At 46.1% G+C, this 57,671-nt stretch carries 50 protein-coding genes and 3 pseudogenes (2 of these 53 cut by a window edge); 4 read left to right on the top strand and 49 right to left on the bottom strand.

What is annotated here, in order from left to right; genetic code table 11:
- From ABH897_RS09735 to ftsE, 10 genes are all read right to left on the bottom strand, one after another.
- On the bottom strand, positions 1-1,789 hold the 5' end (the start) of the coding sequence (locus ABH897_RS09735; RefSeq protein ID WP_404591704.1) for a glycosyl hydrolase. It extends 2,276 nt beyond the left edge of the window; the window shows 1,789 of its 4,065 coding nt (coding positions 1-1,789); its start codon is at positions 1,787-1,789; the stop codon falls past the left edge of the window.
- 106 nt (positions 1,790-1,895) lie between these two features.
- Positions 1,896-2,111, bottom strand: a complete 216-nt coding sequence (locus ABH897_RS09730) for a hypothetical protein (protein WP_283653513.1) — start codon at positions 2,109-2,111, stop codon at positions 1,896-1,898.
- Positions 2,112-2,252: 141 nt separating this feature from the next.
- On the bottom strand, positions 2,253-2,378 hold the full coding sequence (locus ABH897_RS09725; protein WP_404529631.1) for a hypothetical protein: 126 nt from the start codon (positions 2,376-2,378) through the stop codon (positions 2,253-2,255).
- Between the two features lie 409 nt (positions 2,379-2,787).
- Entirely contained in the window at positions 2,788-3,171 is a 384-nt protein-coding gene (locus tag ABH897_RS09720; protein WP_044646910.1) for a hypothetical protein, read from the bottom strand.
- A 287-nt stretch (positions 3,172-3,458) separates the two neighbouring features.
- On the bottom strand, positions 3,459-4,016 hold the full coding sequence (locus tag ABH897_RS09715; RefSeq protein WP_283653514.1) for a class I SAM-dependent methyltransferase: 558 nt from the start codon (positions 4,014-4,016) through the stop codon (positions 3,459-3,461).
- A gap of 177 nt (positions 4,017-4,193) precedes the next feature.
- Positions 4,194-5,504 (bottom strand): serine protease, encoded by a 1,311-nt coding sequence (locus tag ABH897_RS09710; protein WP_404591702.1) that lies wholly within the window; start codon positions 5,502-5,504, stop codon positions 4,194-4,196.
- Between the two features lie 165 nt (positions 5,505-5,669).
- A complete protein-coding gene (locus tag ABH897_RS09705; RefSeq protein WP_283653516.1) occupies positions 5,670-7,136 on the bottom strand; it encodes a S41 family peptidase in 1,467 nt (488 codons plus the stop codon).
- 207 nt (positions 7,137-7,343) lie between these two features.
- Positions 7,344-8,627, bottom strand: coding sequence for a murein hydrolase activator EnvC family protein (locus ABH897_RS09700; RefSeq protein ID WP_283653517.1), 1,284 nt, complete (start codon positions 8,625-8,627; stop codon positions 7,344-7,346).
- 84 nt (positions 8,628-8,711) lie between these two features.
- A complete protein-coding gene (gene ftsX / locus ABH897_RS09695) occupies positions 8,712-9,629 on the bottom strand; it encodes a permease-like cell division protein FtsX (protein ID WP_404580888.1) in 918 nt (305 codons plus the stop codon).
- Entirely contained in the window at positions 9,619-10,305 is a 687-nt protein-coding gene (gene ftsE / locus ABH897_RS09690; RefSeq protein WP_014278394.1) for a cell division ATP-binding protein FtsE, read from the bottom strand. Before ftsE ends, ftsX begins: the two co-directional genes overlap by 11 nt.
- A gap of 224 nt (positions 10,306-10,529) precedes the next feature.
- Here ftsE and ABH897_RS09685 point away from each other — a divergent pair, with 224 nt between their 5' ends.
- Complete coding sequence (locus tag ABH897_RS09685; RefSeq protein WP_404591700.1) at positions 10,530-11,948, top strand: VanW family protein; 1,419 nt, start codon at positions 10,530-10,532, stop codon at positions 11,946-11,948.
- A 94-nt stretch (positions 11,949-12,042) separates the two neighbouring features.
- Here the strand turns inward: ABH897_RS09685 and ABH897_RS09680 are convergent, their stop codons facing one another.
- Positions 12,043-13,212 carry an S-layer homology domain-containing protein gene (locus tag ABH897_RS09680; RefSeq protein WP_404519460.1) on the bottom strand — a complete coding sequence of 390 codons (1,170 nt, stop codon included), beginning with the start codon at positions 13,210-13,212 and terminating at the stop codon, positions 12,043-12,045.
- Between the two features lie 233 nt (positions 13,213-13,445).
- Here ABH897_RS09680 and ABH897_RS09675 point away from each other — a divergent pair, with 233 nt between their 5' ends.
- Entirely contained in the window at positions 13,446-14,234 is a 789-nt protein-coding gene (locus tag ABH897_RS09675; protein WP_404580889.1) for an alpha/beta hydrolase, read from the top strand.
- A 113-nt stretch (positions 14,235-14,347) separates the two neighbouring features.
- Here the strand turns inward: ABH897_RS09675 and ABH897_RS09670 are convergent, their stop codons facing one another.
- The 16 genes from ABH897_RS09670 to hpf form a co-directional block, all read right to left on the bottom strand.
- On the bottom strand, positions 14,348-15,979 hold the full coding sequence (locus ABH897_RS09670; protein WP_404519458.1) for an ArnT family glycosyltransferase: 1,632 nt from the start codon (positions 15,977-15,979) through the stop codon (positions 14,348-14,350).
- 46 nt (positions 15,980-16,025) lie between these two features.
- On the bottom strand, positions 16,026-16,445 hold the full coding sequence (locus tag ABH897_RS09665) for a GtrA family protein (RefSeq protein WP_044646920.1): 420 nt from the start codon (positions 16,443-16,445) through the stop codon (positions 16,026-16,028).
- On the bottom strand, positions 16,408-17,415 hold the full coding sequence (locus ABH897_RS09660; RefSeq protein ID WP_044646921.1) for a glycosyltransferase family 2 protein: 1,008 nt from the start codon (positions 17,413-17,415) through the stop codon (positions 16,408-16,410). Before ABH897_RS09660 ends, ABH897_RS09665 begins: the two co-directional genes overlap by 38 nt.
- Positions 17,416-17,438: 23 nt before the next feature.
- On the bottom strand, positions 17,439-19,901 hold the full coding sequence (locus ABH897_RS09655; protein WP_404591698.1) for a cyclic di-GMP-binding domain-containing protein, MshE-related: 2,463 nt from the start codon (positions 19,899-19,901) through the stop codon (positions 17,439-17,441).
- Positions 19,894-20,145, bottom strand: a complete 252-nt coding sequence (locus ABH897_RS09650) for a hypothetical protein (protein ID WP_044646923.1) — start codon at positions 20,143-20,145, stop codon at positions 19,894-19,896. Before ABH897_RS09650 ends, ABH897_RS09655 begins: the two co-directional genes overlap by 8 nt.
- 523 nt (positions 20,146-20,668) lie before the next feature.
- Complete coding sequence (gene argH / locus ABH897_RS09645) at positions 20,669-22,081, bottom strand: argininosuccinate lyase (protein WP_404519453.1); 1,413 nt, start codon at positions 22,079-22,081, stop codon at positions 20,669-20,671.
- A gap of 88 nt (positions 22,082-22,169) precedes the next feature.
- The gene (locus ABH897_RS09640) at positions 22,170-23,405 is read right to left on the bottom strand and encodes an argininosuccinate synthase (RefSeq protein ID WP_044646925.1); all 1,236 of its coding nucleotides are present in this window, start codon (positions 23,403-23,405) and stop codon (positions 22,170-22,172) included.
- A 114-nt stretch (positions 23,406-23,519) separates the two neighbouring features.
- Complete coding sequence (argF, locus tag ABH897_RS09635) at positions 23,520-24,476, bottom strand: ornithine carbamoyltransferase (protein ID WP_134912217.1); 957 nt, start codon at positions 24,474-24,476, stop codon at positions 23,520-23,522.
- Between the two features lie 43 nt (positions 24,477-24,519).
- On the bottom strand, positions 24,520-25,788 hold the full coding sequence (locus ABH897_RS09630; protein ID WP_283653526.1) for an acetylornithine transaminase: 1,269 nt from the start codon (positions 25,786-25,788) through the stop codon (positions 24,520-24,522).
- A 53-nt stretch (positions 25,789-25,841) separates the two neighbouring features.
- On the bottom strand, positions 25,842-26,681 hold the full coding sequence (argB, locus tag ABH897_RS09625) for an acetylglutamate kinase (RefSeq protein WP_404591696.1): 840 nt from the start codon (positions 26,679-26,681) through the stop codon (positions 25,842-25,844).
- An 80-nt stretch (positions 26,682-26,761) separates the two neighbouring features.
- Positions 26,762-27,988 carry a bifunctional glutamate N-acetyltransferase/amino-acid acetyltransferase ArgJ gene (gene argJ, locus ABH897_RS09620; protein WP_404519452.1) on the bottom strand — a complete coding sequence of 409 codons (1,227 nt, stop codon included), beginning with the start codon at positions 27,986-27,988 and terminating at the stop codon, positions 26,762-26,764.
- 106 nt (positions 27,989-28,094) lie between these two features.
- A complete protein-coding gene (gene argC, locus ABH897_RS09615) occupies positions 28,095-29,144 on the bottom strand; it encodes an N-acetyl-gamma-glutamyl-phosphate reductase (protein ID WP_283653528.1) in 1,050 nt (349 codons plus the stop codon).
- 266 nt (positions 29,145-29,410) lie between these two features.
- Complete coding sequence (locus ABH897_RS09610; protein WP_283653529.1) at positions 29,411-30,310, bottom strand: YitT family protein; 900 nt, start codon at positions 30,308-30,310, stop codon at positions 29,411-29,413.
- A gap of 99 nt (positions 30,311-30,409) precedes the next feature.
- A protein-coding gene (gene prfB, locus ABH897_RS09605; RefSeq protein WP_137060522.1) for a peptide chain release factor 2 occupies positions 30,410-31,523 on the bottom strand; the annotation gives its coding sequence in 2 pieces (ribosomal slippage) (positions 30,410-31,450 and positions 31,452-31,523; 1,113 coding nt in all).
- 271 nt (positions 31,524-31,794) lie between these two features.
- Positions 31,795-34,245 (bottom strand): preprotein translocase subunit SecA, encoded by a 2,451-nt coding sequence (gene secA, locus ABH897_RS09600; protein WP_283653531.1) that lies wholly within the window; start codon positions 34,243-34,245, stop codon positions 31,795-31,797.
- Positions 34,246-34,658: 413 nt separating this feature from the next.
- Entirely contained in the window at positions 34,659-35,213 is a 555-nt protein-coding gene (gene hpf / locus ABH897_RS09595) for a ribosome hibernation-promoting factor, HPF/YfiA family (protein ID WP_137060524.1), read from the bottom strand.
- 289 nt (positions 35,214-35,502) lie between these two features.
- On the opposite strand from hpf, the gene ABH897_RS09590 reads away from it, so the two are divergent.
- Positions 35,503-35,664: a hypothetical protein gene (locus ABH897_RS09590; protein WP_404591694.1), complete on the top strand. Its 162-nt coding sequence runs from the start codon at positions 35,503-35,505 to the stop codon at positions 35,662-35,664.
- A gap of 403 nt (positions 35,665-36,067) precedes the next feature.
- Here ABH897_RS09590 and ABH897_RS09585 read toward each other — a convergent pair whose 3' ends face one another.
- The 4 genes and pseudogenes from ABH897_RS09585 to ABH897_RS09570 form a co-directional block, all read right to left on the bottom strand.
- On the bottom strand, positions 36,068-36,265 hold the full coding sequence (locus ABH897_RS09585; RefSeq protein ID WP_013373372.1) for a cold shock domain-containing protein: 198 nt from the start codon (positions 36,263-36,265) through the stop codon (positions 36,068-36,070).
- Positions 36,266-36,532: 267 nt separating this feature from the next.
- Entirely contained in the window at positions 36,533-36,838 is a 306-nt protein-coding gene (locus tag ABH897_RS09580; RefSeq protein ID WP_404529630.1) for a hypothetical protein, read from the bottom strand.
- A gap of 191 nt (positions 36,839-37,029) precedes the next feature.
- A pseudogene (locus ABH897_RS09575) lies at positions 37,030-37,348 on the bottom strand (NucA/NucB deoxyribonuclease domain-containing protein); the annotation flags it as partial.
- A 161-nt stretch (positions 37,349-37,509) separates the two neighbouring features.
- A pseudogene (locus ABH897_RS09570) lies at positions 37,510-38,460 on the bottom strand (IS30 family transposase); the annotation flags it as partial.
- 247 nt (positions 38,461-38,707) lie between these two features.
- Between ABH897_RS09570 and ABH897_RS09565 the strand changes: the two are divergent.
- Positions 38,708-39,826, top strand: coding sequence for a fibronectin type III domain-containing protein (locus ABH897_RS09565; protein ID WP_404591692.1), 1,119 nt, complete (start codon positions 38,708-38,710; stop codon positions 39,824-39,826).
- Between the two features lie 165 nt (positions 39,827-39,991).
- On the opposite strand, the pseudogene ABH897_RS09560 reads toward ABH897_RS09565, so the two are convergent.
- From ABH897_RS09560 to flgK, 18 genes and pseudogenes are all read right to left on the bottom strand, one after another.
- Positions 39,992-41,205: pseudogene (locus ABH897_RS09560) on the bottom strand (transposase).
- A gap of 233 nt (positions 41,206-41,438) precedes the next feature.
- The gene (locus ABH897_RS09555; protein ID WP_283653535.1) at positions 41,439-43,421 is read right to left on the bottom strand and encodes a glycosyltransferase family protein; all 1,983 of its coding nucleotides are present in this window, start codon (positions 43,419-43,421) and stop codon (positions 41,439-41,441) included.
- Positions 43,422-43,472: 51 nt separating this feature from the next.
- A complete protein-coding gene (locus ABH897_RS09550; RefSeq protein ID WP_404591690.1) occupies positions 43,473-44,627 on the bottom strand; it encodes a DegT/DnrJ/EryC1/StrS family aminotransferase in 1,155 nt (384 codons plus the stop codon).
- 18 nt (positions 44,628-44,645) lie between these two features.
- On the bottom strand, positions 44,646-45,272 hold the full coding sequence (locus ABH897_RS09545) for an acetyltransferase (RefSeq protein ID WP_283653537.1): 627 nt from the start codon (positions 45,270-45,272) through the stop codon (positions 44,646-44,648).
- Positions 45,273-45,286: 14 nt separating this feature from the next.
- On the bottom strand, positions 45,287-46,426 hold the full coding sequence (gene neuC, locus ABH897_RS09540) for a UDP-N-acetylglucosamine 2-epimerase (RefSeq protein ID WP_404591688.1): 1,140 nt from the start codon (positions 46,424-46,426) through the stop codon (positions 45,287-45,289).
- Entirely contained in the window at positions 46,423-47,451 is a 1,029-nt protein-coding gene (gene neuB, locus ABH897_RS09535) for an N-acetylneuraminate synthase (RefSeq protein ID WP_283653539.1), read from the bottom strand. The genes neuC and neuB overlap by 4 nt, the downstream gene beginning before the upstream one ends.
- A 28-nt stretch (positions 47,452-47,479) precedes the next feature.
- Positions 47,480-48,187: an acylneuraminate cytidylyltransferase family protein gene (locus ABH897_RS09530; protein WP_404591686.1), complete on the bottom strand. Its 708-nt coding sequence runs from the start codon at positions 48,185-48,187 to the stop codon at positions 47,480-47,482.
- Positions 48,184-49,203 carry a UDP-N-acetylglucosamine 4,6-dehydratase family protein gene (locus tag ABH897_RS09525; RefSeq protein ID WP_404580892.1) on the bottom strand — a complete coding sequence of 340 codons (1,020 nt, stop codon included), beginning with the start codon at positions 49,201-49,203 and terminating at the stop codon, positions 48,184-48,186. The genes ABH897_RS09530 and ABH897_RS09525 overlap by 4 nt, the downstream gene beginning before the upstream one ends.
- A 29-nt stretch (positions 49,204-49,232) precedes the next feature.
- On the bottom strand, positions 49,233-51,041 hold the full coding sequence (locus tag ABH897_RS09520) for a motility associated factor glycosyltransferase family protein (RefSeq protein WP_283653543.1): 1,809 nt from the start codon (positions 51,039-51,041) through the stop codon (positions 49,233-49,235).
- Positions 51,042-51,168: 127 nt separating this feature from the next.
- Positions 51,169-51,441 (bottom strand): hypothetical protein, encoded by a 273-nt coding sequence (locus tag ABH897_RS09515; protein ID WP_283657380.1) that lies wholly within the window; start codon positions 51,439-51,441, stop codon positions 51,169-51,171.
- A 71-nt stretch (positions 51,442-51,512) separates the two neighbouring features.
- The gene (gene fliS, locus ABH897_RS09510) at positions 51,513-51,896 is read right to left on the bottom strand and encodes a flagellar export chaperone FliS (RefSeq protein WP_053326240.1); all 384 of its coding nucleotides are present in this window, start codon (positions 51,894-51,896) and stop codon (positions 51,513-51,515) included.
- A 14-nt stretch (positions 51,897-51,910) separates the two neighbouring features.
- On the bottom strand, positions 51,911-53,383 hold the full coding sequence (gene fliD / locus ABH897_RS09505; protein ID WP_283653545.1) for a flagellar filament capping protein FliD: 1,473 nt from the start codon (positions 53,381-53,383) through the stop codon (positions 51,911-51,913).
- 14 nt (positions 53,384-53,397) lie between these two features.
- Positions 53,398-53,781: a flagellar protein FlaG gene (locus ABH897_RS09500; RefSeq protein ID WP_283657381.1), complete on the bottom strand. Its 384-nt coding sequence runs from the start codon at positions 53,779-53,781 to the stop codon at positions 53,398-53,400.
- Between the two features lie 176 nt (positions 53,782-53,957).
- Entirely contained in the window at positions 53,958-54,728 is a 771-nt protein-coding gene (locus tag ABH897_RS09495) for a flagellin N-terminal helical domain-containing protein (RefSeq protein WP_283653547.1), read from the bottom strand.
- 343 nt (positions 54,729-55,071) lie between these two features.
- Positions 55,072-55,305, bottom strand: coding sequence for a carbon storage regulator CsrA (csrA, locus tag ABH897_RS09490; protein WP_283653548.1), 234 nt, complete (start codon positions 55,303-55,305; stop codon positions 55,072-55,074).
- Positions 55,305-55,751, bottom strand: coding sequence for a flagellar assembly protein FliW (locus ABH897_RS09485; RefSeq protein ID WP_283653549.1), 447 nt, complete (start codon positions 55,749-55,751; stop codon positions 55,305-55,307). Before ABH897_RS09485 ends, csrA begins: the two co-directional genes overlap by 1 nt.
- An 82-nt stretch (positions 55,752-55,833) precedes the next feature.
- Positions 55,834-56,742, bottom strand: coding sequence for a flagellar hook-associated protein FlgL (gene flgL / locus ABH897_RS09480; protein WP_283653550.1), 909 nt, complete (start codon positions 56,740-56,742; stop codon positions 55,834-55,836).
- Positions 56,743-56,766: 24 nt separating this feature from the next.
- Positions 56,767-57,671, bottom strand: the 3' portion of a protein-coding gene (flgK, locus tag ABH897_RS09475; protein ID WP_283653551.1) for a flagellar hook-associated protein FlgK. 676 nt of this gene lie beyond the right edge of the window; 905 of the gene's 1,581 nt are visible here — the last part of the coding sequence; its start codon lies beyond the right edge, outside the window — the gene reads right to left on this strand; the stop codon is at positions 56,767-56,769.

The raw sequence follows: 57,671 nt of genomic DNA, 5'->3' as shown, positions 1-57,671 counted from the left end.
TTGCCCGCTGTACACTGTAACCTACAACTCCGCTGGAAGCGTCCCAGGACAAATCGACTTTCCCATCGCCAGCCTCAGCTCTCAGCGCAAAGCTTTCAGGACCTTCCCCAGGTGGTACAGACGTATCATTGCCGACAGTCAACACGATGTGATAAGCCGTCAAAGGCGGTACTGTATAGGTAAAGCGGTTGCCTGAAATTTGCGTAATTGGCGCTGCTTCCTTAATTTGCGAGCTATTTTTGTCGAAGCCCCATACTTTACCGGAACCGTAAGTCGTCTCGCCGGAAAGATCGAATTGGGCGTCGAATGCACTGTCCATGCTTTTATTCATGACAACGAGGTGCAGTTCTTTGTAGGATGCATCCGTTACGGAAGCATGCACCGAGCTATTGACAATATCCGACGTTTGCACATTAACGCTGATATCACCGAAAGTAGAGCTTTTTCCGTCATAATTGCGGTAAAGCTTGTAAGCGGCACTAACGTAGTTGTTGGCACCATCCTTTAACTTCCAGTAGTTTGCCATATAAACATCGTTTTTGCCCAAGATGCCCAGCACATCGGTCATAGCGATACCGCCGGAAATATCATTTTCGCCGCCATAGCTATACTCGGTCAAAGCCAGCTTGGTTCCCGGGTAATACTTATCCACCGACTGCTTCAATCGAGGCAGTAAAGGCAAGAATTCGCTGTTCCATTGAGCGATCCAGCTATCTTCCTTGTAGGTCGGATCCCACAAAGTACGAGGCGCCTGCATTCTGGCTTTCTTCGTTTCGTCGTTGCCTACCTCATTCGTAATTCGTATGCCTCCGCCCATCGCTTCGGGATACCAGTGTACATCGAAAACATCCAGCAATCTCTTGCCTTCGGCTTGCGAGCTGAGACGCATTTGATCCAGGTAATAGTCCACGAACCAGCTGTAGTTTCCTTTTACAGAGTTCCAATCAGGTGCAGTTTGAAGATCTTTATAGGCGCCAAAACCGTAAAGAACCGGCCCAAAAATTTCCGCACCCGCGTCAACCGCTTTGACTGCTTTGGATAAACTTACCGACCGGTCTACCAACTCTTTCGCTCCGACTTTTTCACCATGAATGCGCGGATGCGTATGCGACCAGAGAGCTGGTTCATTGTCAAGCGCATATCCTTTCACACCCGTCTTTGTTGAAGCAGCGCCGTACTTTTTCACTAAAAAGTTGACGAATTCATCCGCATAAACCTGATTGTCATTCAGATCAGGCTGCAGTTGAAACGGCGCATTTTTGGCGTTTACGACCTGATTCCAACGAGCGGAAGGAGCCTTTTCGCTTTCCTGCACACTTCCATTTCCATCCTTGGCCACATAACCGGCCATCGGCAGCGTAACTAAAGAATAAGTGCCTAGCTTCAGCGATTGATCATGAAACAAAGTCGTCACCGCCCCCGGCTTTTCACATTCAGCTTTTGTCAGACCGCCATTGTCGCATAAATAGTTATCGCTGGATTGCTCCCAATCGCTTCCTGCATTGGACATATTGTTTTCCCAGTTATATCCGGTCATTCGATTGCCACCAAGTCGTCTGGCAGTCAGATTCTCATCGCCTGCCAACTCCTGATTCGTACCGTAAATATAAGGGCTAATAGGCTTACGATCCTTGGATGTATCAACTTTAATGGTAACGGTCTTTGCCGTTTGACCGTGAACTACAGTTGGACCCGGTAGAGCCCCCCCTACTATAATCGTGCATGCCATGACGACAGGCAGCCATTTGGAACGTTTGAACCAAATACTACTACTATTTTCCACCTTCATGCCGCTTTCCTCCTTTAAGTTTGAAAAGAGCGGCACCCATACGAGTGCCGCTCCGTCAGGCTTTAAGGCTACTGACCCCAAACGAGTTTATCGTTCTGGTACAGCGTCACCTTACTCTAATCTGCAAATTAATTTTTTTTGTAGGATCGTAGGAGTATTCATCTGCCACATTGTAGCTCGTCCACTCGTTTTTGTTGATAAGCGCTTGAATTTCGCCAGTCGAAGCTCCAAGTATCCGGTTGACTACACTCTCCTCTCCGTCCGAAATCCAGAATTGGCCCAGATCTTCAAGTGTTGCAACAGCCGTATTCACACCGCACATGATGGGTTTGCCGTTTGCATCAAGGTAATACCGTTACCGGCTTCTTGTTGACAAATGTGTAATAGTACAGCTCTGCTATACGTTCTACCGACCAAGCCTGCATATCGAACTATTTGTTGGACGGAGGTCCATATACATAGATTATTCCATATAGCCATATAGTAGAACATGAATTCGCCGCTTGGACATTTGCTGTAACCGCCGTTCCAACTGTTCGTTGCGCCGCCGATCAGCCGTCAGCCGAAGACAGCCATATATAAAACTCAAGCTGGCGTTTCGGGGACGTATCCCTTTCAGTCTTGCTTGCCTGTTGCCGATTAAATAACCATAAAGCTTGGGGTATCGAAAAAGCCCCTTAGCCAAGGGACTTTTTTATTTTGCGGATTGCAAATCTCTATATCTGCTCCCAAATAGGGGCAGTACCTGGAACGAAGGGCATGGAGAACGGGCTGAAGGGCGGGCTATCATATTGCTTTATGTAGTCTTTATCATCTCAGTAGACACGGAGCCTGATAAACCATTCCTCATGGAAAATTAATACGCCGTCCAGTCGCCACCGGCGGCGATCACGACCCCGTTTATGAAACGGGAATCTTCAGACGCAATAGTTTTTCAATATTTTCATCATTCTTCTTCAATCTATTCAGAAACTCTTGTTGATTCACACCCATCTCCCCTACCGTACCTTGTCCTTTTGAATAAGCTCATAATAGATGCGTGCAGGCTCTGATTCTCCAGTGGATAAAATATATTCTGCCAAGGGGGCGCACAGCTTTTGAAGATAGAAGGAGTATAGCAGCTCCGCCGTGTCAAAATGAATTTTCAACACCCGTTTCATCAATCCTTCAAATTTGGGGTAATCCAGTTCTTCCGGGGTGATGTCAAACGGGTATTCGGGAAAGGTTTTTTTCTGGATTTCGATGAATTGCTCCCTAAGCTTTGGTTGGTTGCCTGATCGCGCGGCTGAGAAATTCATCATAAAAAACGATATAAAATCTGTCTCACGATCACTTAATTCATAATACTCACACCAACGCATGAACATCAGCGGTTTTACCATATATAAATCCCCTTTTAACGAAGTTCAGATTAATCGTTGAATCACACAAAATCTAACAGGTTCCAGCATATGTAATATATAGGTTAAGTCCCATTTTAAAATATGATTCCTTAAACAAATTTTGCATTTTAACATATCCCTCCTATCTTACATCTCCGTAAATAGCCTACAAAGAACGCTCAACAAAAAAGACCTTTTCAACATCTTAATGACGCTGACCAGGTCTTCTCATGGAAATCCGTATCTTCACATTCGTGTTTATTCTAATCCTCTACATAGCTAACCGATTACAGACTGCAAGTGAAAACATAGGCGGGCGGGACGTTGTAATGTACCTTTTTGATCTGGATGTCGCCAAAGAAGGTACGAAAAAAATTGTGTTTTACCTTACTATACTGGAACGTAATAAATTTGCCCTCCTGACCCAGTACTTCGGCCGTTTGTCCCAAAATCAGGCTGGATAAGGCGGCAGGCAAGCTGGTAAAAGGGAGTCCTGATACGATGTAATCCACTTTCGAGACATGATACTGTTTCATATACCGGGCTACATGCTCGGCCGATCCATGAATGACGTGTACTTGCTCCAAGTGTCCGTACTTGCTTTGCAATGTTTTGTAAAACGATTCATTGGCCTCAATCACTAGCAGTAGCGTATCCGGGCGCTTGTTCTTAATCAGTTCTTGCGTAAACACACCGGTACCTGCACCATACTCAATGATGCACGATGCTTGGTCAAAGTAGATTGGTGTGGTAATTTGCTTGGCCAACTGTTTTGAGCTTGGTATAACAGCGCCTACGCTGCGTGGATGCCTGATGTACTCTCGAATAAAGTGAATCGCATTCATCTTTCCCTCTCCTTGCTTAACACACTTGATAGGCATTCGGTTCATCAAGGTATCGCATTACACATTCATTGTATATCGATCAGAATAGTCATTTCAAGCAGGCTACAGTCTGAATAAAAGAAAGAGGACAGCCTTATTCGAAACTAGTCAAATAAAACTGCCCTCTCGCTGTGCCATCTATTTTTCTATCGTGTCCAAACTTGGACTCTCCGTCTTGGATGCCTGTCCACCTTTGCGCCGCCGTGCGCCCAAGCGCATGGCAACAATCCGATAGATTGAGGCAGGGCGTATGGATACGGCCCAGTTCGCGTCCGCATCCGGTGCAAGCACGACTCCCAACTGGTGGTGATCACCATCGTACATACCGCGCTGCACAAACTTGCTCTCACCTTGAAGGTTACGTACCTCCAGCTTGCAAAAAGCAGAGTTGATCCGCAAGGCTTGGTGCAATTCGTTGCGGCTGTTCACGACGACGCTGTTGACGCGGTAAATGGCCTCGCCGGGCAGAATACCCATCGCCGTCGCCGGACTGTCCGGCAGCACAGCCAGCACACGCAGCCCTTGCTCCGGATGAACAAACATAGGGCTGAGACGGCTCTCTTCCATGTTGCCGTACCAGATCAGCGCCTCATGGGCCAGGAAGGAGAACAACACTGCCACCAGCGTCAGCGGACTCCACCACGCCGCCAGCAGGCTCAGCAGGAGCAAGGCTCCACTGTAGAGAAGCAGGCGGTTGGACGTTAGCACCGCCTTCTGGCGTGGCAACTGGCCTAACGTCACGCTGCTGAAGCCCATAAGAACAGGCAAGGCTGCCAGCATATATCCGGTTCCATCACCAAACAGCGGCGTCCACGGAAGCGCAAAACCTCCCTGAACAGGAACCAGAAGCAACAACGGAATGGGCCAGAGGTCTTCCATCCGGTAGCCTCCGACCAGCCTTCCCCGCTTGCCCTCCACGAACAGTGGTGTTGCGGCCTTTCCTCCCTGCCAGCGAACCAGTAGCGCCTCAGCCACATGCAGCACAGCAACCAGTACCAGCAACGCAGGAATATCCAATCCACGGATGGCTGCCACCGATGTTCCAAGCGTTCCCACAGGCTGCCAGCCCTCTGCCACGTTCAGAGCAAACTGGGCTACACCCAGCAGGCCCACCGAATAGGCCAGGCACAGGTAACGCACGCGCACCAGCATAAGCAGCAATGTGGTCACCCACAGGCATACGATGGAGGCCGTGGTCAGATGCACACTTACGAACATTCCCAGAGCAGACAGGGCCAGCCCCGCAATTAGACCACTCCAGACCACACGCCACGTCTCCCCCGGCCAATTATGCAGCCTGGTATGAAAGAGCTTGCGCTCCAGCAGCATTTGCCGACGATAGCCAAGCGCGACAATGAGTATCGAGATATAGTAAAACGGCTGCAAAAGCAGGTACAAGCAAGCATTTAGAACGCTCCATCCCCATTGTAAAGCCCATTCCAAGTTCATTCACACTCCTTATGCCCCTGGCCCGCTGTTCAGCGGATCACGTACATTTCATATCCATTTATTCTATATGAAATTGCCAACGTAGGGAAGACAATCCGGCAGACTGCAAATAAATCCCAAAATAAAAGGAGGCTGTTTCCAGCCCCCTTTGTTGTAGCCTTATTACTATTTCGCTGCGCTGGTCTTCATTTCCTTCCGAATCTCTTCAATCCCCTGCTTGAGTTGATTGTCATTTTTCGGATCGCGAATTTTTTCGATCAGCTTGGCTTCCATCGCCGCTGCTGTCTTCGCATCAATCACACCGTTAACCGTCAGCTTCGCCTGTTTTTGAAAAGCATTAACGGAGCTTTCCGTCACTTTATCAAAATAGCCGTCTTCGCGGCCTGGCTTGTAGCCCAAGCCTTGCAGAATGATTTGCGCATTTTTCACATCGCCGCTATTCATATTGTATTTCAACGGCTTTTCCTTGTTCAGTGGTGCTGCTGTGAAGAATTCAGGCTGTTCCACCGCGATATCCGGCTTAATGCCTTTTTTATGAATCCACGTTCCATCTGGCGTCAGCCATTTGGCAATCGTGATTTTAAGCAGGCTACCGTCGCCCATTTGCTTGTCATAGCTGGTCTGTACGGTACCTTTACCAAAGGAATTTTCCCCGATCAATACTGCGCCAGCCGATTGCTGGAGAGCGCCTGCCAGGATCTCGGACGCGCTTGCGCTACCTTTATTCATGAGCAGCGTCACCGGATATTTCTTACTTGATCCTTTGGATTTCTCTTCTTCACGCTTCTGATTCTTGTCTTCCACTTGCACGATCGTTTTGCCAGAAGGTACAAATTGCTGTGCGATATCAATCACGACGGAAAGTACGCCGCCCGGGTTATTACGCACGTCGATGACGAGCCCTTTAAGTCCCTGTTTTTCCAGCTTCGCGAGTTCTTCTTTAAAACGATCTGCTGTATTCAAGGAGAACTGGGTAATCGTGATTACACCTACACCGCCGCTTTCCATATGAGCCGTCACGGTTTCCATATCAATGCTGTCACGGGTAATGGTGTATTCCAACGGATCAGGAGAGCCGTTGCGCTGAATTTTGACCTTGGCCTGACTACCTTTAGGTCCACGTATTTTGGAAACGGCCTTGTTCAAATCCAGACCATCCAGCGTTTCACCGTTAACGGACAAAATAATGTCCTTGGAACGCAGTCCCGCCTTCTCGGCCGGTGAGCCTTTAATTGGCGTTACTACGACCACTTTTCCGTTTTCTGCCGCTACCTCAGCCCCGATTCCGGTAAAGGAGCCTTCAATGGACTGTTCAAACTGCTGTGCTGTTTCTTTGCCCATATAAGAGGAATATGGGTCGCCGAGCGATTCCATCATACCGTTGATGGCTCCGTCCACCAGCTTGGTACGGTCGACGTCCTGATAATATTGCCCCTGAATCAGATCCATCGCTGTCTCGATTTTGCGGATATCACTTCTGGAGGTGGAACTGCTACCTGTCACGCTCGCCAGCAGTCCTTCGCCCAGAGCGCTGCTTCCCACTGTCGTCGTTCCAGTATAAGCAAAAGTGAGCAGGCTACCGCCAAGCAGCCCAATCACCATCAAGAGTACCGCTGTACTTTTTTTCAACATCTAATCGTCCACCGCCTTCTATTGATCTTGTATACTATTGCCTTACAACGCATATCCATCCACGCAGTATACGTCTAGCTTGTACGGAATATGTTAATTGTATCCTACTCTGTGTTTCAATGCACATGTTCTGCACCGGGTATCAAGCTATGAAGACAAAGCCCTATCTACAACCGTATTGGCTACAAATAGGGCTTCCCTTTTCAACTATAGATAGTTCATCGGATTTACTGGTTTGTTATTCTCGCGCACCTCAAAATGACAATGAGGTCCTGTTGAATTGCCCGTCGAACCAACTTCTGCAATTTTTTGACCGCGTTTCACAGTCTGTCCTGTACGTACCACCGTACCGCCATTGCGAATATGTCCGTATAGGGTCCATAATCCGTCTCCGTGATCAATCACGACCGTATTGCCATAGCCACTCCACCATTCCGCAACAATGACAACACCATCTTCTGCTGCATGAATATCGGTTCCCTGTGGAGCCGCCATATCAATGCCTGTATGGCCTTTAAGCTTGCCGGTAATCGGGTGTACCCGCATGCCAAAAGTAGACGAGAGTCGGTAATTGGATACAGGCAAAGCCAACGTGCCCGATCCACCCGTATACGTACTGGCTGCCGTATGACTGGAATTCGAGCCTGCGCCTGAGGATGAAGAGGCATATCGCTTGGCTTCAGCGGCACGCGCAGCCGCTCTAGCACGTGCCGCTTTAGCCGCCTGCTCCGCTCTGAGCTTATTTTTCTCCTGCAACAGACCCACACGTTTGTTAGCGAGGGCTACCAGCATATCATTTTGCTCTTCACTGATTTCATCCGACTCAGCAATATCATGATCATAATTGGCAATCAGTCTTTGCTTCTCTTTTTCCTTCGAATTCAGTTCTACTTTGGCGTCCTGCTTAAGCGCATACAGCTTCTTGGCATTTTTATATTCTGTGTCGAGCTGCTTCTTCTTGCTTACGACCAGAGCCTTGTCCTTTTTATGCTCGTCCAACAAGATTTGATCCTGCTCCACGATCGTTTTCAGGGAATCCACCCGGCTGAGGAAATCGCTAAAGCTGGCCGAAGACATAAGCACGTCCATATACGAGACCGTTCCGTCCGTATACATCAAGCGCACACGGGTCTCCAGCATCTTTTCACGTGCCTGAATGCGGTCAATCGCTTCAGATAAATCTTTTTTGGTTGCACGCAGATTATCTTCGGTTTGATCAATCTGAACCGCTACACGAGTCAACTGGTCGCTGACGCTGTTAATCTGGTCGAGTACAATTTTCAGGTTTTGCACGGTTTTATTTTTGTAATGTTGGGCATACTGTTTATCTTGAGCCGCCTTTTCCTGCTGTTGCTTGGCAGATTGGGCCTGCTTTTCCAATTGATTCAGTTGCGAATTGATTTCATGCATGCTTTTGGCATATCCGTCAGAAGGCTGGATTAGCAATGCGGCTACCAAAGTAGCGGCCAACACAGATCCTGTTTTTTTCAACTTGCACTCCCCATCCTTTATCGCAAAATAACACCGGCTTCCCCGTTCTAAAGAATACCGACTGTGACGTCCACCAATGAATCTTTATACTTTCAAGAACTTGCGCATGGATAGGGTACTGCCTACAATCCCGACGAGCATTCCCAAAATGATTAGCAGGGCACTCAATTGAATCCAAACGCCCTGAAGCGGCATAAGCTTCAACATATTCAGTGCAATATCGCCTTGAACGGCTGTAAGCAAACGCTGATAACCAGCAAACAAAATACCTACCGTAATCACAGAACCCATCAGGCCAATAAGCGCACCTTCAATAAAAAACGGCCATCGTATAAAAAAGTTGGTCGCACCAACCAGTTTCATAATGCCAATCTCTCTGCGTCGTGCCAAAATGGTCACGCGGATCGTATTCGAAATCAGGAACATGGACATAAGTCCCAATCCAGCTACGAATATAAAGCCCACATTACGGATGAGCTTGGTAATGGTGAAGAGCGTCTCCACGGTACCTTTTCCGTAACGGACCTTTAAAATCGGTTTCTCCGGATGTATCGTGTTCAGCTTCTCAATCTTCTCAGCCACAAATGGGACCGTTGTCGGTTCAATGACCTCTACAACGATTTTGTCTGGAAGCGGATTGCTGTCCTTATCAAAACCTTCCAGCAGCTCCTTGCCGCTGTCTCCCAAATCTTTTCGCAGCTCCTCCAAGCCTTGAGCTTTGGTGATAAAGGTGGTTTTGCTAATTTCCGGCATCGCCGCGATTTCCTTTTGCAGCGTTTCACGCATGTTTTGTTCTACATTCAGCTCCAAAAATACGTTAACCTCCACCTGGCTATCCGCCTGATCAGCCAAGGAGTTGACGTTAAGCACCAGCATAATAAACACACCCAGTATAAGCAGTGACACAACAATCGAGGTGACGGATGCCACGGACATCCAGCCATTGCGGAATATGTTTTTGAAGCCTTCCCGCAGATGACGCAAGAAGGTATTAAAAGTCATATCCGTACTCCCCTCTCACCTGATCCCTTACGATGTTACCATTTTCGATGGCAATGACGCGTTTACGCATGGAGTTTACGATGTCCTTATTGTGTGTCGCCATAACAATGGTCGTGCCGCGAAAATTAATTTCGTCCAGCAACTGCATGATCTCCCACGATGTTTCGGGGTCCAAATTACCTGTGGGTTCATCGGCAATGATCACGGACGGATTGTTGACAATAGCCCGTGCAATAGCTACGCGCTGCTGCTCCCCACCGGAAAGCTGGGCAGGCTCGCGATTCATTTTCGTTTTCAAGCCAACCAATTCGAGCACTTCCGGCACCCGTTTGCGAATCAGCTTCTTGGGAGCCTCAATGACTTCCATCGCAAAAGCGACATTCTCATAGGCCGTCAAACGCGGCAAAAGCCGGAAATCCTGAAAAATGACTCCGATGTTACGACGAACGTAGGGAATTTTACGCTGCTTGAGCTTCCCGATATTAAATCCATTAACTGAAATTTGCCCCTTGGTCGGTACTTCTTCTCTATAAATAAGCTTCATAAAAGTCGATTTACCCGCCCCGGACGGGCCGACTACGTATACGAATTCATTACGGTCAATTTTGACCGATACTCCCTGAAGTGCGTGGGTTCCATTAGTATAGGTCTTCCACACATCCTGCATTTCAATCACTCGATCACTTCCCGCTGCTTAATCATAATACGTATAACTTAATATCCATTCGACATATTCCATGCATTTCCTTTAAAAAGTCCTGTATTTCATCATACCGTTTATCATTGTAACAAATTTGTTACCTAAATAGTACCGAAAGTTTTCTGCTTTTGGCACATATATATGAATATTATGGCACATGAACACGCTGCCAAGCTTACGAGACAGGAGACAGCCGCATTATGAAAAAAATTCATTTATCCTTCATCTGGATATGGACTGTAATTCTGGCGTTGGCCATGTTGTGGGGAGGACTGCATCTGTACGCCGACAGGCAAACGCTGCCGAAAGGCGTAACAGTCGGAGGAGTCAATGTGGGAAATATGGATAAAACAGCCGCGCTCCGACTGCTGGACACAAAGCTGAATACATTGAAGCAACGCCCCCTGATCCTGACGGACAGCGACAGTAGCGCGCAGGATATCAAGCTTACGCTCGGGGAAGCGGGTATCCACTATGAAGCGAAGGCATTCCGTGATGCCGTGAATGCGCTCGTCTCGGAGCATCTTTGGACTCGTGCGCAGACGCGGTTTTCCTTTGGAAAAGTATGGACCATCACACCTTCCCGGCAGGAGTCAGCCTTGCAGGCCAGGTTCGGAGCTAATTGGGAGGAACAGCGTTACGGCAAGCCTGTCAATGCCGTGCGCCAGATCGACGGGGACGATCAGATTCGCTATATTCCCGGCCGCTCTGCCAGGCGCCTGGATTGGCCCAAGCTGGGCGTAGCGCTGGATAAGGAGCTGCCCAAGGATTTTACCGCTTCCGGGGAGCCAGTGCGGGTAGAGCTGCCGTTTCGTCAACTAGAGCCGGACATTATGGTGGACAGTCTGCGGAGCGAAGGGATTGAGCGCAAAATTGTCCAGTTTTCCACCAGCCTCAGCAGCAGCTCGGAAGGACGTGTGTACAACGTCAATTCAGCGGCAAGCACCGTTGACGGTTTGATTCTCAAGCCGGGCGAGATATTCGATTATGGTCAGATCATTGCCAAGGCTGAGCGCACACATGGCTTTCGTGAAGCTCCCGTGATCGTAAACGGGCAGCTGGAACCGGGCATTGGCGGCGGGATTTGTCAGGTATCCAGCACCGTCTATAATGCGGCGCTGCGAGTCGGTCTGGACATTGTTGAGCGCCGCAACCATTCCTTGCCGGTCAGCTACCTACCCAAAGGTCAGGATGCAACTTTTGCTACAGGATCTATCAATTTCCGCTTCAAAAACAATACAGGCAAGCATTTGCTCCTTCGTGCCGCTGTCCAAAACCGGACGCTTACCGTCAAATTTTTCGGCACATTCCCGTCCAATGTGTCCTATGAGCTGGAATCGCGTACGGTTCGTGTATTACCCATTCCAGAGAAAACAATCCGTAATGACTCACTTTCCCCCGGCTTCTATCAGGTGCTTCGGCAGGGCAAGGCAGGATACGTGGTGGAAACGTACCGAATGAAGATCGTAGATGGCAAGACCGTGGAGCGCACCCGAATCAGCCGTGATACCTACCGTGCGCAGCAGCGTATTGTGGCTGTTCACAGCGGAAGCACATCGCCTGAGCCGCAAACACGCGAACAGCAGGAGCCTATTGTAGAAGACGGCATAAGTGAATAAAGCATGCATACAATCATAACAAAAAATCCCCTTCGACTACCGCCTGAATTGGTACCAGCGGAGTTAAAGGGGGATTTCAAGTGACGGGATGGTTTTACTCGCTGCGTTTGCCTGAAACAGAAATTTCTACAGGCGCACTTTCGCTTCCGTCTTCATCCACTGCTTTGACAACCAGCCTAACAGTGGCTTTTTGAGTAAGCACGCTAATGCTAAACGTACCATCGTCCTTGGCTACTTCACTACCGATTGGCAGATCGTTGGAATAGACGGTTACTGTGGAACCTGCTTTAGCTGTCCCCGTAATCGTACCTTCGCCGTCATGCACTTCGTTTACTTTAAGTGTATCACTGGAAGCTACCGCATCAGTGTTTGAATCTGTAGTTGTATCAGTGCTTGTGTCTGTCGCTGTGGAGCTGTCCGTAGTCGTATCCGTGCTGTTGTTCGTTGTGCTGTCTGTATTCGTTGTCGTGCTGTCTGTGCTGGTGCTGCTATCTTCTGTTTCGCTTCCAGGAGCAGTAGACGTGTTACCATACGTCGAATCCGTAACGTTACCGTATGTGGAATCTGTTACCGTTCCACCAGGAGTCGATGTGAGATTATCAACCGCGCTCAGGTTGTAACCGGAAGCTGCATCCAGAATAGCAACTGCTTCTGCACGTGTCAGCGACTTCAATGGCTGGAATTTACCATCAGGATAACCGTTGATGATTTTTTGCTCCGCAGCAGCGGCTACACTTTTTTTCGCCCATGATCCGATTTTGTCGGAGTCTATGAACTTGGTAACATCTGCCGCGTTACCTGCTGTCAGTCCAATGGCTTTGCCCACAATAGCGGCAGCTTCCTGACGCGTTACTTTTCCATTCGGTTTGAGCTTGTTATCTGCATAGCCGCTTATGTAACCTGCATTCACGGCATTTGTCAGTTCATTGAATGCCCAGTGCGAAGCTGGTACATCTGTGAACGTTCTGTTTCCATTACCGTTTACCTGAACACTGTCCGCATACGTTACGTCCGTCACGGCTGGAGTATCCTGCGTGAACGTACCGAGACTACGGTTCAAGAGAACGATAAATTCTGCACGTGTGATGGCCGCATCCGTTTTCACCGCACCGTCTAATTTTCCTGTAGCCGACCAACGTTGTACCTGGTCTCCTGCCCAATGACCGCTTGTATTCTGAGGAGCGGCTGCTGCTGCGCTGAATGCGCTAAGAATAAGACCTGTACTCAATACACTAGTAACTGTGTTTCTGAACTTATTTCCCATACTCTGAATTCCTCCTTATGATTGGCTTCACCATTCTTTTTTTAAACACTTTACCAGAAATCAAACCCAAAAAACCCCCAAATTAAAAAAATCGTCCCATATAACCATAACCCGTCCTTATGTAGCATAAATGGGACTCAGGACTTAATACCTAGTTATTCACTGGGATATGTATATTTGGACAGACTACGTTATACTGAAATCACAAAATCCCTAGTAAAAGAGGTTTTCCTATGGCTCTTATTCAATGTCAGTTTTATTCAGAAGTCCTTGGCTTGAGCACATCCATGCATGTTATTCTCCCTCAGGAAACCCGTTCGCAGATAGGACTCGAAGGCAAGCAAGGAACCGGACCACACCCAACACTGTATTTGCTGCACGGCCTGTCGGACGATGATTCGATCTGGTTACGCAGAACCTCCATTGAACGCTACGTTGCTTCACTGGGGATTGCTGTTGTAATGCCGCAGATTCACCGGAGTTTTTATACCGATATGGAGCAGGGAGGGGCTTACGGGACCTTTATCAGTGAAGAATTGCCGACTTTGGCACGTTCTTTCTTTCCCTTGTCCGCCAAGCGGGAAGACAATTTTGTGGCGGGTCTTTCCATGGGCGGGTATGGTGCCTTCAAACTGGCACTCCAGCATCCAGAGCGCTTTGCGGCCGCTGCCAGTCTCTCGGGGGTAATGGATTTACACGCGGCACGCATCGACCCTATACATAAAGCGATGAGTTCGGCGGAATGGAGTCACATTTTTGGTCCAGATGAAATACGCGGAACAGATCACGACTTGCTGGAGTTGCTACAACGTCATGCTACCTTGGGAACTTCACTCCCCCTGCTCTACCAATGCTGTGGTACGGAGGATTTTCTGTATGAGGGAAACCAGACCTTTCGTAAAGCGTGCGATACTGCCGGGATTCCACTGACCTACGAAGAGGGTCCAGGGACTCATGAATGGGGATACTGGGACGCGAAAATACAGGATGTACTCGCCTGGTTGCCGCTCAAGGGGCGATAAATAAGTGTAAAAAATACCCGCAGCTTCCCTCGCCGTATCATGGCGAAGTGGTAAAGCTGCGGGTATTCATTATGAAGCTATATGCCAATCAAGATTCAGGGTCTTGCCACACATCAAGGAGCTGTCGTCGCAGCCGTAGATGGAGAATCGGATTGTGACTTGGGTAGCACTTTGTACAAGCGCCATTCCCCGTTAAACTCGCCTTCGAGCTGAACCCAGGGTGCTCCTTTTTCATACAAATTCGGATACACCATGTTGATTTTACTCAGTGGCATGCCCGACTTGATCTGAGGTACAAGGATATAATCCACATGACTTTCCTGCGGATAGCTTAATGCCCTATTAAACGTATAATCACTTGTGATCAGGAAGCGCTTCGGATACTGGCTATATACAATCATGGTGTAGGCTGAGGCCGAATCGGTCATAATGGTTGACTTTGGCAAATGCTCATCCAGCCAGACTGCAATTTTCCGGTCCGATTCCTGTCTTACATAGTTCACATTCCCTGTTCGTGTGAGGAAGCTGTTCTCATCCGGCGCGATATCCGGGCGAGTCAGTGCATAGGAGAGTAATCCGGCTGTAAGCACCAGACTGACGGACACCAGACCAAAGGCCGCCCGCCGCGCTCTATCCTGGAGCTGACTCAGCTCATACGGCAGCCAGGCAACGGTAATCGGAAACACGTACATAAAATAGCGGAACCATCCATATGAGGATTGCTTCATCATGAGTAAAAATTGTAAACCCGGCACAGACAGGAACAACAGTAAAATAACCAGCGTTCCCCACCGCAACAACCGCCCGCTTAACAGTCGAATGAACAGAATAGCGAACAACGGCACGGAATACCAGAGGGTTTTAGAAGCGATAAATTTCAAGGCAACCAACGGATGATTAAAGATTTCCACGAATTTATCATCATTTAGCAATTCTGCCGATTGCGCCGTGTTGGAATACTCCGAATTAAGGAAATAGAAGGCATTTCCCATAATGAGATAGTTAAAGAAAATCCACAACAGACCGGAAAAAACAACAGGCAGCAGGAGAAGCAGCCAGGTCGCCTCGACCTTATGTAGCTTTTCCCGAAAAGGCAGCTCACGTCTGCCCATGTTCCGGTGAAGAAACAGAATGGCCACGACCACGCCGCCCGCCATCGCCACCCCGAGGGGGACTGCCTCATATCGAGTCCAGAACGCCATGGCAAGCGCTAATCCGGATACGATCAGACTCGCCGTCATGCGGTCCTTGAGCCACAGCGCAAATTCAATCACCGTCATCATAATAAAATATATGTATAGCGAATCGCTCAGCCCGTTGGCACCGAACAATAAAATAAACGGATTCAGCGCATAGAACAGCGCCAGCATCAAGCTCATTCCCGAGCTAAGCCCTGTTCTGACACCCGCCCGATACAGCAGCACAGCTGTCAAAGCGGCAAAGGTAGCACTCAGGATGACAGCCGCCAATCCGTAGGATGCTAATGCCGGAAATAATGGGTACAGCAGTAATATCACCATTTCCAAAAGACTGGGCAACGGATTCCAGATGAATCCGATGGCACCCAAATGCGGATCACGGCTATATAGCACATAAAATGCATTGGCTACGCGACTGAGCGCGTCCGTATGCATGTATCCCAGAACATAACTGAAATAAATGCCTGCGAACAGCTCCAGCGCAAGTATAAACACAAACAGACCTATAACCATCCATCTGTTTGCTGACCATTTGCGAAAGGACATTCCTCTCGTTCCCCCTCAAACTTGTTACGGTGTTTTTTTCTCAAAATTATGAAGTCTCTTTCTGACGCTGTTGTGGAACGGAGAAAATCCAATAGCGATTCCAGATATAATTGTGAACGGGCACGATGATGGTGGTCAGTACCTCACCGATCAGATACGACCAGCCGATCCAGTGAATGGTTGCGTACATCAGACCTGCATTCAAGAGCAGGCCACAGGAGCAGACCAACAAATATTTAAGAAACTGGGTGCGACTCCCCTCCCCGGTAGGCTCGAATGTCCAGTTCCGGTTCAGCACATACGATACAAGCAGCGTGACTACGAATCCGATCGTAGTAGCCGTTACCGCAGGCACCCTGAACAGTTCCACCAGCAGTACAAGTACACCGACATGGATACCTGTACCCAGCAGCCCCACAATGCCATATTTAATGATTGGATACTTTAGATATGAACGTCTGATCATGTTGATTAAACTCCCTGTCCACCCACAATCGGTCAGCGTTCGCTCGTTTGTCTGCAATCAGATAACGAGGTCTGGCTTTGACTTCGTGATATATGGCGGCGATATATTCTCCTACCACTCCGATGGACAGCATCAATACACTGCCGATAATCAAGAGCAGCAAAATAACAGTTGTAAAACCGGTCACAGCGGTACCCGTTAATTTGTGCGCCAAGGTTTGAATTCCCAATATAACTGAAATCAGCATAAAAATGAGTCCCATTAAACTTACTACCCGCAACGGCACGGTTGAAAACGAAACTATTGCTTCCGCTGCCAGCCGAACCAGTCCCAACGGACTCCAGCGACTGGGGCCCTCCTCCCGAGGAGCCACCCGGAACGAAATCTGGGTTTTGCGGAAACCAAGCCAGGCCGTCATCCCGCGAAAAAATGGAATCCGTTCAGGCATCGCCATCCAGGCATCCACCACCCGGCGATCCAGCAGCTTATAATCCGAGGCATCTTTGAGGTTAAAGCCCGTCAAACGGTTCAAGGTCGCGTAGAACAATGAAGCCCCAAACTTTTTGCCTACCGACTCTTCTCCACGGAATTCCTTCACACATTCGACCAGATCGTAACCCTCATCCTGCCATAAACGCACCATTTCCCCAATCATCTCAGGAGGATGCTGCAAATCTCCGTCCATGACGATGATGGCATCGCCGGAGGCGTTTTCCAGACCTGCGCATAGCGCTAGCTCCTTGCCGAAGTTCCGGCTGAGCCGAAGTGCGAGCAGAGAAGGCATACGACGGGACAATTCGGACAGCTTGAGCCACGTATCGTCTCTGGAACCGTCATCTATGACAATCAGCTCATAGCGTGAAGTGACCACAGACAGCACCCCATCAATCACCTTGAGTGAACGCTCCAGATGTGAGCTTTCATTATACATGGGAATGACAACAGATAAAAAAGGTGTTTTTGTCTCCATTCTTGCTCCTTCTTTCTTCATATTCAGGAGGACTGTGCCGGGGCTTCATCCAGGTCATGCATATCGGTCAGACCATGCGTCGTCTTCTCCCAATAGAACGGCTTGGTAATGAGCTGCCAGGCTGCCTTCACCGCAGCAATACTCATAAGTACCCAATACAGCGGCGAGAGTAGCCCATATTTGACCATCGCGTATGAAAATGTACGTTCACCGCGCTCTTCCAGTTCCCCGATGACCCAATACATTCCGGCCACATTACTGAATACGAACAAAAAATTACCGATATAAAATTCCGCGCTGGCCAGGTAATACACATAACCCGGGAACAGCTTGGGAATAAAGGCCATTTCCCAACCAAACCATAAAATCAGCAATCCCCAAAAAATTGGATTCAACAAAGGCAGCATCGGTGTCGCCAAAATCATTACCTGAAAGCCGAAAAAGCCTTTCCAGCCCACCTCACGCACCAACTTCACCGGATTGCGCATATGAACCAGCCATGTCTGCATATATCCCTTGATCCAGCGTGACCGCTGACGAATCCAGTTCCCTACGCGACTGTTCGCTTCCTCCCATGTACGGGAATCGACAATGGCGGTTTTGTAACCGCCTTTATACAGACGTATACCCAGATCGGCATCCTCGGTTACATTGTAGGGGTCCCACGCATTGATATCTTTGAGCACGGATACCCGAAAATGATTGGATGTTCCGCCCAAAGGAATAGGCGTATCTAACTGCATAATACCCGGCAGCAGCAGTTCGAACCACATACTGTATTCCTGCGTGAACCAGCGGGTCAGCAAATTTTGCGTACTGTTAAAATAGTTGAGCTTCGCTTGAATACACGCATAATGCTCAGGGAGCGAGTCGAACGCCGCAATGACCTTTTTTAGCTGGTCGGAGTCGGGACGATCCTCGGCATCATAAATAACCACAAATTCGCCGCGCGCCCGAATAAGTCCGTAGTTACACGCCTTCGGCTTGGTTTTGGGCAAGCCGTCAGGGACGACCAGTGTCGTATAATAGGCGGGCAGCTTCATTTCACGAAGCAGCTCAATGGTCTCAATATCGTCCTCTTCAATCAGCAGCCGCACATCCAGCTTGGATTTTGGATAATCAAGCTGCTCCAAATTCCGCAGCAGCATCGGAAGCACGCCCGCCTCCTTGTACATCGGTACGAGAATCGTATAGATCGGCAGCTTTTTCTCATCCATGGCGTCGACCTCTTCCTTCGTGAAGCGAAGCTGCGCCCCACGCCGGGAACCGAGATAAATAATACCAAATTTAAATAGCGTCATGGCAAAATAAAACAGCTGAATCAGCATATTGATGATCAGCACAGTATTCCAGCTGTTCCAGAAAAGACCGAGCAGCGTAATCACGCCCATCGCCGCGAACACCCACAGTTGTCCCTTCGTAAAGGTCGTGCGCGCCGAATTATGCGGCTCTTTTTCCAACAATCCGGTCGTGCTCTCCTGCATCATTTCTTCACCGTAGATTTTACCCCAGAGCTGCTCCATCTCTTCCTTGGTCGCCAGCACCTGCTCCACCGGCATGCCGAGAATGTCCTCCAGCTTCAAGCGCCGCTCTTCCAGCAACGGATCACTGACCGCCACAATATAGCGGTTCATATATTCATGAATGACGACCACGCCGTAAGCCATGGCCACCTGCTCGGGTAACTTATAGGCTGCATCCAGTGCCAGCTCTTCACCAATACGGCCGATCCGGTTCTGTGTAGCAATCGCGCGGTACAAATCCGCAGGCTCCAGCATTTGCAATGACAGCAAAATATCGCCGAGCAGCCCGCCGCTCTTCGCTTGGAACTCCAGTGCGCGCTCTAGCTGCTCTGGTGAAATATAGCCGGAACGTACCAGCATGTCGCCCAGTCGCTCTTTGGATTTATCACTATCCACCTGCTCCTGCAACTGCTCTGCGGTAATGAAGCCCATTTCTACCAAAATGTCGCCCAGCCTGCCACCGTAACGTTTTTGGTTTCGGATGGCGTCGGTAAGCTGGTCGCGGGTAATTATGCCGTTGTCCACCAATTGGTCTCCAAGGCGGGCCTTGCCGTTCCGTCCGTTCTGCATTCCCGTGGCGGCCTCTCCGCCTGCGGAACCAGGAGCGCTGGAGACTACTCCCAAGGCGGCTCCTGCCGCAGCCTGTTCCTGTTGGCCGCTAAGATATTGGACTTGCGCCTCCTGCGCTTGTCCATCCTGCACACTTTCATCCAGCAATTGCTCCACCGCTGCTGCCGTATCCGCCGCGCTCTGTAATGCAAGGATTCGCAGTTCCGTATCCTGAAGCCGCCGTTCCAGCTCCTCAATATGAAAATCCAGCTTGTATAACACCGGGGCCTGCTCCGTCCGCTGGGCCTCCAGTTGCTGCTCCAGTCGAGCGATCTGCTGACGCTCTTCTTTTATTCTTCTCTTGGTTTGGGGAATTGAAACTCCCCCAATCTGCCACCTCAGCCTGTCACCCATGGATTCCCGCCCTTTCAATCCAACGCCGCTCTTCTGCGAGCGCATCCGCAAGTAACTGCTTCAACTCTGCATCCCGTTGCTTCTTCCGTTCCAGCGCCGCGTGGAAAAGCTCCCGTTCCTCGCGCAGCAACTCCTCGTCCTTCATCCGCTCTTCGTGCAACGAAGACACCAGCTGATCGGCGTCAGAAGCGCGATAACCGATCCATGCGCTCTTTAACTGCCGCGCCGTTCTTTTGCTTCTCATAATACCTCCCTGAACCGTCCGGACTCTGCCTCTTGATCTGTCCCTGCATCCATGGTCTTACGTCTTCCTGAAAGCAGGACATTTTCTTATTCTCATTTAAACCCTTCGTTTACACATTGATGCAAGTCTTCCAGTCAAGAGAGACCCGTAAAAACCTGACATTTATTCATTTGATACCAGTTCTGTCCTGATGAATTGGTAATACAATTAAAAACTTAGTGCTATTCTACCATACTCGTAGTAGGAGTAGGTATACAATAATGTAAATTCTAGAAACTTTCACACTAATGCATACATAGGTATATAGAACTATTTTATGATTCCTGTGATTGCACCTGTCTAAGAAACCTTACGCAATCTATCATTGTTCAGATCACCATTAAAGCCAATTCCCCTCTAATACTTTAAAAAGCACAAAAAGCACCGCGAACGGTGCCCTTGCTATCTTGATATCCTGCTTATGTGCTAAACTATTAAATTCTACACAGCGTCCCGCTGCTGTGCAAGAATTCTTTTAGCCTCATTAGTTACTCCGTTTGTGCCCTTCAAACCATGTAGACGTGCTGCTCAGAAGCTGTTCACTGCGTCCGATGGCTGCCTGTACCTGTCCGGTTGCAGTTCCACCGTATACATTCCGGGCATTAACCACCGCTTCCGGTTGAAGCACCTCATAGATGCGGTCGTCGAACAAGTCGGAAAACTGCTGGAATTCCTCCAGTGTCAGATCAAGCAAATACTTGCCATGCTGGATGCAATACAGTACCGTTTTGCCGATGACCTCATGCGCCTGACGGAAAGGAAGTCCCTTGCCGACGAGGAAATCTGCAATATCTGTCGCATTGGAGAAGTCCTGATTGACCGCTTGACGCATGCGATCCTTGTTCACCTTCATCGTTGCGATCATTGGCGCGAACAACTGCAAAGCCCCTTCCAGCGTAGCAACAGTATCGAACATGCCTTCCTTGTCCTCCTGCATATCCTTGTTGTACGCCAGCGGCAAGGATTTCAATACGGTCAGCAGTCCAACGAGATTGCCATAGACGCGTCCAGTTTTACCGCGTACCAGCTCCGGTACGTCCGGGTTTTTCTTCTGCGGCATAATGCTGCTGCCTGTGCAAAAAGCATCATCCAGCTCCACGAAGCCAAACTCCGTGCTGCTCCACAGCACCAGCTCTTCGCTTAGACGCGACAAATGCGCCATGATCAGCGAAGCTCCAGCCAGAAACTCTACGATAAAGTCCCGGTCGCTAACGGCGTCCAGACTATTTTCATACACGCCATCAAAACCCAGTTGCTCGGCTACAAAATGACGGTCTATCGGAAAGGTCGTTCCAGCTAAAGCACCCGCACCGAGCGGTAATACATTAATGCGCTTGTAGCTGTCTTTGAGTCGGTCAATATCGCGCTCCAGCATAGATACATATGCGAGCAAATGATGCGCGAACAAAATAGGCTGCGCCCGCTGCAAATGCGTATATCCGGGTACAATCGTATCCAGATTATCCTTCGCCTGCCCAATCAGTGCGGCTTGTACATCATGCAGCATACCGACCAGCGCCACCACACGTCCGCGCAAATACAAGTGCATATCCGTTGCCACCTGATCATTACGGCTGCGCCCGGTGTGCAGCTTCCCGCCAACCGGACCAATCGCTTCGATCAGATTTTTTTCGATATTCATATGAATATCCTCGTCCGAAACCGAAAATTCAATCTCCCCACGGCGGATACGCTCCAATACCGTGTGTAGTCCTTCCCTGATCGTATCCGCATCGGCCTGCGGAATAATCCCGCATTTGCCCAGCATGGCTACATGAGCCAAACTGCCCTGAATATCTTCTTCCGCCAACGCCTGATCAAACCCGATGGAAGCCGTGTATTCCTCTACCAGCTTGTTGGTCTGCTTCGTAAAACGTCCGCCCCATAGCTTACTCATTTTTGCAAGATCCCCTCTCTGCAATACAAGCCGCCCTCGTCACTTGGACAAGGACGGCCCGCATCCCGTACATTTTTAGGTAATTCATTTATTTATTATTTTTGGCTACCCCTGCATTGACCTTCAAGCGCAGGGCATTCAAGCGGATAAAACCTGTTGCATCCCCTTGATCGTAAGCTTGTGTTGGATCAGCTTCCATCGTCGCAATATCCGGGTTGTACAAGCTGACCGGACTTTTGACACCTGCGCCAATAATATTGCCTTTGTACAGCTTCACGCGCACGGTACCACTGACATTCTTTTGGCTCTCATGAACCAGTGCCTGCAAAGCCACACGCTCCGGCGCGAACCAGAAACCGTTGTAGACCAGCGTAGCATATCGGGTAATCAGACTGTCGCGCAGATTCATAACCTCGCGATCCATCGTGATGGACTCCATTTTGCGATGAGCTGTGAACAGGATCGTACCGCCCGGCGTCTCGTACACTCCGCGGCTCTTCATACCGACAAAACGGTTTTCCACCATGTCCACACGTCCGATGCCATGCTTGCCGCCCAACTCATTCAGCTTTTCCATAACCTGCAACGGGTTTAGCTGCTCTCCGTTCAAAGCGACACAGTTTCCTGCTTCAAACTCCAGCTCCAAATATTCCGCTTCATCAGGAGCATCCTCAGGTGCATTGCTGAGCAAGAACATTTCTTTATTTTCAGGAGCGCTCGGATCAAACCAAGGGTCCTCCAGCACGCCGCTTTCATAACTAATATGCAGCAGATTACGGTCCATGGAGTACGGCTTGGCCGCAGAAGCGGTTACCGGAATATCGTGTTTCTCCGCATAGGCAATCATTTCTGCCCGGCCCGGGAACTGATTGCGGAACTCTTCCAGCCGCCAAGGTGCGATCACCTTGATATCGGGCGTCAACGCCGCCGCGTTCAGCTCGAAGCGCACCTGATCGTTGCCTTTGCCTGTCGCGCCGTGAGCGATAGCTGTTGCACCCTCTGCAATCGCAATATCCACCATCCGTTTAGCGATCAATGGACGTGCAATACTCGTTCCGAGCAAATATTGTCCTTCATACAAAGCACCCGCCTGAAACATCGGATAAATAAAATCCTTGGCGAATTCATCACGCAGATCATCAATATACACTTTGGAGGCTCCCGTAGCGAGCGCTTTTTCCTCCAAACCATCCAGCTCTTCCTTCTGTCCGATATCTGCGGTAAACGCTATAATTTCAGCGTCGTAGGTTTCTTTAAGCCATTTCAAAATGACCGACGTATCCAGACCGCCGGAATATGCGAGTACGATTTTTTCTTTTGCCATGATTGAAAGTCCTCCCCGAATGCTTCTAGCCACTATCTTTCATTCACATCTGCATCTAAATCTACAGATCATCTTCCACAAATGCAATCTTTCTAACCATAAAACATAACTTCTTTATCCCATCAAAGCAACCATCAATGCTTTTTGTGCATGCAGACGGTTCTCAGCCTCATCAAAAATCACTGAATTCGGTCCGTCGATTACACCTGCGCTCACTTCTTCGCCACGATGCGCAGGTAGACAGTGCAGGAACAGATAATCCGGCTTCGCCAGCTTAACCAGCTCCTCATTCACCTGGAAGTCGGCAAAAGCAAGCTCCCGTTCCTTCTGCTCTTCCTCAAAGCCCATGCTCGCCCATACATCCGTGTAGATTGCATCTGCATCCTTTACTGCTTCTTGCGGACTTTGGGTAATCACAATCTCACTGCCGGTTTGCTTGGCAATCTCACGGGAAGCTGCCACAACACTCGGATCAGGCTCATATCCAGCAGGACTTGCAATCGATACATGCACGCCAAGCTTCGCTCCACCAATCAACAGGGAATGCGCCATATTGTTGCCGTCCCCGATGTAGGCCAATTTAAGTCCTTTAAGCTTGCCCTTTTGCTCATACAAGGTCTGATAATCAGCCAGCACCTGACACGGATGCGCCAAATCGCTCAAGCCGTTGATCACAGGAACAGATGCATAACGCGCCAACTCTACAACATTATCGTGTCCGAAAGTGCGGATCATAATGCCATCCAGATAACGAGACATCACCTGTGCCATATCGCTAATAGGCTCACCGCGTCCTAGTTGAATGTCGTTTTTACTGAGAAAAAGGGCATGACCGCCCAATTGAAACATGCCGACTTCAAAAGACACCCGCGTACGTGTAGAGGATTTTTCAAAAATCAGTCCGATCGTTTTCCCCTTCAGCGGCTGATAGGTTTCTCCATTTTTATGCTTGCGCTTGATTTCGATGGCGAGATCAATTAAATATTGAATTTCTTCGGTCGAGTAGTCGTCCAACTCAAGGAAGTCCCGCCCCTTCAAGTTAATTTGCTGCAATGCCCCGCCCTGGCTCATGCTATCGTCTCCTTTTACACTCTAATCTAGGCAGTTTAACCACCTAAGCAATATGCTCCTGAATCAACTCAGTAATAAGTTCTACAGCCTGATCTATCTCGTCCTTCGTTACATACAGGTTAGGCAACAGGCGAACCACGTTCGGTCCTGCGGTAATGAACAGAATGCCCTTCTTTTGTCCTGCCAAAACAAGTTCCGCCACAGGCTCAGCACACTCGATGCCGACCATCAGGCCTTTTCCACGGATATCCTTCACAAAAGGAATCTCTCCAAGCTGCTTTTGCAGACTTTGGAACAAATACTCGCCCAGCTCAGCCGCACGCTCTGGAAGTTTTTCGTCAATAATCGTTTCAATGGTCGCCTGAACCGCTGCCATAGCAAGCGGAGTACCGCCAAAGGTGGAGCCGTGACTGCCCGCCGTGAACGCTTCGCGCAAATATCCTTTGCCCAGCATCGCACCAACGGAAAAACCACTGCCCAACCCCTTCGCCAACGTAAAGATATCCGGCTCTATGCCGTAGTGCTCAAAGGAAAACAACTTGCCTGTACGTCCCATGCCCGTCTGTACCTCATCAATGATCAAAAGCAATCCATGCTCGTTGCAAAGCTTTGTAATCACGTCTACAAAAGCAGGTTCGACCGGATACATTCCGCCTTCTGCCTGCACCATTTCCAGCATGATTGCGGCCGTATTCTCGCTGATTGCCTCTTCGAGCGCAGCCTGATCGTGGAGCGGAACACTTTTGAACCCGGCTGGAAGCGGTAAAAAGCCTTCTTTTACTTTATCCTGACCCGTAGCGGTCAAGGTTGCCAGCGTCCGTCCGTGGAAGGATTGCGTGAACGTAATGATCTCGTAGCGTCCAGTCTGCTTCACCTTCTGGTGATAACGACGCGCCAGCTTGATCGCAGCTTCATTCGCTTCTGCGCCGCTGTTGCAGAAGAACACAGCATCTGCGCTGCTATTGGCAGTCAGTAGAGCGGCGGCCCGTTCCTGCCCCGGAATATGAAACAGATTGGATACATGCCATAGTTCATCAATCTGCTTTTTCAAGCGTTCAGCTACAGCCTGTGGCGCATGTCCAAGATTGGTAACAGCAATGCCTGACATGAAATCCAGATAACGCTTGCCCTGATCATCCCACAGCCAGCTTCCTTGTCCTTTGACCAGTGTGAGCGGGTATCTTGCGTAGGTTGGAAAAAGAGAGCTGTTTGTCTGCACAGCTGCGGATGCCTTTTCCGTTTCTGCTCCGGCAACGGTTCCGTTCGTACCTGGCGTTTCGACGCTCACCAGCGTATTTGCTTCCTTACTCATTATGTTCACGCTCCCTTTTCGCTTTGTTTTATAGACTGGTTTGTATAGGATGACTACTGCATACGCATGATGCGCGTTCCAATGGCTTCTCCACCCAGCACACGGCTTAATATCTGCGGTTCACTGCCGTTCACAATGACAACTTCCTTCACCTTGCCGTGGATGCAGGCAATAGCCGCTCTCACCTTAGGAATCATGCCGCCGTATATTTCACCTGTGCTGATCATATCCTCAATCTCCTGTACGGTGATGGAGTCCAGCACCTTCTTTTCTCCGCCAATCTTTTTCAATATGCCCGGCACATCCGTAACGACGATCATCCGGCTGACTCCAAGATGAGAGGCTACTGCACCCGCCGCTGTATCTGCATTAATGTTGTAGCGCTGACCAGATCTATCAATCCCGATGGGCGCAATAACGGGCATGTAGTTCATATCCAGCACACCTGTAATAATCGAAGCCTGAACAGACGTTACTTCTCCGACCCAGCCGACCTCTGCGGCATTCGACACAGGCTTTGCCTCGATTAAATAGCCATCACTGCCTGACAAACCCAGTGCTCGACCTCCGTGTATTCCGATTCTGCGTACAATCTGCTTGTTAATGCTGCCCGCCAGCACCATTTCCACGACATCCAGCACGGGTTCGGTTGTTTTGCGCAACCCGTTGATGAATTCCGTTTCGATGCCCAGCTTCGCCAAATTGTCGGAGATCGCAGGGCCGCCGCCATGTACAATAACAGGTTGAAGGCCTTCCGACTGCAAGCGGGCCAGATCGTCAAAGAAGGAATCAGGCAACGCAGCCAGCGTACTTCCTCCGCATTTCATCACAAAATTACGACGTGCCAATCCCGCATGATTTGCTTGATCCGCGTTTTCCACTGCCGATTGCATATAATCTCCCCTTTTCTCCTCTGCACAGTCCGTGCCATTTTACAATAATGCCAGCATTCCATCCGTGCTTATTCCGTTGTCTATGTCCGATATGCAGCGTTAATCCGCACGTAATCGTAGGTTAAGTCACAGCCCCATGCTGTGGCGGTTCCGTTCCCGTGATGCAAATCTACAATAATCCGCACCGTATCTCCCCGAAGGTAGGAGAGCGCCTCATCTTCATCAAAAGAGACCGGACTGGACGCGCTCAGCACAACAATATCACCCAAGCGGATGTCTACCGTATCCGGGTTGACCGGCTCTCCGGCCCGTCCGACAGCTGCAATAATCCGGCCCCAGTTCGCATCAGCTCCAAAAACGGCCGACTTCACCAGACTAGACCCGATCACTGTCTTCGCGATCGCTTGAGCAGATGCATCGCTTACCGCGCCGCTCACGGACACCTCTACCAGCTTCGTAGCGCCTTCCCCATCGCGGGCAATTGCCTTCGCCAGCTCACGGCAGATATAGGTGAACGCTTCGGCAAAAGCATCCCAATCGGGATGTCCTGCGTGCAGCTCACGGTTACCCGCCAGCCCGCTTGCCATCGCAATCAGCATATCGTTCGTGCTCGTATCGCCATCTACCGTAATCATATTAAAGCTGGTATCCGTTGCCTGCTTCAATAGCTGATGAAGTGCAGTCTGCCCAATCGCAGCATCACAGGTCATAAAAGCCAGCATCGTCGCCATGTTCGGATGAATCATGCCCGAGCCCTTCGCTGCTCCGGCAATGTGTATGGTCACGCCATCCACTTCAACCGCCACGCATGCTTCCTTCTTAACCAAGTCCGTCGTCAGAATGGCTTGGGTAAATTGCTCCGCTCCATCGCTTTCCCCGTTCACACGGCCAGGTAATGCAGATATGCCGCCAAGCACACGGTCCATTTTCAAATGCTCACCAATCACGCCCGTCGATGCAACCGCTACATTGCTCTCCGCAACACCCAGCTCACGAGCAGCAGCCGAGCGCATGGCGTAAGCATCTTGCTCTCCTTGCTGTCCAGTGCAGGCATTGGCGTTCCCGCTGTTCACCACGACCGCTTGCAGCCGACCATCCACGAGGCTCTCGCGAGTCACTTTGAGCGGTGCAGCCTGAAATACATTGGTGGTGTATACCGCAGCGGCTGTAGCCTCAACCTCGCAGCGAATCGCGCCGATATCGTTGCGGTCAGTATTTTTAAGTCCGCAATGCAATCCTCCGGCTGTAAAGCCGCGCGGGGTTACGATATTCCCCCCGTTTACTACCGTAAACCCTGATTTGCTCATAATTGTGTGCCCTCGTCCGCAACGCTTTCTATAAGTAACGGTTCTATTTGCGAATCCATTCCCGCCCGCTTACGTTTCCCGTTCCATGTTGTGGCTGCTTGCTGCTTTACGGATATACCGGTATGAAGCCCAGTCCGAGGTTCTCCTCCCATCCCATCATCAAGTTTAAGTTCTGAATCGCCTGTCCGGCAGCACCCTTCACGACGTTATCAATGACCGAAATAATCGTAAGGCGCCCAGTCCGTGCATCTGCTGCAAAACCGATATCGCAGTAATTGGAGCCAAATACTTCCTTCGTTGCTGGCCATACACCTTCACCGCGCACACGGACAAAAGGTTGGTCTTTATAATAATCCCGGTATAGCCCGATGAGATCCTGATCTGTGTAATCACCCTTCAACGTGACATAAATCGTACTCATAATTCCTCGGGTCATCGGAACCAGTTGTGTTGTAAACGTAATCGTAACGTCCTCACCCGCAATATCGCCCAAAACCTGTTCGATTTCAGGGATATGCTGGTGCTTGTTAATCTTGTAGGCTTTAAAATTCTCGTTCATCTCCGCATAATGCGAAACGAGACTTGTTCCCCGGCCGGAGCCGGATACTCCGGATTTGGCATCTACAATCAGCGTCCGATGGTCGATCCAATCTGCCTTCAACGCAGGGATAATTCCCAGCAATGTTGCCGTTGGGTAGCAGCCCGGATTAGAAATAAAAGAGACGCCAGCAAGCTTTTCTGCATACACCTCGCTGAGTCCGTATACGGCTTGCTTGAGATATTCGGGTGAAGCCGCAGGCTTTTTATACCATGCTTCGTACGTTTCCCCGCTTCGCAGTCTGAAATCCCCAGAGAGGTCAATGACCTTCAATCCGGCATCAAGAAGCTGCGGCACCAGCTTGGTGCTGACACCAGAAGGTGTAGCTGTGAAAACCAGATCAGCCTTGGCAGCCGTCTCTTGAACATCGACACCGTCCAAATCCTGAACCACAATGTCCGTCAGATGTGGAAACCCGTCACTGATCGGGACACCCGCGCTGGACGAAGAAATAACAGATACGATCTCTACCTGCGGATGATGAACCAAAAAACGAATGAGCTCCACCCCGCCATACCCGGTGGAACCGACAATTGCCACTTTTAGCTTGCTGCTCACAGACCTTCCTCCATTCCGTTCCTATGAAATATGTATTATTATACGACTCTATTCATATAAATACAACATACTCATGTAAAGTTATTCACCCAAATTTGAAGTGATTGTCTCATGCATTGGTATTTATTTAGATTGCTCATTTCTGCATCTGATGTTGAAGTTCCTATCAGAACCTGTATAAATACAAAAAGGGAAACCACGTTTTGCAAAAACGGAGTTCCCCTTATTTATTAGCTAAAACAAGCCTTTCGGCAGGCCACTTTGTTTCAGCCTTCCTTCTTAAAACCTTCACCCAATACTTCACGCGTATTACTAATGATCACGAAAGCATCCGGATCTACCAAGCGAACAAGCGTTTTGAGACGGGTCACCTCATTTTGGCCTACCACAACCATTAGCACAGGACGTTCTTCGTTCGTATAACCGCCTCGTCCAGCCAACTCCGTCAATCCCCGATCCAAGTCATGTAAAATAGCCTGTGTGATCTTTTCCTTCTGATTGGATATGATATAGGCCACTTTGGAGTAGCTTAACCCCATTTCCACGGCATCAATGACCTTGCCAGTTACAAACAAACCAATTAGTGCATACAGCGCCCGCTCCGGCGATAGAGCAAAGCCAGCCAGTGTGATGACTGTACCGTCCATAAGCATGACGCAGAGTGATAGGCTGAGGCCGGTATATTTTTGAATGATCTGCGCCAAAATAGCCAGCCCACCCGTCGAGCCTCTGCCCCGGAATACAGTGCCCAATCCCAACCCTACTCCGATTCCACCATACAGCGAAGCCAGCAACGGATTCGTTGTCGGAACTGCCCAATCCTTAGTTAGATAAACGAATAAAGGTAACATGATACTTCCCAGCAGGGAACGCAAACCGTATTTCTTTCCTAACAGCAGCACCCCCGCTATAAATAACGGAATATTCATTCCCCACTGCGTATAAGCTGGTTCCAGACCAAACAGATCCTGGCCCAAAATAGATAAACCCGACACACCCCCGGATGCAATTCGGTTAGGAAGCAGGAACATATTGAAGGTCAGCGCCGTAATGAAGGAGCCGAGCACAATGAGCAGAACATCCATCACATTGCGAGCGGGGCCGCTGGCGGCAATCAGAGGCCTACGGCGTCTTCGCCGAGCAGCGGGGAGATTCATTTGAGACATCTTTCGTATTCTCCTTTAATTTAAAAATACCGTGTACACAAAAATTCCTACAGTCCATAGGCACATGGCCTATGGGTCTGTAGGAAAACATACAGGCTATTATTCTGCGTCCAGCTTGATCTGACTGCGCAGGTAACCGTCGATGAACGGGTCCAGATCGCCATCCATGACAGCCCCTACATTGCCTGTTTCCACACTGGTACGATGATCCTTCACCATGCTGTATGGGTGGAACACGTAAGAACGAATTTGGCTGCCCCATGCAATATCGGACTGTTCCCCACGGATTTCGTCCAATTGTTGACGCTGCTCTTCAATTTTGCGCTCGTAGAGCTTGGAACGAAGCATCGTCATAGCCTGCTCACGGTTCTTGATCTGGGAGCGCTCATTTTGACAAGTTACAACAATGCCGGAAGGAAGATGCGTAATCCGAACTGCTGAATCGGTCGTGTTAATATGCTGACCGCCTGCGCCGCTGGCGCGGTACGTATCAATTTTAAGATCCTCTGTCCGGATTTCCACGTCCACATCATCCGCAATTTCCGGCACGACATCACAGGATACGAACGACGTATGCCGACGACCCGAGGAATCAAATGGAGAAATGCGCACGAGACGATGCACGCCTTTTTCTGCTTTGAGGTAGCCGTAAGCATTATAGCCCTTGATCAGCAGCGTTACACTTTTGATCCCTGCTTCATCACCCGCAAGGTAATCCAGCGTTTCTACCTTAAAGCCGCGTTTTTCTGCCCAGCGTGTATACATCCGTAGCAGCATTTGACCCCAGTCCTGCGACTCGGTTCCGCCTGCCCCCGGATGCAACTCCAAAATAGCATTAAGCTTGTCATATGGCTGATTTAAAAGCAATTGCAGTTCGAACTCCTCAAGCTTGCTCAGCAAGGATCTGATACTGTTCTCAATTTCTCCAGCCAGTGTTTCGTCGCCTTCCTCATCAGCCAGCTCAGCCATCATCCCCGCATCCTCATATTCCTGACGGAGCTGTTCATAGCTGTCTACCGAAGACTTAACCGCGTTCATTTCCGCGATCACAGCTTGGGCTTTATCGTTATCATCCCAAAAATCAGGCGCAGCCATCTTTTCCTCAAAGTTTGCGATCATTTCCTGTTTGAGATCTAAGTCAAAGAGACCCCCTAAGGTTTGTTAGTTTCTTGCCTATTTCTCTTAAATCATGCTTAACATTTGGATCAATCATTATGTCATTCTCCTTTTGGCGATGGGTTAAGGGTTTAAAACTGTTATGAGTACGGCTGGGTGAGGAGACGCTACGCGAATGATTTGATCTTATGATCGCTGACACTTCTCCAGATTCAAATCCTTCGCTTCGCTACCGACCGCCGTAAAGTCAAACGGCTTTTAAATAACCGGGTGCTCCCCTGTATGGCACAAAATGGCCGACGGTCAGTTGGATAAACTGCCGCCTGCCATTATATGCAGTACAGGAAATGAATGCTTCCCTAAATCCGTTATCTTCTGCGCGGACGCGAAGGGGCAGATTTCTTTTTAGGAGCAGCAGGTTCGCCACTCGTCGAGATTTTGTCTTCGTCGATGACAGCCTGACGCTCTTGGTTGGATTCAATTTGCGCCTTCATGATGTAAGTCGCTACTTCCTCCTGGATGCTGGCGATCATGGCATGGAACATTTCAAAACCTTCAAACTGGTATTCACGCAACGGATCGGTACCACCATAAGCACGCAAGTGAATACCTTGACGCAGCTGATCCATAGCATCGATATGATCCATCCATTTGCTATCCACTGCACGCAGTACAATAACTTTCTCGAACTCGCGTACCATGTCTTCGCCAATCGTCTCTTCACGTCTGTGGTATCTTTCGTTAACTTTCTCGAAGACCAGTTCAACGATCTCTTCTTTTTCTTTACCCCACAGGTCATCACGACTGATTGCATTTTCATCAAGCAGATTGTTATTCACATATTCTGCCACTTCTTCAAGTTCCCAGTTTTCAGGGATGTCATCGCCGCAATGTGCTTCCACCACACGCTCAATGACAGGCTTGATCATGTCGAACACGACTTCTTTAATGTTCTCGGATTCCAGCACTTCACGACGCTGTTTGTAAATAATAGTACGCTGCTGGTTCATCACGTCATCATACTGGAGAACGACTTTGCGCTGGTCAAAGTTGTTGCCCTCAACGCGTTTTTGCGCCGATTCGATAGCACGTGTAATCATACGACTCTCGATTGGTTGGTCTTCCTCGAAGCCCAAGCGCTCCATCATATTGAGTACGTTGTCCGCACCAAAACGCTTCATCAACTCATCGCCCAGCGATAAGTAAAACTGTGTAGACCCCGGATCACCTTGGCGTCCTGCACGGCCACGAAGCTGATTATCAATACGACGTGATTCATGACGCTCTGTACCGATGATGTGTAAGCCGCCAATACCCGATACGCCTTCGCCCAACACGATGTCTGTACCCCGCCCTGCCATGTTCGTGGCAATGGTTACTGAACCCGCTTCACCTGCGCGGGAAATGATTTCAGCTTCCTCGGCATGATACTTGGCGTTAAGCACTTTATGCCGTACTCCTTTGCGTTTCAGCATTTCGGAAAGAAGCTCCGAATTTTCAATAGAAATCGTACCTACCAATATCGGCTGGTTGTTTTTGTGGCGCTCCACAATTTCATCCACTACCGCATGGAATTTACCTTTTACGCTCTTGTATACTACGTCAGGCATATCCACACGCTGATTTGCCCGGTTCGTAGGGATCTGGAGAACTTCCAGACCATATATTTTTTTGAATTCTTCTTCTTCTGTTTTAGCTGTACCCGTCATACCTGCCAATTTGCGATACATACGGAAATAGTTTTGGAAAGTAATCGTCGCCAGCGTCATGCTCTCGTTCTGTACAACAATGTTTTCCTTCGCTTCAATCGCCTGATGCAAACCATCGCTGTAGCGACGTCCGGCCATCAGACGGCCTGTGAACTCATCGACAATCAGAACTTCGCCGTCAGCTACGACATAATCCACATCCAGACGCATAATAGCGTTAGCCTTCAAGGCCTGTACGATGTGGTGATTGATTGTAACACTTTCCTGATCGTACAGGTTCTCCAGTCCGAAGAAATTCTCAGCTTTGGATACACCGTTCTCGGTCAAAGCAACCGACTTCACCTTGATATCCAAGGTGTAATCTTCTTCAACATTCAGACTCTTCACAAAACGGTCAGCCGCAAAATACAGCTCTGTGGATTTCTGAGCTTGTCCAGAGATAATCAACGGCGTACGGGCTTCATCGACGAGAATCGAATCCACTTCATCAATGATACAGAAATACAACGGACGTTGTACCATCTGTTCTTTGTAGAGCACCATGTTGTCACGCAGGTAATCGAATCCAAACTCATTGTTCGTGCCGTATGTGATGTCGCAAGCATATGCAGCTTGCTTTTCTCCATGACCCAGACCAGACAAATTCAGCCCGACCGACATGCCCAGGAAGTTATAGATTTGTCCCATTTCTCCGCTGTCACGTTGCGCCAAATAGTCATTGACCGTAACCACGTGCACGCCTTTACCCAACAGTGCATTCAAATAAACCGGCAGTGTTCCCACTAGTGTTTTACCTTCGCCAGTTTTCATTTCGGCAATTCTACCTTCATGCAGCGCAATACCACCAAGCATCTGCACGTCATAATGACGTTTGCCCAATACCCGCTTGGACGCCTCACGAACGGTTGCGAAAGCATCCGGCAAAATCTCTTCCGCCGTAGTTCCCTGCTCAATCCGGGCTTTAAACTCCGCCGTTTTCGCTTGCAGTTCCTCATCCGATAGCTTCTCGAAATCCGGCTCTAATTTATTGATCAGCTCAACCGTCTTCATTAAACGCTTGACGTCACGTTCGTTTGTATCTCCAAAAATTTTCTTTACAATTCCTAACATGGTTTACCCCTTTCACGCAAAACAATTAATAGAATCAATTTCACAATAAGAAAGGGTCCATGATGAAATTGATCCCGATATGTTTGACAGGCCCGGCTATACCAGCCCATCGTGCGATGTTCTTTGCATAAATTGTAACAGTTTGTAGGACATGCCGCAACACAAGCCGCTCCCTGATTTGCATCCGGTTAAAGATACCAAAACAATTCACGCATGAAATACACATTTAGTTACGTTTATTTGCTTAAAATTTCATTTCATTTTCAGAAAAACATATAAAAGAGCCCTACCCCGCCAGGTTCGCAAGGATAAGGCTCGTCGTTAGTTTCATTCTTCCCAATCTCCAATGAAGCATGCTTTCAATCGGGAACCCTCTATTCATTTTAAAACATGATAAGTTCCTGTCTTACAGATTATTCCCGTTCGATCAGGCCGTATTTACCATCATTGCGCTTGTAAACCACGCTGACTTCTTCGTTATCAATATTGGCAAATACAAAGAAATTATGTCCAACCATGTTCATTTGAAGAATGGCCTCTTCCACATCCATCGGTTTCAATAAGAAACGCTTGGTGCGGACGACTTCCAGCTCATCCAATTCTGCATCTTCAGCAACAGCCACGCCACCTGCCGTATCTTCTACAAAAAGGGTTTTCAAGCTGCCCTCCTGACGAAATTTACGGTTCAGCTTGGTTTTATGCTTGCGAATCTGCCGCTCAAGCTTGTCTACCACGGCATCAATGGACGCATACATGTCGTCGCTTTCGTCTTCGGCACGGAGTACAAGCCCCGGCAAAGGAATGGTTACTTCTACAGTGTGCAAATCTCTGGTTGTGCTTAACGTTACACTTCCGTCAGACGTCGGGGGTGCATCGAAATACTTCTCAAGTCTGCTGAATTTCTTATCAACGTATTCCTTCAAAGCGTCGGTAACCTCGATCTGTTGACCTCGTACTGTTAAGTTCATAGGGCACGCCTCCTTTGCCCCTTCAGTATAACACATATGTTAACGCCAAGTAAAAAAAGCACCCGACATTTCGAAGCTATTTTACAAAATTCTTCTTTTTTCGCTAAAACGCTTCCTCAAACCTCATTTTTTGAAAAAGATCATGTTTTAAAGAGACACACATACACATGTGAATAATGAGCACATATAAAAATAGTTGCTCTGCTGCATCGTGACATTTATGTATTCCCGGCTTTACGTTCAGCTGCTTTAACGAAAAAGGAGGGGTGGCCTTTACACACTGAATCCGATGCAGGCCTGTGGTGGTATGCACGGCTTTCCTAAACTCACACTTAGCTCCAGCGCTCTGCGTGTCGGGCAGGAAGATACTTTGTCCTTTACCGTCAACGTAGAAAACATCGGCAACACTCCGCTGGAGGAGCTATTGCTCACCGCTCCATTTGCAGCCTAAGATTTCCTTTTGCTGTGAACGGTCACTGTGAGCTCTGTGTCGCTTCCATTTCCTAAGCTGCTCCAAGGTATCCCGTTGGCCGTCTTGACCCACCCTAGGGCCGTCATCGTCTTTTCCTTGGACATTGGATCCGCACTCCGTGCTTATCTAATCACTCAAGTCATCCTGCGCTATTAATTCCGCTTTCCAGACGGACGCTTAGAGAAGCAGTTGTGGAGATGGCTGACTTCGACGGTTCTGTCGAGTAGTTTTTCATTGTGCAGCTCCTTACATCGTGTAAGGGGCCTTTTTATATACCCAGAAAACATAAAAAAGCCCTGGAATACATTCCAGGGCAGTTGCTAGCGCGTTATCCATTGCTAACCATCTTACCAATTATGTAGGTCGGCTATGCCGGGGATGATTATAATTTGGTTACGTTAGCGGCTTGTGGTCCACGTGCGCCTTCGACAATGTCGAACTCCACGTCTTGTCCTTCTTCAAGTGTTTTGAAGCCTTCTGTTTGAATTGCGGAAAAATGAACGAATACGTCGCCGCCATCAGCAGTTTCAATGAAACCATAACCTTTTTCTGCGTTAAACCATTTTACTTTACCTTGCATGCACTAACATTCCCTTCGTCATCAAATGAAGTGAAGCTCTCGCCCACATTTCCGACTATACCATCCAAAGTTATCCATTGTCAATTGGAATTGATAATGTTTTCATACATAGTTATTCCAATTTTTATTTGTAAAGCACTCTATTCCTATAGATTGGCATGGTATAATAAGCAAAAGAGCCTACTATATTCATATAGTAAACTCTTCGTGAGCGTTCGAAACTCATAAAATAAATTCAATTAAATTTTTTGTTGCGTCCCATTTTGCTTAATTATAGTAAACCACTGTTGGATGCGGCTCAATCCCTTTGGCATAGTAGTAATTCAAGCTACTTGCAAAATCAATGACTTTCTTTTTATCAAGATCATATACAAGAATATCTGGATCTCCAGCCATATCAATAAAATCCAGACGTCTTGGAGTAGTTCTGCCGTTGGTGTCAACGAAAGAGGAACTGTGATAGGGAGGGTTGCCAGAACTATATGCTGATTCAAAATAGGTGAAAAGCGTCCCTTCATTTAGAACAATTAAAACCGCATTATCCGAGCTTGCATAATTCGAGGTATATTTCACAGGGTTGTATTGGAAATTTGCGTCCCGTTCACCTTAATGTCTCCGTTTGTATACTCAAATCTAGAGGACTTTCCTCCAAAGCCAGTCAGTAAAAATATATAGTTGGTATGAGACTTTAATTGGCAGAGCCTCGTTTATTATAAAATCACTCGGGTTCCATTTGGGTACTTAGTCTACTCACGAACCAACTAACGATTATTCTTTGGACTTATGTATTGGATATCAGCACCTGCGCCACCTTCCACGCACATTGCCATAGGCCATTCGTCGTGGTCATATCCCTTTTTAGTCGGAACCCCTTTTAAGGACTCCTTGTGGTTTTCCTCAGCTCCATCCCGATCAATCGTATACAGAATGTCCGGCTGCAATCGCATCCTTAATGTGTGCCCCCGTTTCTGGATAGCGTGAGCTTGGAAATTCCAAAGTGTACTCAGAAACTGCTTGTTGGTTGGCTACCGATGGTTCGGCATAGACACCTTGTTCAGAAAATAGCCGCCAGTAAAAACACAATTAATCCTCTCACAAATCCTTTCACCATATGACATCTCCATAGTACTTTAAATCCTCTCAATGATATATTGTGGGACGTGTCAAAGTATCGAGCATGCTGTCACAAAACAAACAAATAGCAGCAAAATTATATAATGTAAGAGATATTACTCGACGGATTGTCAAGCCAAGTACGACAGTTCTTCTGAAAAGGATTCGTGAGCAGTTTTCCAGCCCAAACATTTTCGTGGTCTGTGGTTGATGAGGTCTAGTGCACGCGCCATTCATCGTCCCTCACTTGGGCGAAATCGGTCCCTTTGGGGAAAAATTCGCGCAAGAGCCCATTGGCGTTCTCGTTGGAGACGCGCTGCCAGGACGAGTAAGGGTCAGCAAAGTAGACCTGCACTCCATGCGTAGCTTCCAGACTGGTATAACAGGCAAACTCCTTGCCTCGGTCGGCGGTTGCGGTCTGGAAGGCGCCGACAGGGTACTGGGAAGCGGCAACGCCAAAGGCATTCTCCATAGATACGCCGTGCGATCAGACATCTGACTGGCGGTGTACAGACGTGTCTTGCGTTCCACAAATGTAGCTACACAGCCTTTACTTTTCCCACGTCCCAAAACCACGGTGTCCAGCTCCCAGTGTCCAAACGTCTGACGAGAACGGACTTCTTTCGGACGCTGGGAAATCGGTCTGCCTACGGCAAACTTGCCACGGGTTTCAGCAGGCTTCTGTCTTTTGCCTTTGTGCCGAAGGGCCGTTAACACGCCCTTCACCAAGCGACTCGTATACAGCCAGCGAGATGGTTTTAAAGCACACGATACGTTGTCCTTCCTGACGCAGTCGCTCCACGATCTGCTCAGGAGACCAGGTGGCCTGAAGCTTCTTTTCGATGACCGCAGCTTGTTCTGGTGTCCACTTGCCCGACAGGTACGGAAGCCCTACGGAGCTGCTTGTAAGCTTCATGAGAACATTTAGCTTCATACAGCTCCTGCTTTGCATTACGACGAAGCTCTCGGCTAATGGTCGCAGGATGTCTTCCGAGTTCCCAGGCAATGGCTCGTGCGCTTTTCCCTTGCTGGTGGAGGATTTCTAGCTTGCTGCGTTCGACTTTGCTAAGATGAGTGTAGCTCGTGGTGGATTCTCCTTGTGTAGAGGGTGTTGTGGTGACTGCATTCTACACGAATCCGGCCATTGGCCCTTTATTTACTTATTTCCAGTGAGTGTGTCGCACTTCATATTACAATCCGTCACTCTAAAAAAATTAATCCACAATTAAACTTATATTTGAATATATAGACATTAATGTTTAGACATCCCTTTGTTATTTTTATATTCTCATGAAGCAAAATAAATATGTCAAAGGGGTTCTACATTAAATGAGAAAAAAATTCGGATTAATTACACCAATCTTGCTACTGATTTTATTATTGATTCCATTATCTTCAGTAAACGCCTATCCAGGTGGTCTTGCCAATGGGAAACCAGGAACTATAACATATGGCACATTCAGCGGAGGTGAAACAACCTTATTAGCAACTGATGATAATAATAAAACATCGGTATCCTTGAAATCACAGACTCTAGTTATAGATTTAGGAGAAACTCACACTATTAACTCCTATCGTCTGGATGCTACTGGAACATTTAGATGGAAATTATACAATGACAATAAAACATACATTGGCGGGTTTGAAACTTCAGCATATCCCATGAACGGCAACCCATTTGTAGGTCATGCTTCTGGTGTTAGATACCTAGTTATGGATGGAACTGGAACCATTAATGAATTAGATGTTTTTACAGGAAGTATATTACCTAGTGCACCTCAGAACTTAGTTGCTGTTGGTGGCGATTCAAAAGTAACCTTGAATTGGGACGCAGTTACGGATGCTAAAACTTATACAGTTAAAAGATCGACAACCTTAGGTGGACCGTACACGAATATTAGCGTATCAATAAAAGATACCTCTTTCATAGATACTTCAGTTACAAACGGATTACCCTATTATTATGTCGTTTCAGCCATTTCTGATGGGGGTGAAAGTCCAAATTCAAAAGAAGCATCAGCAACTTCCATTGGAGTAGTTACACCGGATCCATCTACTAAGCCCGATCCATCTACAACACCAGATCCGTCTACTAAGCCTGATCCATCTACAACACCGGATCCGTCTGCTAAGCCTGACCCATCTACAACACCGGATCCGTCTACTAAGCCTGATCCGTCGGATACAGATGGTACCTCCCAGCCTACTGGTGACCGTGCAATTCTGACTGTAACAATGGATAATGGATTTGATAAAGAATTCGATTTAAGCAAAAAAGAACTGAATGCCTTCATCGCTTGGTATGATGCAAAAGATGCTGGTAGAGGTGCTTCATTCTTTGCCATTGATAAGCACAATAATAACAAAGGTCCATTCAGCAACCGTAAAGACTACGTAATATTCAATAAAATACTCACGTTTGAAGTAAGCGAGTATTCAACTAAATAACAAAAAAAGACTATCCGGCTACTGAACTGTGACCGTATTTATGGACAATTTGAAAAAGTTGACGGAGTAGTTAAGAGCATGAAACAAAAGACGATCTCAATTTCGTAGTAATAGGGAATGAAGGCCGTCTTTTTGTTATAAATTCAGGTCTTTATGCCTTATTTCTTACTTCATCAGCTTCAATATTCTCTTCAAGTTTACAGTAAAGATCGCCATTGCACCTTGTAACTGCATGCCAGTTAGAACCGAAGATGACGCTACATCATACCCTTGTCTGTGTTTGAGTTCACTATTCTTCGCTTCAATTTTGTAGCGTTCTCTTGACTTCGCTTTGAAGTACTCGCTTTCCTGGAACGACATTTGTTCCGTGTGTTCGCCAGATTTAATACTCACTGAGTAGGACTTGCTTTTTGCTCCTTCATTGTAGCATCCTCCTTTAAAAGAACACCTCTTACATACTTCTACATCGAAGTTATAGGTATTCTTTTGGTTATTGTTAACGCCCTTTTCTCCTGTCCGTGCTCTCTGAATCGCCATATGGCCGGCCTTACACACGTACATGCCTGCATCTTTATTGAATTGAAATTCATTTTCTTTCTTACGTGCCCCTTGTGTAATGAGCGGATTGAGTTTGCCGATCAGTTCAATTTCATTGCTTTTAGCGTAAACGATGTTGTCTTTTTCAGAGTAAGCTGTATCTCCGATGACCGATTTGATTTCCATACCCGTTGCTTTACTTTTTTCAATCAGCAATTGCAGTTGCTTGCTGTCATTCTTTTCACCCGTTGTGACAACGGTTGCCGTTATGATTCGTTCCTCGGTCATGGCAAGATGGGTCTTATAGCCAAAAAACGAGGAATCCGCGCTCTTGTGGCCGACTTTTGCATCTTGGTCTTCTGAGATACGTAATTGTTGCAGGTCATCGGCGACCATTTCTTTCAAGAAATTCAAAGGTTCTTTAATTTTCGGCCATTCGCAAATACCGCCTTCAGCTTCAAGTACGGCAATGAGTTTTTGACAGTAGCCGATCTCTTCCTCAAGTACATTACATTCTTGACAGGGAACTTGGCCTTGAGTGATTCATCTGCCTTATAGACCGCTTTTCTCAACTTGCGGGAACGATCCAGCAAGATTTTCCGGGGAGATTTCTGGTTGTAACGAGCTTTTGTATGAGTGGCATCGACAATGATGACTTTGCTTTTAATAATGCCCTTTTCCAATGCAATTTCAACGGTTTTGCCCACTAGCATGTCAAGTAAATTCAAGTCTTTCAAGTCTTCATAAACAACAGAGAAGCCAACCAGTTCGTTGATTTGTTGTAACATATTGTCTTTCGGTACTACCAAGTTATAAAGTTCCAAATAAGGACTTAAAGTCATAGATTGTGTTTTTGAGTCATCTCATTCACCTACTTGGTTTAATACCTTAATTATATAGAGAGAAGGTACAATCTTCTCGCTAAAACTTGAGAAGATTGTACCTTTTTTCATACGCCTCTATTTTATTTAGGGAATCGTCTTTTTATACGTTTATTTACTTTCTCTCACAAAATTTAATTTTAAGTGGTCTCTTTTTAATAGCGGGGTGCCTAGACAAGCTGAATAGATAAAATTTAATCTTCTTTCATAGCTACGATTTGCATCTGGCCTAAATACTCCGAGCCACCAGATATTTTAAGAATTTTGAAATTATGCATTCTCATAAGTATTCTCAAGGAAATATGATCATATAGAATAACATGTAATGGTGGGTCTAGATGTCGCCAACCGCTTCCAGAATGATAGCTGGCTGTCGAACTGACATTAGGTGTATTTACAATAAATAATCCTCCGGCTTTTAGCACCCGTCTTATATTCTCCATGAAATGATGCGGATTAGGGATATGCTCCAATACATCAAAAGCTGTTACAACATCAAACGATTCATTATCAAATAAATGCTCATCCAATGAACCCGTTGTAATATTTAGTCCATGTTTTTGTCTACCTAATTGAGCTGCTTTTTCTGATATCTCCACTCCTTTTACATCCCAGTAGCGAAGTTGAGCCTCTAGTACAAAATTACCTGTTGAGCATCCCAAATCAAGTAGCTTACCTCTAGGATACTTAGTCTGATCTACATATGTCTCAACCAAATCCATTCTAGCTTCTAATACAGCTAATAGGCCTGGAGTAATTTGTTCCAAATCTGTAGACCAACCCATTTTTGTCCGATGCTCGTTAGAATAATAGACATTGTTATAAAACCAGTCTAAATAGCCCTCTGTCGGTTGAGGATTCATAAACACTGTACAGCATTCAGCACAGCGGTGTAGATTGGTTTCAAAACCATCATGTCCTTCAATAGAATACAACGGTGAGAAACTAGTTCCACTACAAACAGGACATTGTTTCGATACTTCCTTACTTTTATCTGCTTTGTAGGAGTTTAGTTCTTTTTCTCTCGCATAATTTAATTTTGAAGCAGTTACGATCTCGATCACTTCCATAGCCCGTTCCTTATAGGTATGTTTCGTAATAACATGCTCATATAATTCTTCCACAAGCTCTATTCTTTCTTTAGGATGAGTTAAGAAATAATCCCCCTTAGTGACAAGCTCTTCAAGACTCCCAAAAGAGATTTCGTTCCATACATCAGGGAATAACAGCTTCATGTCATCTTTATAGTCACTGAGAACAAAGGATTTAGAAGCAAAAACGTCGAAAACTCTGTTATTGACTGAAGTCTCAAGCTGGAGAGAAGAAATATTAAGATTTATCGCATAGCTTTGATATAACGAACTAAGTTCACTATTAGCTACTGACGGATGATGAATAAGATGGGTACTCGATAATTCCTTTGATCCATATACATGAATATCAATCCCACTAATACTATTCAAAACATGCTGACGTAAAATAGCACTTCCACGGATATGAATCGGCGCATAAATATTTCTCCAAAATGCATATGGATGTTTTTCATAGAGATATCGAATAGGTTCAAAATCCTTTAATAAAAATGCTTCCCTACATAAATCATAAGTGGGGATATTTATATTCTTCACTTTTTCATTAATGATGAAATTAATGAACTTTTGTTCAAGATGTTCTTCTACAACGTTATTATCAACTTTGGCTATGTTACCAACGAACGCCATTTCGCCTTCTTTAGCTCTAATTTCGGGATTCGGATAAAACTTCAGAGGATTTGTAGCAAGCATTATTGGATGTACATTCTTAATATTTCGTTCAATAAGCAACTGCAAACAATATTTATCCCACACAAAATGATAATAATACGAAGCATGCTCTTGAAATTCTGCTTCCAATCCTTCATCTATTGAAAAAAGAGGATTGTCATAATGTAAAGAAACGAGTGGAATGCCCATTTGGCGCAACAGGAATTGTTTTCCATCTTGAAAGATTCCAACACCCCCATAAGCAACAGCCATATCTGGATTAAAATCCCTTATATTTTGAATTTCTGAAAGCCCGAATCCCTCTTCTAATCTAACATACAGTATTTCATGTCCCAATTGTTCAAATGCAACAGCATAATCGTCGGTGATATAAGGAGCAATAACACCGTTTCTCCTGAATAGTACAATTTTCATGTTCTTCTCTCCCATTCGTGTTGCTCTAAATATTAGTTATTAAAAATACCTCTAAACCCTGCTACTAATTATTTTTGTTAACTGTTCAATGACAAACTTTTGATCTTCGAAAGTCATATTGGTATCCGATGGTAAACAAATTCCATTCAAAAACAATTCCTTACTCACATCTTTTTCTACATCATGTTTAAAGTAATCTGCCTCCGCAAACAGAGGCTGTATATGCAGCGGTTTCCATACCGGACGTGATTCAATATTAAACTCTTCCAGACCATCAATGATATCGGTAACGGTCTTTCTAATTTTTTTTGAATCAATTAACATAGTAGTTAACCATCGAGTCGACTTTCCAAATGATGCTTCTGGCATAAACTCTATACCATCTATGGCAGATAAAGCGTCATAATAGTTTTTAAATATTCCCCTCTTTTGAGAAATCCTTTTGTCCAAAACCTGTAGTTGACCGCGCCCAATTCCTGCTAAGACGTTACTCAGACGGTAGTTATATCCGATCTGACTATGCTGATAATGCTTGGCACGGTCTCTGGCTTGTGTGGCGTAAAATCTTGCCTTCTCTAACAGAATCACATCTTCAGAAACCAGCATTCCTCCACCTGACGTTGTGATTATTTTATTTCCATTAAAGGAAAATATACCGAATTTACCTATTACCCCACTCATTTGCTTACCATATGTAGCTCCTAGTGACTCTGCGGCATCCTCTATGATAGGGACTTCATATTCATCGCATAACTTCTTCAACCGATCATAATCAGCACTTTGCCCATATAGATTAACCACAATGACAGCCTTAGGCTTCTGCCCTTTATCTGCATATGTTTTAAGCGCTCTCTCTAATGCCTCTGGGGACATATTCCAGCTGTCGGGCTCAGAATCAATAAAGACGGGAATAGCCCCTTGATATAGTATAGGGTTAGCACTAGCAACAAAGGTGAGTGACGAACAAAAAACGATATCATCTTGTTGAACATTCAGCAAAATTAAGGCTAAGTGAATAGCTGCTGTACCGGAACTCAGGGCTACCGCTCCTTTGCTACCTACGTAATTTGCCACTTCCGATTCGAAGAGGTCAACATTCTTACCCAAAGGCGCAATCCAGTTCGTCTCAAAAGCCTCGGCAATATACTGCTGCTCCGCCCCGCCCATATGCGGTGATGATAAATAAATTCTTTTGTCACTGGACATTTCACTTCATCCCTTATCCTATAAGTTTTTGATAACTCTCGCTGGACACCCTACGGCAACAACATGATCCGGCAGATTACGGATTACGCATGAAGCCGCTCCTATTATTGTGTCATTCCCTATACTCACGCCCGGAATAAGGCTCGCACTTATACCTACATGACTCCGACAACCGATAGTAACCCCTCCAGCCACATGCACCCCTGGTGAGATATGTGCAAAGTGTTCGACACAGCAATCATGGTCTATGGTAGCTGCCGTGTTAATGATGACATGCTCTCCGATATGGGTATCTGCATTAATAACTGCGTTAGGCATCACTACCGTTCCTTCACCTATGGAGACATTGGAGCCAATGACAGCACTTGAATGGATAGCAGTACCAAATTGAACCTGCATCTGTTTTAAACGCTCCACAATATTCATACGAATGGAATTGTTCCCGATTGCTACAATGTACAAAGCTTCCGGGTACTTTAATGTGACCTGGTGTAATTGCCCCATACCGCCAAGATTCAGTATGCCATTCCATTCTTCTATCGGACAGCCGTCATCCATCACACCAACGATTGTTTCTTGACAGGAACGCAAAATATCTACAACTACCTTGCCATGCCCGCCTGCTCCGAAAACGATGTAGCTCAAATGCCATCATCTCCCTAATAGGTAATCGTTTTTTGGATAAGCTCATCTGTTTTAACCGTACTTTTTAATACATCAACGATACGTGCACTTGTACCCTTCTTACTGTACACATTACTTGAATTGGCAACCGTTTGTTGAAACAAAGCGGATAGCGCATATTCCAGTGCAATGGAGAGTTCCTTTTCATTCTGAGCAATATCTATGGTGTTCACAGAACGCTCTCTGCCTGTCTGCCGAGTTCCGATATTAATGACTGGAACATGAAAAGAAGCAGCCTCAATAATCCCCGATGAAGAATTTCCAATTAATATTTTTGCATTCTTCAACATCGTCAGATAATCAAGCTGCTCAAAACTGGCTACAAAGTATATCCCCTCTCTTGTAGCAAAGCGATTATACACGTCCACGATCGCATCGGCTCCAGCATCCGAATTAGGCATCACACAAATAACCTCATTCTCTCCAGTCAAAAGAACTTCTAGCATCTTACCAAGCATGCTCATATCGGCCTCTTCCGTTGTGACAGGATGGTAAGCAAATAACACATAATCGTTATCTAAATCCAGATCGTATTTACGTTTTGTCTCCTCTAGCTCAGGCAAGGATGTCTTCATCATCGTTTCAATTCTCGGGGCACCGACTACATGAATTCTCCGCGGTTCTTCACCAAGCCTGATTAGGCGCTCTCTACTTCCATTTGTAGCCACGAAGTGAATGTGAGCCAACTTACTGATCGCATGCCGAACAGACTCATCAATCGTGCCGGACACTTCGCCACCATGTAAGTGAACAAGCGGAATGTTCATGTGAGAAGACACAATCGCGGCTGCAAGCATTTCTCCCCGATCTCCCAGAACAACGACGAAGTCTGGCTCCAAAGCCTCGATGGATTGCGTCATGCCCATGATTGCTATTCCGATAGAGCGAGACATGTTGGCATGAGTTGACCCTTGCAGCAGACAGTCTACCTTAGCGGATACACGAAATCCGTCCTTTTGAATAGCGTCCAATGTATATCCGTACTGTGGAGATAAATGCATTCCTGTCACCAACAGATGGAGCTCCAGAGCATTTTCATCCTCAATAGCCCGCAAAACCGGGTAATATATCCCATAATCAGCCCGTGTTCCGGTAATCACCAATACTTTCTTCATTGCACATCATCCCATGACAACAAATAGTCTTCATGTACATCCTTTAAAAGCTGCTTGCCAACTAAATCAGCATAATATTTAGGCGCTATTCCCGTTCCAGGGCGTTTGATGACTAGGTCTTCTTGAGTTATCGTCTGGCCTGCCTTTTTAGGTGCTGCCATCACAACACTTTTTCTTGCAACAGCTCTGGTGCTTTCCTCAGAGGGCATACACCTTTTAACCCCATCCCCCAAAGCCTGCTCTACATTACGAATCGCAACAACCATTCTGGAGAAATCAACAGGCTCCAGTGAAGCCTTATGGTCAGGACCTGGAAGTGATCGATCCAACGTAAAATGCTTTTCAATAATTCTCGCTCCCAATGCTGAAGCCGCTACAGCAATCTCAATCCCAGCAGTATGATCCGAATATCCTGTGACCTTCCCAAAAGCTTTAGAAATGGTATTCAGAGCCAACAAGTTAACATCTTCCAAAGGTGCCGGATAGTCGGAAGTACAGTGTAGCAATAATACGTCACTTTTTTTGAATGCTTGTAACGATTCTCCAATTTCATCCAGATTAGACATTCCGGTAGATAAAATAATTGGACGCTCATAGCGATCGAGCTTCTGAAGAAAGGGAATATTGTTCATATCTCCCGATCCAACCTTGAATGCATCGATATCAATTGAATTCAGAAAATCGGCACTTTCTTCATCAAAGGGTGTAGAAAGAAAGTCTATTCCTTTAACCTCACAATACTTTTTCAACAGAACAAAATCATCAAAGCTTAATTCCAGCTGTTTTAACATGTCCAGTTGGCTCTCGGTGGAGTTCGTATTTTCTGTCTGGTAATTAGCCTTTTGGGCGTACTTGGTTACCAGTTTTTCGCTTTTAAAGGTCTGGAACTTCACCGCATCGGCACCGCACAAAATCGCCTGATCAATACACTCAAATGCGAGATCCAATGATCCGTTATGATTTACGCCCACCTCTGCAATAATGTAGATGGAGTGGCTGTCGTTATTCGATAAAAAACTTTGCATGTTACACTACTCCCTCCTATTGCGAGGATCACTTGTGATTGGATTCTCTCCAAAGAAACTCTGCCATTTTTAAATCAAACTCGTCATCTATGTCAACAGATCGCTCTTTGGGCATAATGTAGCCACAATTATTAGGTCCTATCAGAGTGCCACTGTTCATCAACAAATCTCTTTTTACGATATAGATGGCTCCGTTTAGAACATACAATTCCTTGAGATCCTGTCTCCTCAAATGCTCCCTTTCACCTTTCAGGTAGGACGTAAGCCGTCCGTTATCCATTTCTCTTAGCAGGTAGGGTTGAACTTCTGATAAAGCGACACTTTGTAGTGAATCAGCCTGATTACTTGAAAATATTGTATACGCCTCTTCAATATCCATAGCATTTCGCAATGGAGATGTGGGCTGCAGCAGCATAATAACATCAAAAAATTGATCCAGTGTCTGTTCATAAAATTCAACAGCATGCTTTAATACATCAATGCTTTTGGCCTCATCGGTAGCCAGCTCAGCGGGCCTTATAAATGGAACTGCTGCGCCAGCTTGGCCTGACACACGAGCAATTTCTGCACTATCCGTTGTAACTACAACTTCATCTACACAGCTACTGTTCAACGCTGCCTCAATACTATATTGAATGAGCGGTTTATCATGTAACAATCTAATGTTCTTACCAGGTAAACCTTTTGATCCACCGCGCGCAGGAATAATCGCCAGGCATTTGTGATTGCCCATCATACAGTACCAATTGTAAAACCCAATCCATTTTTTTCAATCAGTTCCCGAATGGCTGTCTGGAAGATCTGCGGTGCAGTCTTCGAAGAATACTCTTGAGGAATCGCCTTTTGAAAACCTTCATATTCCTGCTCTGCTGTATGAAATGACGAAGGGATAATATACATTTGTCCATTCTCCAATGCTCTTTCAGATTCCTCAAGTGACATCAGTTCTTCATACAGTTTTTCTCCCGGCCGTATTCCAGACTCGATGACTTCACCCGAATAGATATTGCCAGTTGCCTGTTCAAACGAATCAATCAAACATTGGGCCAAGTCTGTGATTTTAAGAATCGGCATTTTAAGTACAAATACTTCTCCGCCTTGTGAGTGATGCGCTGCATCTATTACCAGTTGAGCTGCTTGAGGAATAGACATCATAAATCGGGTCATCTCTGCATGTGTGACAGTCACCGGGATTCCCTTAGCAATCTGATCCCGGAATAACGGAATAACAGACCCCCTTGAGCCCATAACATTCCCAAAGCGGACACATGAGAAGACGGTACGTTTGCTACCTTTGTACAAGTTGGCCGCTGAAATCAAACGTTCTGATAGTAACTTTGTAGCACCCATTGTATTTGTTGGATTTACCACTTTATCTGTGCTGATGGCTACCACTTTTTCTACATTATGCTCAATAGCTGCCTCTATTAAATTTTGTACACCTATGACATTCGTTTTCACTGCCTCCATGGGGTTGTACTCGCATGCAGGCACATGTTTAAGAGCAGCGGCATGAAAAATGTAATCTACATCCTCCATGGCATAGCTGAGCCTCTGCTTGTCCCTGATATCACCGATCAGATAACGGACATTCGTATATTCTTTTAATTCCTGCTGCAGATCAAACTGCTTACTCTCATCCCGGCTAAAAATTCGCAGAGCTTTAGGATTATAGGATAAAATATTACGTACAATTTCGCTTCCAATCGAGCCTGTGCCGCCCGTAACCAGTACAATCTTGTTGGTAAACATAATGACCTCCGGAGTGTAAAACGATTAATTTATATATCTTTATGGACCAATGGATCGCTATCTGTTTTTTTATCTAAACGGCGAATCGATTCTGAAAACATTTCTTCAAGTATTGGGATTTGTGCTGTGATATCCTCTAGCAGCTTACCCAGATGCTCATAGATTAGATCAGACTTACGAGTCAACTGATGTTCTGTCACAATCACAGGGAGCACCTGATCAAAACGCGCAATTTCGATAGGCATAATGGACTCAAATATAGGTGAGAACCAATCCCTGTTGGCAATCAATCCCCACATCTGCTCTATAGACTCCACCATACTTTGGGCCTTTGCTGGTTTAGTCCGGCTAAATTCGCGTATTTTTTTCATCAGCTTATGAATTGCTGCAATCTCAGAACGTACATTGGAAAGATCTCCGAGTGTCGCTATCAGCTTATCTCTGACATCCTGCACCTTATTCATATCAGCAGCAATATTTATTTTGTTTATCAAATCGGCAATTGCATCATGATCAACAGATTCTGATGCTAACAATTTATACATCTCTTCCATCGGTTCGTATGGGGCTCCCTCAATCACTGCACCATTTCGAGTTGAATTGATAAATTCAATCCTTGGAAGTGCCTTAATCAGATTTTCGAGTCCATCCTTCATCTGGGAGAAACTTTCGTCTGTAGTATTGTATGTCCCCTTTACATTTAGCACTTTTTTAGGTGCTTCCTGCACTTTCTTATCTGTAGTTTCGGCTGCAAAATGTTCAATTCCATCTGCGTAGAATTTGTTATCAGGGAACGACAAATCCTGACCTGCAAGTATGATCCGTTTAGCCCCTAGACATGCTGCTACTTGAATAACTGTTCCTGCGACCGTCTCTGTAGGGGATATAAAGAGTTCCTCTTTACTGAGTCCAAAGAAATACTGAGATATAGCATCACTTTTCATAATACTATGGATTTTCTCTGCACAGTTCTGGTCAGAGATTTCATAATAAGAAGAGGAAGTAAACAATAAAGGCTGCTCTCTCGTTTCAGAGGAAGCAAAGATTTTCTTATTGACTGAATGGCCATCCATTATTACAGCAAGGTGAGGCTGTATTCCATGCTTTATTAATGCCTGAATGCTGGAGCCTGCTGAAATAATCAGTGCGTGAGGACGTAATTTTTTCAGCCATTCGATATCTTCCTGTAAAGATGGGCCTGATGATACAACAATCACCGTCACACCCTCAAAAGCGTGAAAAAGCCGCTCAATGGAAGGAGTGTATAGTACATCAGATAGATGATATAGAAAATTTCGAGTCCATTCTTCTCGAAAACGATGCTCTGTATGTTTATCTATCATAAAGCTCTGGCGGTACTCCTGAAATTTTCCCTTTACTTCACGTAGCATACTCATATCATCTGATAGATACTTACGCAGCGCAATAAACACTAAATCTTCCATCATGTAACTATTCAGCATATGAAACATCATATTGAGCTGAGAATCACCAACAGATAGCCAGTACAAATTGGGATGCCCCAGCAAAAGACTGAGGTCATACTCCGTCACAGCCTTCCGAAAAAGCCGCTCATCCGGCTCGTATACAAACAGCCAGTGATTCGGGTACAATTCGAGGAGATCAACAATGCTGAGTCCCCTTTCAAATCCATATACAAAAAGGATCTTTCCGTTTCCAATTGCTCCCTGAACAGCATTAAGCCAAGCGATATCCCTTTCAAAGGGCTCCGTAAACAAAGGTATAGATAAGTCATCATTCGGCAAACTATTTATTTGGGTTGCAACATGAGGAAACCTCTGCTCTAGAATTGTATGGTTTATTTGTAGTTGAGACAAGGTAATACCACCGTTTCGCATTAATATTTGTTAACTAGTATATCGGATTTACTCTTAATGGAATGAAGCTTTTCACAGAAAATACCCCCATTCTTAAATCGAATGGGGTACGCTCCATAAAGCATTTTTATTTGCGATGATCAATAAACAAACTGTCTACAGAATAAGCCTGCTGGTATGCATGCTGCTGCACACGAATGGCTCCACGTTTCTCCATCCAGTGACCCGCTTCATCCTTAAGTGCATGCATACGCTGTAAAATTACCGAATCGTGACTTAGTATATCACGAATTTTCTGCTTATTATTTTCCGTTATCGACGGCTGAAAGGACTGCATCTGTTCTACAATGCGCTGCCTTTGATCTGCAAACTGTTCAAACTCTTCCTCACTTAAATTCATAAGGTTAGATAACACTGCTTCTGTCCTATGTTGCAGTTCTTCAAGGAGTACTTGCATATTAGGATCTGCCATTACACACTACCAACTACACCAGGCATTTTCATGGCTTCCAACCAAGCTTCCCGTAGGTCAGTCAAATGTTCCAGCACCTCTTGTGCCGGAGCGGCTATTTTGTGAACATTCGCCTCGATCAGCTCATGCAGCATATATTCATACACCCGCAATAAGTCATGGGATATTGGATACTCAAAATTCAACGCAGATATCAACTCGTGTACAATAGCTTGTGCTTTACACAAATTATTATTTGCTTTCTCGTTATCCCTATTCTCTATCCCCTCAATCCCCGCACGAACGAAACGAATAGCCCCATCGTACAGCATAATCAGCAGTTTAGGCTTGGATGCAGTTTGTGCTTGAGTCTGCCGGTATTTCTGATAGGGTGTATTGATCAATTGTAAAACCTCCTTTATGACGACATGCCTGTAAGACTCGAAGATGTATTATTATACTTGCTTATTGCCGTTTCCATGGCGGTGAATTTTTTGTAATAGTTAGTTTCAATCATCGTTAGACGGCTGGTCATGTCACTAATTCGACGGTCCAGACTCGTTAATTGCTCTCCCATTGTGCTCGTAGAAAGAAATGAAGCCGTTAGATCCTTACTAACTTTTGAAGTACCGGCTGTATCGGCCATTCTTTGCAGTGAAGTATTCGAAATCTTTTTAAGTTTAGCAATAACACCATCTTGCTGTGTGTATTTATTGGTTAGCGCGGTACTTGGATCCTGTTTCCCAAAAAAATTCGTGATAATATCCGGGTCTTTTTCAACCGCTGCACGCAATTTGTCTGCATCCAAAATTAGCTTGCCTTTCGTATCATACGTCCCCGTAGTGATCCCAAGCTCAGACATCATTAAAGGCTTATTCTTACCATTTGCATCAACTCTGCCGATATCTACACCTTGAATCATGGCATTACGCATTTCAGATAATGTATCCTGCAGGATAGGATCGTTTCTAAGCATCCCACTCTTGGCCTTGGTTGTCCAGAGCTTGACTTCATCATCGCTCATACCGGCTTTTTGTTCCGTCGTAAGCGGAGCGTATTTTTTATATCTCTCCTCACTAACCTTGCTGTTGAGTGTAGCAAGAACATCATTATAAGCATCAACAAAGCTTTGAATATTTTCGACGATCTTATCCGTATCTTTGGTAGCTTCTATTCTTGTCGCAGCACCACCTGCTGTCTTAAGCGTAATATCAATACCATTAATGGTAAAATTATTAGAAGATTTTTTGACTTCAAGTCCATTTACCTTTAGCAAAGCATCGGTTCCGTTCGTTGAAGATAGTTTAAACTCACTACTAATTTGAGAATCAATATTGAATGCTTGGGAACCGGTGGTTTTACTTGTTAATGACAAACCGGATTTGGCATCATATAGAGCAGTTACTCCTGTCTTACTGTTCTCATTAATTTTTTTGACAAACGATTCAATCGTTTCGTTGGCATCCACATCAATGGTGGCCCCACCAACCTGAACCGTACGAGCTGCCCCATCTGAAAAGGCAAGCTCAGTGCTTGCCTTTTCAGACCATGAGCTGTCTGAGACAGATCTTGCGGCAGTAGCGAGATTTATTACCGAGATATCCAATACCCCACTGGCAGACGATGAAGCCGATGCAGTCAACGCGTCACTATTTCCCGTTACTGTTACTTTCTGCGGATTCATTGAAGCAGTACGACTTAATGTACCTAGTTTATCTTGTAGAAATGAAACAACTTTAGTACTGGACTCACGATAGTTTTCCCGTTTCCATTCCATCAGTTGTTTTTGTTGATTCAGCTTATCTAGCGGTACACGTTCAGCAGTCATCAACTTTTTGACCATTGCATCAATATCCATCCCAGAGGCAAGGCCACTTATTCTGGTTACCATAATTATATGTCCCCCTATACTTTTTTATCGATAATTATTCCAGAAATTTCCATCATCATAGCCGCTATATCCAGAATTTTCTCAGGAGGTACCTCACGAATCAAATCTCCCGTTTCCTTGTTCATCACTTTTATCATGATTGCATGTGTCTTTTCATGTACCGATATTTCAAACGTCTTCTGTGGGCCTTGAATAGCATCAATTGCTTTCTGTAGCTCCAAAACTGCTTCCTCATGTGTCTGCTGTTTCTGCGCGGTACCACTTCTATTGGCTGTCTGGACAGCATCTTGTACAGTAGCATAATTGGTTTCGGCATCTGAAGGGGCTTCACGTTGTATTCCTGCTGATGGCTGAATCGGCAACAAACTCCCAGTGCTAGGGGGGATCATCGAGTCCATAGAATAACCTCCATTAATAATATTAGACACAATAAAACCGTTCTGTATTTGAAATGCCAATACATTATATATCGGTAAATGAGTGCAAATATTTATGAAAAAAATAAAATAAAAAACAAAAAAAAAGATCCTGCGATACACAGGATCTTTTTTTTGTAAACTTATGTCGTTTAAAATTAACGCAGCAACGACAATACGCCTTGTGGCGCGGAGTTTGCTTGTGAAAGCATAGATTGGGAAGCTTGCAGCAAGATGTTGTTTTTGGACAGAGTAACCATTTCTTTTGCCATGTCAGTATCACGAATACGGGATTCGGAAGCTGTCAGGTTTTCTACAGTTGTGCCCAAGTTGTTGGAAGTGTATTCCATACGGTTTTGCATAGCACCGAGGTTCGCACGTTGCTTAGCAACAGCTTCAATTGCAGCTGTTGTAGCAGAAAGTTTTACATCAGATTTGAGGCCACGGAAACCAGTGGAACTGATACCTTTAATACTGAGAACGAACACGTTATCATCAGCTTGGATTTTAACGGTTCCACCAGAAATCGCAATACCGTTGAATTTAGTGTTGGACAGGATTGCATCAATTTGACCGCCCAATTGACCAAGTTCTGCTTTGATGTTGGATTTATCGCCAGCGCTGTAAGTATCATTAAGTTGTTGAACGCCCAGTTCTTTCATACGAGTCAACATGGAGGATACTTCGTTCATTGCACCCTCAGCTGTTTGTGCGAAAGAGATACCGTCTTGAACGTTACGTTGTGCTTGTTCCAGACCACGGATTTGACCGCGCATTTTTTCGGAAATGGAGAGACCAGCAGCATCGTCAGCTGCACGGTTGATACGCAGACCTGAAGACAATTTTTCCATGTTTTTACTTGCTGCTGTGTTGTTCAATTGCATGTTACGGTGTGTATTTACTGCTGGTAAGTTGTGATTGATAATCATTTTATATTTCCTCCCTGAAATGGTTTAATTCCCACGTCCTTGTGGTATAAGCGTCTTCACAGGTCGGCCGCCCTGAAGAATTACCGCTCTAAAATATATATCGACCCTATGATGAGAATTGTTTATAGCATTCCAGCTTTTTTTTGAAATATTTTCTTAGTAGTTTTCGAAACTTTCAAACTCACCCAAGTGGAGATTTTCGATATTACGATAAACGGTGGAGAACATGGTTATATCAAAATTATTGTTCCAGATAATTAAGCATAAAATCTAGTCAAACAAAGACCGACACTTTACTTGTGTCGGCCTTCCTCAATGTATGTGCACCTCTAAGATTAGCGAATCAGGACTTTCTCTCTTCCATCTCCAACATTGCACTTTGAATGGCATTGGAATCCATAACTGCACATTGATTGTTTTGCTGAATAGCATCAAAGACTTCTTTTCGGTAAATATCGATATCCTTAGGAGCAGAAATACCAATTTTCACATTATCCCCTTCAACGGAAAGAACAGTAATGACGATATCATTCTGAATCACAATGGATTCACCCTTTTTACGCGTCAATACGAGCATCAGGACTCACCGCCTTTATCGGGCTCTATTCCATTCCATAATGGATGCTTAATTGTATAGTCTGTATTCTGCAAAACGATTTGCTTTCCTGTATGCTGTTCAACGTTAAAAATTAAAGGTGCAAGCAAATTCACCGTTGTTTTGGATTGATCGCTGTTCCATGTGCAGATACATCGTACTGCTATCTGTTCTTGACTGGTAATTCCAATATCCTCAAGAGCATCATCAGATAGCTCAAATTCATAATCTTCAAAAAAATCAAAGGGATTTACAGTAATAAAAATAGTAGCAGGTTGCTCTACTGCACTGAAAAGACTAAATAATTCATTATGCTCCTGTAGTTGAAATTCCCGAAGTTGTTCAAAGCCCGGTATTCCTTTTGGAAACACATAAAGAACGGTGTTGGTATCTTGGTTTTCTTCTTCTATTTTCTGTTTTGGGGTCATTAGTAACTCCTCCTATAAATAGTAACAAAAAAGCTACGGACCACTCGTCCATAGCTTCAAGTAACAATGTCAAAGATAAAAATCAACTCATAAAGTCCATCAGAGATGGCTGCATGATCTTGGCAGATGATTTCAAGGCAGCCTCATAGATAGTTTGGGCAGATGTAGCTTGAATCATCAGACTGGCAACGTCTGCATCCTCTGTTTTGGCTTGAAGTGTCGTCAAATTCAAATTACGATCATCTAAACGGGCTTGTACCAATTCAACCCGGTTCGTGCGTGCACCTACTTCAGACAAACTTGTTTGCATTTTGGTAAAACGGGATTCAATGCTTGAAAGTTGACTTGATATTGCTGTACTATTCCCACTGGTTAATGCGGTGGATAATGCATCCATGACCTTAAAAACATTATCTGCATCTGTCGATTTCCCGAAAAAATCGCTGCCTGACGTGTTTACCCGAAATGCATCTTGATCCCCGATCGCATAACTAACTGCACCTTGATCCGGATTAATCTGATCATAACTCGTGACCGTAGCTGATAGCTGATACGGTGCCTGATCATAATTTTGCCCATTGAAAACATACTTCCCACGAAGCTGACTGTTACCAATATTCATCATTTGCTCTTTTAGTTGGTCAACTTCCAGTTTAATCGAATCCAGGGCGGATTGAGGAAGTGTTTCACTTGAAGCCTGAACTGTCAGCTCTTTAAGCCGCTTCATTACATCACCGGCCTGTTGCATAGTCGTATCAGTAAAATCCAACCAGCTAACTGCTGCGTCTGAATTGGTTTTGTATTGTTCATTAGAAGCTAGCTCAGCTCTGTAACGTAGTGCATAGGTTACTCCTACAGGGTCGTCTGAAGGCTTATTCAACTTACGACCTGTAGAAATCTGGTTCTCCATTTTGCCCATATTATTGTTATTCCGATTCAGGTTACTGAGCAGTTGCATATTGGTCATCCCTGAGGTTACTCGAATTGGCATAACTTACTCCACCTTCTCATTATACTAGAGACCTACGCGGCCTGTACCATTAATCAGCTTGTCCAACAGTTGGTCAAATGTAGTCATGAACCGTGAGGCTGCACTATAAGCATGCTGAAATTTGATCATATTGGACATTTCTTCATCCAATGACACCCCACTGACCGACTGACGGTTCATGTCCACTTGCTCGGTCAACAGCTGTGCATTTTGTGATTGGCGCTCTGCTTCCTTGGTTTGGACGCCCAATTGTCCTACGATTGAACTGAAGAAGTCATCTACAGTGGTTGTCTGGGCTTGAGTGGTATTAAAGCCAAACTTCACATTTTTCAGGTTCGCCATTGTCAATGCCAAAGCATTGTTACCTACGGTTACCTTCTCATTCGCCGTACCCGTTCCATCTACCCGCAAAGAGCTGGAAATTTTGTTGGGATCATCTTGAATATCCTTATTCAGCGTAATATTACCTGCTGTAATGGCAGCCCCATCTTTGGAGGTAAAGAACGCCCCACCTTTTTGCGGTGTCGTGCCACTAAGCGTGTATCCTAGCTGGTGAAGGCCATTAATCCCTTGTACGGTTACTTTTAAATCGGCCGTCAAGGTTCTATTGTTATTCGCATTCGAGTAAGTGACTGCTGTGTTATTGGCACCCGAATTCAGTACCGTTCCCTCGGGTAGAACTGTACCTGCGGGTAAAGTAATTTCAATGTTGCCATTTGCCAGGGTATTAGCCAACTGGTCCATCTGACTCTTGTAATCCGCTACATATTTATCCCGGGATAGAATCATACCGTACACTTCTCCGCCGGTTAATGTCCCCCCCTGATATGCAGCCTCAAGACCAGCCGCCGTAATAGCGGTTACCTCTGTACCCGCAACAGCTACTTGTCCGGCCACCGTTACCTGATAGCCGTTATCCAACTGAGTTA

It is taken from the genome of Paenibacillus sp. RC73, from assembly GCF_044908085.1.
GTDB classification, from domain to species: domain Bacteria; phylum Bacillota; class Bacilli; order Paenibacillales; family Paenibacillaceae; genus Paenibacillus; species Paenibacillus terrae_A.
Note: the sequence above shows the minus strand (reverse complement) of the source record. Positions and strands in the feature narration are given on the sequence as shown.

Bases quoted from the DNA above. Each gene is read 5' to 3' on its own strand.
- ABH897_RS09730 (WP_283653513.1), bottom strand. From the start codon at position 2,111: ATGTGCGGTGTGAATACGGCTGTTGCAACACTTGAAGATCTGGGCCAA.
- ABH897_RS09720 (WP_044646910.1), bottom strand. From the start codon at position 3,171: ATGGTAAAACCGCTGATGTTCATGCGTTGGTGTGAGTATTATGAATTA.
- ABH897_RS09715 (WP_283653514.1), bottom strand. From the start codon at position 4,016: ATGAATGCGATTCACTTTATTCGAGAGTACATCAGGCATCCACGCAGC.
- ABH897_RS09710 (WP_404591702.1), bottom strand. From the start codon at position 5,504: ATGAACTTGGAATGGGCTTTACAATGGGGATGGAGCGTTCTAAATGCT.
- ABH897_RS09705 (WP_283653516.1), bottom strand. From the start codon at position 7,136: ATGTTGAAAAAAAGTACAGCGGTACTCTTGATGGTGATTGGGCTGCTT.
- ftsX (WP_404580888.1), bottom strand. From the start codon at position 9,629: ATGACTTTTAATACCTTCTTGCGTCATCTGCGGGAAGGCTTCAAAAAC.
- ABH897_RS09685 (WP_404591700.1), top strand. From the start codon at position 10,530: ATGAAAAAAATTCATTTATCCTTCATCTGGATATGGACTGTAATTCTG.
- ABH897_RS09680 (WP_404519460.1), bottom strand. From the start codon at position 13,212: ATGGGAAATAAGTTCAGAAACACAGTTACTAGTGTATTGAGTACAGGT.
- ABH897_RS09675 (WP_404580889.1), top strand. From the start codon at position 13,446: ATGGCTCTTATTCAATGTCAGTTTTATTCAGAAGTCCTTGGCTTGAGC.
- ABH897_RS09670 (WP_404519458.1), bottom strand. From the start codon at position 15,979: ATGTCCTTTCGCAAATGGTCAGCAAACAGATGGATGGTTATAGGTCTG.
- ABH897_RS09665 (WP_044646920.1), bottom strand. From the start codon at position 16,445: ATGATCAGACGTTCATATCTAAAGTATCCAATCATTAAATATGGCATT.
- ABH897_RS09660 (WP_044646921.1), bottom strand. From the start codon at position 17,415: ATGGAGACAAAAACACCTTTTTTATCTGTTGTCATTCCCATGTATAAT.
- ABH897_RS09655 (WP_404591698.1), bottom strand. From the start codon at position 19,901: ATGGGTGACAGGCTGAGGTGGCAGATTGGGGGAGTTTCAATTCCCCAA.
- ABH897_RS09650 (WP_044646923.1), bottom strand. From the start codon at position 20,145: ATGAGAAGCAAAAGAACGGCGCGGCAGTTAAAGAGCGCATGGATCGGT.
- argH (WP_404519453.1), bottom strand. From the start codon at position 22,081: ATGAGTAAGCTATGGGGCGGACGTTTTACGAAGCAGACCAACAAGCTG.
- ABH897_RS09640 (WP_044646925.1), bottom strand. From the start codon at position 23,405: ATGGCAAAAGAAAAAATCGTACTCGCATATTCCGGCGGTCTGGATACG.
- argF (WP_134912217.1), bottom strand. From the start codon at position 24,476: ATGAGCCAGGGCGGGGCATTGCAGCAAATTAACTTGAAGGGGCGGGAC.
- ABH897_RS09630 (WP_283653526.1), bottom strand. From the start codon at position 25,788: ATGAGTAAGGAAGCAAATACGCTGGTGAGCGTCGAAACGCCAGGTACG.
- argB (WP_404591696.1), bottom strand. From the start codon at position 26,681: ATGCAATCGGCAGTGGAAAACGCGGATCAAGCAAATCATGCGGGATTG.
- argJ (WP_404519452.1), bottom strand. From the start codon at position 27,988: ATGAGCAAATCAGGGTTTACGGTAGTAAACGGGGGGAATATCGTAACC.
- ABH897_RS09610 (WP_283653529.1), bottom strand. From the start codon at position 30,310: ATGTCTCAAATGAATCTCCCCGCTGCTCGGCGAAGACGCCGTAGGCCT.
- secA (WP_283653531.1), bottom strand. From the start codon at position 34,245: ATGTTAGGAATTGTAAAGAAAATTTTTGGAGATACAAACGAACGTGAC.
- hpf (WP_137060524.1), bottom strand. From the start codon at position 35,213: ATGAACTTAACAGTACGAGGTCAACAGATCGAGGTTACCGACGCTTTG.
- ABH897_RS09590 (WP_404591694.1), top strand. From the start codon at position 35,503: ATGCAGGCCTGTGGTGGTATGCACGGCTTTCCTAAACTCACACTTAGC.
- ABH897_RS09585 (WP_013373372.1), bottom strand. From the start codon at position 36,265: ATGCAAGGTAAAGTAAAATGGTTTAACGCAGAAAAAGGTTATGGTTTC.
- ABH897_RS09565 (WP_404591692.1), top strand. From the start codon at position 38,708: ATGAGAAAAAAATTCGGATTAATTACACCAATCTTGCTACTGATTTTA.
- ABH897_RS09555 (WP_283653535.1), bottom strand. From the start codon at position 43,421: ATGAAAATTGTACTATTCAGGAGAAACGGTGTTATTGCTCCTTATATC.
- ABH897_RS09550 (WP_404591690.1), bottom strand. From the start codon at position 44,627: ATGTCCAGTGACAAAAGAATTTATTTATCATCACCGCATATGGGCGGG.
- neuC (WP_404591688.1), bottom strand. From the start codon at position 46,426: ATGAAGAAAGTATTGGTGATTACCGGAACACGGGCTGATTATGGGATA.
- neuB (WP_283653539.1), bottom strand. From the start codon at position 47,451: ATGCAAAGTTTTTTATCGAATAACGACAGCCACTCCATCTACATTATT.
- ABH897_RS09530 (WP_404591686.1), bottom strand. From the start codon at position 48,187: ATGATGGGCAATCACAAATGCCTGGCGATTATTCCTGCGCGCGGTGGA.
- ABH897_RS09525 (WP_404580892.1), bottom strand. From the start codon at position 49,203: ATGTTTACCAACAAGATTGTACTGGTTACGGGCGGCACAGGCTCGATT.
- ABH897_RS09515 (WP_283657380.1), bottom strand. From the start codon at position 51,441: ATGAATTTAAGTGAGGAAGAGTTTGAACAGTTTGCAGATCAAAGGCAG.
- fliD (WP_283653545.1), bottom strand. From the start codon at position 53,383: ATGGTAACCAGAATAAGTGGCCTTGCCTCTGGGATGGATATTGATGCA.
- ABH897_RS09500 (WP_283657381.1), bottom strand. From the start codon at position 53,781: ATGGACTCGATGATCCCCCCTAGCACTGGGAGTTTGTTGCCGATTCAG.
- ABH897_RS09495 (WP_283653547.1), bottom strand. From the start codon at position 54,728: ATGATTATCAATCACAACTTACCAGCAGTAAATACACACCGTAACATG.
- csrA (WP_283653548.1), bottom strand. From the start codon at position 55,305: ATGCTCGTATTGACGCGTAAAAAGGGTGAATCCATTGTGATTCAGAAT.
- ABH897_RS09485 (WP_283653549.1), bottom strand. From the start codon at position 55,751: ATGACCCCAAAACAGAAAATAGAAGAAGAAAACCAAGATACCAACACC.
- flgL (WP_283653550.1), bottom strand. From the start codon at position 56,742: ATGCCAATTCGAGTAACCTCAGGGATGACCAATATGCAACTGCTCAGT.